At 71.9% G+C, this 55,074-nt stretch carries 59 protein-coding genes (1 of these 59 only partly in view); 31 read left to right on the forward strand and 28 right to left on the reverse strand.

Annotated features, from left to right (window positions below):
* Positions 1-8 precede the first annotated feature (8 nt).
* Together AB0J76_RS22420 and AB0J76_RS22425 are read left to right on the forward strand one after the other, a co-directional pair.
* Positions 9-437 (forward strand): hypothetical protein, encoded by a 429-nt coding sequence (locus AB0J76_RS22420; RefSeq protein WP_352325566.1) that lies wholly within the window; start codon positions 9-11, stop codon positions 435-437.
* Positions 437-757 carry a GNAT family N-acetyltransferase gene (locus AB0J76_RS22425; RefSeq protein ID WP_352325587.1) on the forward strand — a complete coding sequence of 107 codons (321 nt, stop codon included), beginning with the start codon at positions 437-439 and terminating at the stop codon, positions 755-757. Before AB0J76_RS22420 ends, AB0J76_RS22425 begins: the two co-directional genes overlap by 1 nt.
* Here AB0J76_RS22425 and AB0J76_RS22430 read toward each other — a convergent pair.
* Entirely contained in the window at positions 736-1,674 is a 939-nt protein-coding gene (locus tag AB0J76_RS22430; protein ID WP_352325565.1) for a chlorophyllase, read from the reverse strand. The two genes, AB0J76_RS22425 and AB0J76_RS22430, sit on opposite strands and share 22 nt — an antisense overlap.
* A 162-nt stretch (positions 1,675-1,836) precedes the next feature.
* On the opposite strand from AB0J76_RS22430, the gene AB0J76_RS22435 reads away from it, so the two are divergent.
* Both AB0J76_RS22435 and AB0J76_RS22440 read left to right on the forward strand, forming a co-directional pair.
* Positions 1,837-2,409, forward strand: a complete 573-nt coding sequence (locus tag AB0J76_RS22435; protein WP_352325564.1) for a helix-turn-helix domain-containing protein — start codon at positions 1,837-1,839, stop codon at positions 2,407-2,409.
* Between the two features lie 62 nt (positions 2,410-2,471).
* Complete coding sequence (locus AB0J76_RS22440) at positions 2,472-3,080, forward strand: dihydrofolate reductase family protein (RefSeq protein WP_352325563.1); 609 nt, start codon at positions 2,472-2,474, stop codon at positions 3,078-3,080.
* A 59-nt stretch (positions 3,081-3,139) separates the two neighbouring features.
* Here the strand turns inward: AB0J76_RS22440 and AB0J76_RS22445 are convergent, their stop codons facing one another.
* On the reverse strand, positions 3,140-3,829 hold the full coding sequence (locus tag AB0J76_RS22445) for a TetR/AcrR family transcriptional regulator (RefSeq protein ID WP_352325561.1): 690 nt from the start codon (positions 3,827-3,829) through the stop codon (positions 3,140-3,142).
* Positions 3,830-3,932: 103 nt separating this feature from the next.
* Here AB0J76_RS22445 and AB0J76_RS22450 point away from each other — a divergent pair, with 103 nt between their 5' ends.
* The 5 genes from AB0J76_RS22450 (at position 3,933) to AB0J76_RS22470 (ending at position 6,957) form a co-directional block, all read left to right on the forward strand.
* Positions 3,933-4,316, forward strand: a complete 384-nt coding sequence (locus AB0J76_RS22450) for a hypothetical protein (RefSeq protein WP_352325560.1) — start codon at positions 3,933-3,935, stop codon at positions 4,314-4,316.
* Between the two features lie 50 nt (positions 4,317-4,366).
* A complete protein-coding gene (locus AB0J76_RS22455; RefSeq protein ID WP_352325559.1) occupies positions 4,367-4,978 on the forward strand; it encodes an SRPBCC family protein in 612 nt (203 codons plus the stop codon).
* 108 nt (positions 4,979-5,086) lie between these two features.
* A complete protein-coding gene (locus tag AB0J76_RS22460) occupies positions 5,087-5,983 on the forward strand; it encodes an RNA polymerase sigma-70 factor (RefSeq protein WP_352325585.1) in 897 nt (298 codons plus the stop codon).
* Between the two features lie 57 nt (positions 5,984-6,040).
* Entirely contained in the window at positions 6,041-6,460 is a 420-nt protein-coding gene (locus AB0J76_RS22465; RefSeq protein ID WP_364390326.1) for an HIT family protein, read from the forward strand.
* Between the two features lie 44 nt (positions 6,461-6,504).
* Positions 6,505-6,957: a GNAT family N-acetyltransferase gene (locus AB0J76_RS22470; RefSeq protein WP_352329629.1), complete on the forward strand. Its 453-nt coding sequence runs from the start codon at positions 6,505-6,507 to the stop codon at positions 6,955-6,957.
* Positions 6,958-6,986: 29 nt separating this feature from the next.
* On the opposite strand, the gene AB0J76_RS22475 is transcribed toward AB0J76_RS22470, so the two are convergent.
* Complete coding sequence (locus AB0J76_RS22475; RefSeq protein WP_352329631.1) at positions 6,987-7,811, reverse strand: alpha/beta fold hydrolase; 825 nt, start codon at positions 7,809-7,811, stop codon at positions 6,987-6,989.
* A gap of 81 nt (positions 7,812-7,892) precedes the next feature.
* Here AB0J76_RS22475 and AB0J76_RS22480 point away from each other — a divergent pair, with 81 nt between their 5' ends.
* The 3 genes from AB0J76_RS22480 (at position 7,893) to AB0J76_RS22490 (ending at position 10,189) form a co-directional block, all read left to right on the forward strand.
* Complete coding sequence (locus tag AB0J76_RS22480) at positions 7,893-8,489, forward strand: TetR/AcrR family transcriptional regulator (RefSeq protein WP_364390328.1); 597 nt, start codon at positions 7,893-7,895, stop codon at positions 8,487-8,489.
* A 760-nt stretch (positions 8,490-9,249) separates the two neighbouring features.
* Positions 9,250-9,786: a dihydrofolate reductase family protein gene (locus AB0J76_RS22485; protein WP_352329634.1), complete on the forward strand. Its 537-nt coding sequence runs from the start codon at positions 9,250-9,252 to the stop codon at positions 9,784-9,786.
* A 1-nt stretch (position 9,787) separates the two neighbouring features.
* The gene (locus tag AB0J76_RS22490) at positions 9,788-10,189 is read left to right on the forward strand and encodes a hypothetical protein (RefSeq protein ID WP_352329635.1); all 402 of its coding nucleotides are present in this window, start codon (positions 9,788-9,790) and stop codon (positions 10,187-10,189) included.
* Between the two features lie 54 nt (positions 10,190-10,243).
* Here AB0J76_RS22490 and AB0J76_RS22495 read toward each other — a convergent pair whose 3' ends face one another.
* Positions 10,244-10,711 (reverse strand): GNAT family protein, encoded by a 468-nt coding sequence (locus AB0J76_RS22495; RefSeq protein ID WP_352329637.1) that lies wholly within the window; start codon positions 10,709-10,711, stop codon positions 10,244-10,246.
* Between the two features lie 198 nt (positions 10,712-10,909).
* On the opposite strand from AB0J76_RS22495, the gene AB0J76_RS22500 reads away from it, so the two are divergent.
* On the forward strand, positions 10,910-11,194 hold the full coding sequence (locus tag AB0J76_RS22500) for a hypothetical protein (RefSeq protein ID WP_352329639.1): 285 nt from the start codon (positions 10,910-10,912) through the stop codon (positions 11,192-11,194).
* A 161-nt stretch (positions 11,195-11,355) separates the two neighbouring features.
* On the forward strand, positions 11,356-11,787 hold the full coding sequence (locus AB0J76_RS22505) for an SRPBCC family protein (protein WP_352329641.1): 432 nt from the start codon (positions 11,356-11,358) through the stop codon (positions 11,785-11,787).
* On the opposite strand, the gene AB0J76_RS22510 is transcribed toward AB0J76_RS22505, so the two are convergent.
* Together AB0J76_RS22510 and AB0J76_RS22515 are read right to left on the reverse strand one after the other, a co-directional pair.
* Positions 11,784-12,455, reverse strand: coding sequence for a response regulator transcription factor (locus AB0J76_RS22510; protein ID WP_352329642.1), 672 nt, complete (start codon positions 12,453-12,455; stop codon positions 11,784-11,786). The two genes, AB0J76_RS22505 and AB0J76_RS22510, sit on opposite strands and share 4 nt — an antisense overlap.
* Positions 12,436-13,563 (reverse strand): histidine kinase, encoded by a 1,128-nt coding sequence (locus tag AB0J76_RS22515; RefSeq protein WP_364390332.1) that lies wholly within the window; start codon positions 13,561-13,563, stop codon positions 12,436-12,438. The genes AB0J76_RS22510 and AB0J76_RS22515 overlap by 20 nt, the downstream gene beginning before the upstream one ends.
* Positions 13,564-13,965: 402 nt before the next feature.
* On the opposite strand from AB0J76_RS22515, the gene AB0J76_RS22520 reads away from it, so the two are divergent.
* Positions 13,966-14,997, forward strand: coding sequence for a hypothetical protein (locus tag AB0J76_RS22520; RefSeq protein WP_364390334.1), 1,032 nt, complete (start codon positions 13,966-13,968; stop codon positions 14,995-14,997).
* A gap of 105 nt (positions 14,998-15,102) precedes the next feature.
* Here AB0J76_RS22520 and AB0J76_RS22525 read toward each other — a convergent pair whose 3' ends face one another.
* Positions 15,103-15,801 (reverse strand): gamma-glutamyl-gamma-aminobutyrate hydrolase family protein, encoded by a 699-nt coding sequence (locus AB0J76_RS22525; RefSeq protein WP_352331202.1) that lies wholly within the window; start codon positions 15,799-15,801, stop codon positions 15,103-15,105.
* 71 nt (positions 15,802-15,872) lie between these two features.
* Between AB0J76_RS22525 and AB0J76_RS22530 the strand changes: the two genes are divergently transcribed.
* Positions 15,873-16,736 (forward strand): LysR family transcriptional regulator, encoded by an 864-nt coding sequence (locus tag AB0J76_RS22530; protein WP_364390336.1) that lies wholly within the window; start codon positions 15,873-15,875, stop codon positions 16,734-16,736.
* A 42-nt stretch (positions 16,737-16,778) separates the two neighbouring features.
* On the opposite strand, the gene AB0J76_RS22535 is transcribed toward AB0J76_RS22530, so the two are convergent.
* Positions 16,779-18,110 carry a serine hydrolase domain-containing protein gene (locus AB0J76_RS22535; protein WP_352329615.1) on the reverse strand — a complete coding sequence of 444 codons (1,332 nt, stop codon included), beginning with the start codon at positions 18,108-18,110 and terminating at the stop codon, positions 16,779-16,781.
* Between the two features lie 36 nt (positions 18,111-18,146).
* Positions 18,147-18,740 carry a response regulator transcription factor gene (locus AB0J76_RS22540; protein ID WP_352329614.1) on the reverse strand — a complete coding sequence of 198 codons (594 nt, stop codon included), beginning with the start codon at positions 18,738-18,740 and terminating at the stop codon, positions 18,147-18,149.
* Between AB0J76_RS22540 and AB0J76_RS22545 the strand changes: the two genes are divergently transcribed.
* On the forward strand, positions 18,682-19,809 hold the full coding sequence (locus tag AB0J76_RS22545; RefSeq protein WP_352329613.1) for a dienelactone hydrolase family protein: 1,128 nt from the start codon (positions 18,682-18,684) through the stop codon (positions 19,807-19,809). The two genes, AB0J76_RS22540 and AB0J76_RS22545, sit on opposite strands and share 59 nt — an antisense overlap.
* Before the next feature lie 88 nt (positions 19,810-19,897).
* On the opposite strand, the gene AB0J76_RS22550 is transcribed toward AB0J76_RS22545, so the two are convergent.
* From AB0J76_RS22550 to AB0J76_RS22575, 6 genes are all read right to left on the reverse strand, one after another.
* A complete protein-coding gene (locus AB0J76_RS22550) occupies positions 19,898-21,112 on the reverse strand; it encodes a hypothetical protein (RefSeq protein WP_352329611.1) in 1,215 nt (404 codons plus the stop codon).
* 124 nt (positions 21,113-21,236) lie between these two features.
* Positions 21,237-21,545 carry a MiAMP1 family antimicrobial peptide gene (locus tag AB0J76_RS22555; RefSeq protein ID WP_352329610.1) on the reverse strand — a complete coding sequence of 103 codons (309 nt, stop codon included), beginning with the start codon at positions 21,543-21,545 and terminating at the stop codon, positions 21,237-21,239.
* A 236-nt stretch (positions 21,546-21,781) separates the two neighbouring features.
* Positions 21,782-22,975 carry an Ig-like domain-containing protein gene (locus AB0J76_RS22560; protein WP_364390339.1) on the reverse strand — a complete coding sequence of 398 codons (1,194 nt, stop codon included), beginning with the start codon at positions 22,973-22,975 and terminating at the stop codon, positions 21,782-21,784.
* A gap of 169 nt (positions 22,976-23,144) precedes the next feature.
* The gene (locus AB0J76_RS22565; RefSeq protein WP_352326018.1) at positions 23,145-25,358 is read right to left on the reverse strand and encodes an ATP-dependent RecD-like DNA helicase; all 2,214 of its coding nucleotides are present in this window, start codon (positions 25,356-25,358) and stop codon (positions 23,145-23,147) included.
* 857 nt (positions 25,359-26,215) lie between these two features.
* A complete protein-coding gene (locus AB0J76_RS22570) occupies positions 26,216-26,767 on the reverse strand; it encodes an RICIN domain-containing protein (RefSeq protein WP_352326019.1) in 552 nt (183 codons plus the stop codon).
* A gap of 588 nt (positions 26,768-27,355) precedes the next feature.
* Positions 27,356-27,928 (reverse strand): hypothetical protein, encoded by a 573-nt coding sequence (locus tag AB0J76_RS22575; protein ID WP_352326020.1) that lies wholly within the window; start codon positions 27,926-27,928, stop codon positions 27,356-27,358.
* 496 nt (positions 27,929-28,424) lie between these two features.
* Between AB0J76_RS22575 and AB0J76_RS22580 the strand changes: the two genes are divergently transcribed.
* Complete coding sequence (locus AB0J76_RS22580; protein WP_352326021.1) at positions 28,425-28,922, forward strand: GNAT family N-acetyltransferase; 498 nt, start codon at positions 28,425-28,427, stop codon at positions 28,920-28,922.
* Between the two features lie 16 nt (positions 28,923-28,938).
* On the opposite strand, the gene AB0J76_RS22585 is transcribed toward AB0J76_RS22580, so the two are convergent.
* Complete coding sequence (locus tag AB0J76_RS22585; RefSeq protein ID WP_352326022.1) at positions 28,939-29,868, reverse strand: radical SAM protein; 930 nt, start codon at positions 29,866-29,868, stop codon at positions 28,939-28,941.
* Positions 29,869-29,964: 96 nt separating this feature from the next.
* Between AB0J76_RS22585 and AB0J76_RS22590 the strand changes: the two genes are divergently transcribed.
* The gene (locus AB0J76_RS22590; protein WP_352326023.1) at positions 29,965-30,288 is read left to right on the forward strand and encodes a multidrug efflux SMR transporter; all 324 of its coding nucleotides are present in this window, start codon (positions 29,965-29,967) and stop codon (positions 30,286-30,288) included.
* 69 nt (positions 30,289-30,357) lie between these two features.
* A complete protein-coding gene (locus tag AB0J76_RS22595; RefSeq protein WP_352326024.1) occupies positions 30,358-30,657 on the forward strand; it encodes a DUF952 domain-containing protein in 300 nt (99 codons plus the stop codon).
* Here the strand turns inward: AB0J76_RS22595 and AB0J76_RS22600 are convergent.
* Complete coding sequence (locus AB0J76_RS22600; RefSeq protein WP_352326025.1) at positions 30,645-30,962, reverse strand: STAS domain-containing protein; 318 nt, start codon at positions 30,960-30,962, stop codon at positions 30,645-30,647. The two genes, AB0J76_RS22595 and AB0J76_RS22600, sit on opposite strands and share 13 nt — an antisense overlap.
* Positions 30,963-31,290: 328 nt before the next feature.
* Positions 31,291-31,581, reverse strand: coding sequence for a hypothetical protein (locus AB0J76_RS22605; RefSeq protein ID WP_352326027.1), 291 nt, complete (start codon positions 31,579-31,581; stop codon positions 31,291-31,293).
* Between the two features lie 458 nt (positions 31,582-32,039).
* Here AB0J76_RS22605 and AB0J76_RS22610 point away from each other — a divergent pair, with 458 nt between their 5' ends.
* Complete coding sequence (locus AB0J76_RS22610; protein ID WP_364390344.1) at positions 32,040-32,612, forward strand: SGNH/GDSL hydrolase family protein; 573 nt, start codon at positions 32,040-32,042, stop codon at positions 32,610-32,612.
* A gap of 793 nt (positions 32,613-33,405) precedes the next feature.
* On the opposite strand, the gene AB0J76_RS22615 is transcribed toward AB0J76_RS22610, so the two are convergent.
* Positions 33,406-33,780 (reverse strand): nuclear transport factor 2 family protein, encoded by a 375-nt coding sequence (locus tag AB0J76_RS22615; RefSeq protein ID WP_352326029.1) that lies wholly within the window; start codon positions 33,778-33,780, stop codon positions 33,406-33,408.
* Between the two features lie 275 nt (positions 33,781-34,055).
* Here AB0J76_RS22615 and AB0J76_RS22620 point away from each other — a divergent pair, with 275 nt between their 5' ends.
* The 4 genes from AB0J76_RS22620 to AB0J76_RS22635 all read left to right on the forward strand — a co-directional run bounded on the left by AB0J76_RS22620 (position 34,056) and on the right by AB0J76_RS22635 (position 39,362).
* Positions 34,056-35,774: an enoyl-CoA hydratase-related protein gene (locus tag AB0J76_RS22620; RefSeq protein WP_352326030.1), complete on the forward strand. Its 1,719-nt coding sequence runs from the start codon at positions 34,056-34,058 to the stop codon at positions 35,772-35,774.
* Between the two features lie 16 nt (positions 35,775-35,790).
* Positions 35,791-37,320 (forward strand): UDP-N-acetylglucosamine 1-carboxyvinyltransferase, encoded by a 1,530-nt coding sequence (locus AB0J76_RS22625; RefSeq protein ID WP_352326032.1) that lies wholly within the window; start codon positions 35,791-35,793, stop codon positions 37,318-37,320.
* Between the two features lie 114 nt (positions 37,321-37,434).
* Positions 37,435-38,484, forward strand: coding sequence for a tyrosine-type recombinase/integrase (locus AB0J76_RS22630; RefSeq protein ID WP_352326033.1), 1,050 nt, complete (start codon positions 37,435-37,437; stop codon positions 38,482-38,484).
* Between the two features lie 71 nt (positions 38,485-38,555).
* Positions 38,556-39,362 carry a dienelactone hydrolase family protein gene (locus AB0J76_RS22635; protein WP_352326034.1) on the forward strand — a complete coding sequence of 269 codons (807 nt, stop codon included), beginning with the start codon at positions 38,556-38,558 and terminating at the stop codon, positions 39,360-39,362.
* A gap of 47 nt (positions 39,363-39,409) precedes the next feature.
* On the opposite strand, the gene AB0J76_RS22640 is transcribed toward AB0J76_RS22635, so the two are convergent.
* Together AB0J76_RS22640 and AB0J76_RS22645 are read right to left on the reverse strand one after the other, a co-directional pair.
* A complete protein-coding gene (locus AB0J76_RS22640) occupies positions 39,410-39,661 on the reverse strand; it encodes a helix-turn-helix transcriptional regulator (RefSeq protein ID WP_352326035.1) in 252 nt (83 codons plus the stop codon).
* A 77-nt stretch (positions 39,662-39,738) separates the two neighbouring features.
* A complete protein-coding gene (locus tag AB0J76_RS22645; RefSeq protein ID WP_364390347.1) occupies positions 39,739-41,028 on the reverse strand; it encodes a lipase in 1,290 nt (429 codons plus the stop codon).
* 388 nt (positions 41,029-41,416) lie between these two features.
* On the opposite strand from AB0J76_RS22645, the gene AB0J76_RS22650 reads away from it, so the two are divergent.
* Positions 41,417-42,712 (forward strand): histidine kinase, encoded by a 1,296-nt coding sequence (locus AB0J76_RS22650; RefSeq protein WP_352328866.1) that lies wholly within the window; start codon positions 41,417-41,419, stop codon positions 42,710-42,712.
* A gap of 58 nt (positions 42,713-42,770) precedes the next feature.
* The gene (locus tag AB0J76_RS22655; protein ID WP_352328864.1) at positions 42,771-43,433 is read left to right on the forward strand and encodes a response regulator transcription factor; all 663 of its coding nucleotides are present in this window, start codon (positions 42,771-42,773) and stop codon (positions 43,431-43,433) included.
* On the opposite strand, the gene AB0J76_RS22660 is transcribed toward AB0J76_RS22655, so the two are convergent.
* Complete coding sequence (locus tag AB0J76_RS22660; protein ID WP_352328862.1) at positions 43,428-44,150, reverse strand: alpha/beta fold hydrolase; 723 nt, start codon at positions 44,148-44,150, stop codon at positions 43,428-43,430. The genes AB0J76_RS22655 and AB0J76_RS22660 overlap by 6 nt on opposite strands.
* 47 nt (positions 44,151-44,197) lie before the next feature.
* Between AB0J76_RS22660 and AB0J76_RS22665 the strand changes: the two genes are divergently transcribed.
* Positions 44,198-46,468 carry an excinuclease ABC subunit UvrA gene (locus AB0J76_RS22665; protein ID WP_352328860.1) on the forward strand — a complete coding sequence of 757 codons (2,271 nt, stop codon included), beginning with the start codon at positions 44,198-44,200 and terminating at the stop codon, positions 46,466-46,468.
* Between the two features lie 104 nt (positions 46,469-46,572).
* Here the strand turns inward: AB0J76_RS22665 and AB0J76_RS22670 are convergent, their stop codons facing one another.
* Positions 46,573-48,063: an alpha/beta fold hydrolase gene (locus AB0J76_RS22670; protein WP_352328859.1), complete on the reverse strand. Its 1,491-nt coding sequence runs from the start codon at positions 48,061-48,063 to the stop codon at positions 46,573-46,575.
* Between the two features lie 275 nt (positions 48,064-48,338).
* Entirely contained in the window at positions 48,339-49,793 is a 1,455-nt protein-coding gene (locus AB0J76_RS22675; protein ID WP_364390351.1) for an alpha/beta hydrolase, read from the reverse strand.
* A gap of 140 nt (positions 49,794-49,933) precedes the next feature.
* Between AB0J76_RS22675 and AB0J76_RS22680 the strand changes: the two genes are divergently transcribed.
* Positions 49,934-50,344, forward strand: coding sequence for a hypothetical protein (locus tag AB0J76_RS22680; RefSeq protein ID WP_352330144.1), 411 nt, complete (start codon positions 49,934-49,936; stop codon positions 50,342-50,344).
* Between the two features lie 9 nt (positions 50,345-50,353).
* Here the strand turns inward: AB0J76_RS22680 and AB0J76_RS22685 are convergent, their stop codons facing one another.
* Entirely contained in the window at positions 50,354-51,148 is a 795-nt protein-coding gene (locus AB0J76_RS22685) for a MerR family transcriptional regulator (protein WP_352330146.1), read from the reverse strand.
* A gap of 32 nt (positions 51,149-51,180) precedes the next feature.
* Here AB0J76_RS22685 and AB0J76_RS22690 point away from each other — a divergent pair, with 32 nt between their 5' ends.
* The gene (locus AB0J76_RS22690; protein WP_352330147.1) at positions 51,181-51,936 is read left to right on the forward strand and encodes a MerR family transcriptional regulator; all 756 of its coding nucleotides are present in this window, start codon (positions 51,181-51,183) and stop codon (positions 51,934-51,936) included.
* Between the two features lie 70 nt (positions 51,937-52,006).
* On the opposite strand, the gene AB0J76_RS22695 is transcribed toward AB0J76_RS22690, so the two are convergent.
* Positions 52,007-53,035, reverse strand: a complete 1,029-nt coding sequence (locus AB0J76_RS22695) for a DUF4037 domain-containing protein (protein WP_364390354.1) — start codon at positions 53,033-53,035, stop codon at positions 52,007-52,009.
* A gap of 114 nt (positions 53,036-53,149) precedes the next feature.
* On the opposite strand from AB0J76_RS22695, the gene AB0J76_RS22700 reads away from it, so the two are divergent.
* Positions 53,150-53,746, forward strand: coding sequence for a dihydrofolate reductase family protein (locus AB0J76_RS22700; RefSeq protein WP_364390356.1), 597 nt, complete (start codon positions 53,150-53,152; stop codon positions 53,744-53,746).
* A 24-nt stretch (positions 53,747-53,770) separates the two neighbouring features.
* Here the strand turns inward: AB0J76_RS22700 and AB0J76_RS22705 are convergent, their stop codons facing one another.
* Both AB0J76_RS22705 and purB read right to left on the reverse strand, forming a co-directional pair.
* Complete coding sequence (locus tag AB0J76_RS22705) at positions 53,771-54,637, reverse strand: GNAT family N-acetyltransferase (protein ID WP_364390358.1); 867 nt, start codon at positions 54,635-54,637, stop codon at positions 53,771-53,773.
* On the reverse strand, positions 54,634-55,074 hold the 3' end of the coding sequence (purB, locus tag AB0J76_RS22710; protein ID WP_352327821.1) for an adenylosuccinate lyase. Its footprint extends 990 nt past the window's final position; the window shows 441 of its 1,431 coding nt (coding positions 991-1,431); its start codon lies beyond the right edge, outside the window — the gene reads right to left on this strand; it ends in the stop codon at positions 54,634-54,636. The genes AB0J76_RS22705 and purB overlap by 4 nt, the downstream gene beginning before the upstream one ends.

Below are 55,074 nucleotides of genomic sequence, written 5' to 3' on the forward strand. Positions count from 1 at the left end.
GGGGCTTCGTGCGTCCGCGCGTCTTTCGTCACGAGGATCTGCCGCGGCTGCGGCAGGTCCTGTCGGGGTGGATCGCCGAGGCCGGGCGGTGCGGTTACGACCACGCCGGTGAGCTGCCGCACCGCGTCTATGACAACCTGCGTGACCGCCGTCCGGCCGCCGAGCTGGTCCGGCTGTGGGAGGACGCCGGCGGTCTGGCCGGGATCGCGATCCTGCTGCGGTTCGGCTGCGCCTTCGACGTCTTCGCCGCGCCCCGGCTGCGCGGCGGGCCGGCGGAGCTGGACATGCTGGAGTGGGCGGCCCGCTGCCCGAGCCGGGCGCGCCGGCCGGGTTCGAGGTGCGGCACGCCGTGCCGGAGGACGCGCCGGGCCTGGGTGAGGCGCGTAACGCGGCGTTCGGCGATGACTGGACCGGGCCGCTCTACCGTTCGGCGGTGATGGAGCGGCCCGGCTACGACCCGGCCGACGAGATCGTGGTCCAGGCGCCGGACGGCCGGATCGCGGCCTTCGCGCTCGGCTGCCTCGACGGGCGCAACGCGACCGGTCACTTCGAGCCGGTCGGCACCCATCCGGCGTTCCGGCGGCGGGGCCTGGCGCGGGCGGCGATGCTGCACGCGAAGCGCCGCATGCGGGCGCTGAGCATGACGGCGGTGACGGTGAACCACGACGCCGGCAACGTGGCCGCCCGCGAGCTGTACCGTTCGCTGGGCTTCCGCCGCCGGCACGAGACCTTCGGCTATCGCCGTCCGGCCGGCTGATCGGCCTGCTTGCCGTCGATCCGGCCCAGGGGGTGGGGGGCCGATGCCAGGGCGGCGCGGGCGGCGGGCCAGGCGGGGTCGCCGGGGTTCAGGGCGCTGCGGAGGTAGGCGGTGGTGAGCTGCTGCAGCAGGGCCAGGCGTTCGGGGTGCTCGTCGGTGGTCTCGGCGACGTGGTCTCCGGCGACGCCGCCCAGGGTGTGCTCGGCGCCGAACAGCGTCAGCAGGCTCTTGTCGCCGGGGCTGTGGTGGTAGCCGTCGGTGAACCAGTCGGGTCCGCGTGTCGTCAGGGGTGAGTCGTCCTTGTCGCCGGCGACCAGCAGGGCCGGGGTGGTCATGAACGCGAAGGCGGGGTTCATGAAGGGGAAGTGCTCGGCGGCGAAGGGTGACAGGTCCTGGCCGCCGGCGCCAGGCAGGGCGAGCAGCACGCCGGCCGTGACGCGCGGGTCGGACAGGTCCTCCCCGGGGCGGCCGTGGGCGTCCAGGACGCGGGCGCCGAGCAGCATGCTGGCGCTGTGGGCTCCCCAGGAGTGCCCGGCGACGGCGACGCGGCCGCGGTCCAGGCGTCCGGCCAGGCCCGGCAGGGCTTTTTCCAGGACGTCGAGGCCGTCGATGACGCGCCTGAGGTCGTCGACCCTGGTGCGCCAGATGTGGGGGGTGCGGGGGTCGTCGGCGGGGAGGGCGAGGGTGCGGGAGTCGAGGTGGGTGGGTTGCACGACGGCGAAGCCGTGGGCGGCCCAGAAGTCGGTCAGGGGGGCGTAGCCGTCCATGGACCAGCCATGGCCGTGGGACAGGACGACGACGGGCAGCCGGTCGCCGGTGGCGGGGGCCGAGACGCGGACCTGGAGGTCCTGGCCCCGTCCGGGGGCGGGCAGGACGACCGGCCTGACCGACACGACGGGGGTGGGTGATGCGGGCATGGTGGTGCCTTCCGGGTGAGTTGCCGCAGGTGGGCGCGGGAGAGGGCAGGGCTTGGCCGTCGGGCCGCAGCTCTGGCATGATGTGTGCAAATGGGACCGTGTCCCGTTTTCGACGATACGGGACCGTGTCCCGTTTAGCAATCCGACCCTGGGAGGAACGGCGTGGAGGAGTCGCGTCCCAAACGTGCCGACGCGCGGCGCAACGAGGAGAACCTGCTGCGCGCGGCCGCCGCCGTGTTCGTCGCCTCGGGCGTGGAGGCGCCGATCCGCGACATCGCGGCGAAGGCCGGCGTCGGCACCGCCACGATCTACCGCCATTTCCCCACCCGGGCCGACCTCGTCATCGCCGTCTACCGGCACCAGGTGGAGTCCTGCGCGCAGGCCGGCCCGGCCCTGCTGGCCGCCGCTGCGAGCCCGTACGCGGCGCTGCGGCAGTGGATCGGCCTGTTCGTCGACTTCCTGGTCACCAAGCACGGGCTGGCCGCGGTGCTGCAGCCGGACAACACCGGCTTCCAGGCGCTGCACGCCTACTTCCTCGACCGCCTGGTGCCGGTGTGCGCCCAGTTGCTGCAGGCCGCGGCGGCCGCCGGCGAGATCCGCGACGACCTGGACGCCTTCGAGCTCATGCGCGGCGTGGGGAACCTGTGCATCGGGGCCGAGGCCGATCCCCGGTACGACGCCCGCCGCCTGGTCGGGCTCCTGGTCGCCGGGATCGGCCGGGAAGGAAGACCTTAAGAGATCCGTAAGCCGGCCCGGCCAGACTTCAGGCACATCCCGAGACGCCATGGAGAACCATCATGAGGAAGATCAGCGCCAACCTGTTCATCTCGCTCGACGGCGTCGTCCAGGAGCCGGCGGAGTGGCACTTCCCGTACTTCAACGACGAGATGGGCGCGGCGGTGACGGCGCAGATGGCCGACACGCTGCTGCTGGGGCGCAAGACGTACGACAGCTTCGCCGGGGCGTGGCCCGAGCGTGAGACGGCCGGCGGCGAGGACGCCGACTTCGCCCGCACGATCGGCGACGCGCGCAAGATCGTGGTCTCCCGCCAGCCGCTGGAGTTCACCTGGCGCAACTCCGAGCTGCTGCAGGGCGACCTGGTCAAGGGCGTGACGGCGCTGAAGGCCGAGCCGGGCGGCCCGATCGCGATGAGCGGCTCGGTCTCGGTGGTGCGGCAGTTGCTGTCCGCCGGGCTGCTGGACGAGCTGCACCTGCTGGTGCACCCGATCGCGGTGCGCAGGGGCGAGCGGCTGTTCGAGGAGGGCGACAGCTCGATCCCGCTGGAGCTGGTCAGCTCGCAGACGTTCACCACGGGCGTGCTGTACCTGGTCTACCGGCCGGCCGGGGCGGCCGGCGAGGGCTCCTACGACGACGCCAAGACCCACCTGCCCCAGGACGTCCGGTAACGCGGCTGTCACAGGCCCGGCATCGCCTCCGGCGGGCCGGGCCTGTGGTGTGCGCGGGGTCAGCGGGCCGGCAGGTCGTCCAGCTCGGCGGCGAAGAGCAGGGCGGGGTCGAAGCCCATGCCGGCGAAGTGGCCGGCCAGTTCCAGGGACAGCACGCCGTGGACCCGGGTCCAGAAGCTGAGCGCCCGGTGCAGGACGGCGGGCGGGGCGGGGTGGTCGCCGGCCCAGTCGCGGTGGGTGGCCAGGTGGTGGTCGAGCGGGGTTTCGGGGCGCCGGGGCGGGGTCGTCGTCGAGGCGGCGTCGAGCAGGAGGGTCATGATCTGGGAGGAGATGGCGGTGATGTCGTCGGGGGCGTGGTAGCCGGGGACGGGGGTGCCGTAGATGAGCAGGTAGCGCTGGGGGTCACGCAGGGCCCAGGCACGTACGGCGTGAGCCAGCACGACCAGCCCCCCACCCCCCTCTTCGCTGCCCTTTTCGGCGGCCTTTTCGACGGCCTTTTCGGCGGCTGAGCGGAGGGTGTCGGCGAGGCTGCGGTAGGCGTCGCGGATGAGTTCGGTGATCAGCTCGTCGCGGTTGGCGTAGTAGCGGTAGAGCGCGGGGCCGCTCATGCCCATCTGCTTGGCGATCGCGTTGAGGGACAGCGCAGAGGCTCCCGTCGTGGCGATCTGCTGCCAGGCGCGCTCCTTGATCTCGGCGCGGATCTGGGCGCGGTAGCGCTCGCGCGGGGTCGCCGTGCCGGTGTCCGCCATGCGTTGCCGCCTTCCGCCGCTATACCCAGGAGATTTAGTTAGAGGCTATCACGAACGTTGTTGACACTCCCTCCGCCGTCCGGTTATAACTTCTAACGAACGCATGAGCATCTATCTGTTCGTGTTCGTCCAGGTGAAGGGGAACGTCATGACCACGTACCAGCCGTCCGCCCGTCGTCGTACGCCGGTGGCGGTGAGCGTCGCCGCCTGGGCGGTCCCCGTCCTGATCGTCGGCCAGTTCGCGCTGCTGGCGATCGTTCCGGTCACGGTCGTGCTGGTCGGCGCGCTGCGTCACGCCCAGGACCGGCTGGTTCGGTGGGCGGCCGTGCTCGTCGCCCTGGCCTACGCGGCGCCGCTGGCCGTGTGGGTGGTCCGGCCCGGCGGCGCGCCGAGCCTGTCGAAGGACATGCATCCCGCCTTCGCCGTGCTGATCGTCGCCGCCTGCGCCGCGCTCGTCGCGGCCGTCGTGCGGACCGGACGGCGCTGACGGTCTCCCCGGCCGGCCCCCTTCTTCGATCCCTCAACGAGAGGAACACCATGTCCAGTAACGTCCGCGTCGCCTCGATGCTGATCCCGCTCGCCGTGGCCGGCGTCCTGGCGGGCAACGTCCCGGCCGCCACCGCCGCCGCCCACGCCGCCGCCGGCGCGGCCCGGTGCCAGGGGGAGGGGGTCGACGCCTCCGCCCGCATCCGCTACCGGGCCGACATCGTGATCAAGGCTCCGCTGAGCAGGGTCTTCGGTCTGCAGACGCGGGTGGAGCAGTGGCCCGACTGGCAGCAGCCGGTCCTGTCCAGCAAGCGCCTCGACCGCGGCCCGCTGCGTCCCGGCTCGTCGTGGCGGTGGAGCACGCCCGCTCCGGCCACCGCCACCACCCCGGCCACCACCATGCACATCACCTCCACCCTCCGGCGCGTCAAGCGCGAGGCCTGCCTGCTGTGGAGCGGGCCGGCGGCCGGCACGGGCGTGCGCATCGACCGGGGCGTGCACCTGTGGACGTTCACCCAGGTCAAGGGCGGTGTGCGCGTGCACACCGAGGAGACCTGGACCGGCGGTCAGGTCGAGGCCGACGTGGCCACCGCCACCGAGCTCCTCGGCGCGGGGCTGCGGGCATGGCTGCGCGACCTGAAGGCCGCCGCGGAGTCCCGCTGACCGCCCGCGCGATGTGACGGGCGCCACTGCTCCCGGATGTCACGCGGCGGCGGCGACCGGCGTCTGGTGCGTGTGGCAAGGTCGAGAACCGACAGGCGGGAGCAGATGATGGACACCAGCGCCGAACCGGCGGACCAGGCCGACAGCGCGACGCGGGCCTTCGTCGAGCATCGCAACCTGCTGTTCACCGTCGCCTACGAGATGCTGGGCTCGGCCGCCGACGCCGAGGACATCCTGCAGGAGACCTGGCTGCGGTGGGCGTCGGTCGAGCTGGAGTCCGTGCGTGACCGGCGCGCGTTCCTGGTCCGCATGGTGACGAGGAAGGCGCTGACGCGACTGCGCACGATGCGCCGCCGCAAGGAGTCCTACGTCGGGCCGTGGCTGCCCGAGCCGCTGCTGACCTCGCCGGACGTGGCCGAGGACGTCGAGCTGGCCGAGAGCGTCTCGATGGCCATGCTGCTGGTGCTGGAGACGCTCCATCCCACCGAGCGCGCGGTGTTCGTGCTGCGCGAGGTGTTCGGCCTGGAGTACGACGAGATCGGCGAAGCCGTCGGCAAGACCCCGGCGACGGTGCGGCAGATCGCCCACCGCGCCCGGGGGCACGTGGCCGCACGCCGTCCCCGGGCGAGCGTCTCGGCCGAGCAGGCGCGTCAGACGCTGGCGGCCTTCCAGAGCGCGATCGAGACCGGCGACCTGCAGCGTCTGCTCGACCTGCTGGCTCCTGACGTGGTCCTGCTGACCGACGGCGGCGGCGTGGTGCGGGCGGCGCTCGCGCCGATCGAGGGCGCGGTCACGGTGGCCGGGGTGCTGGCCAGGCTCGCCGGCCCGGCCCGGTTGCGCCCGGCCCACGTCAACGGTCATCCGGCGCTGCTCGTCGACCTCGACGGCGAGATCGACAGCGTCGTGGCGATCCGGCTGGACGGCGGCCTCATCAGCGGCCTGTACGCCGTGCGCAATCCCGGCAAGTTGTCCCGCATCGGACACGAGACCGTCGTGAGCCGCTGACGGGCCGCGCGGAAATCCGGGTGCGGCAGCCGCCCGCCGCCGCCGATCATGACCGGTATGGAAACGTGTGCGTTCTGCGAGATCGTCGCCGGGCGGGCGGCGGCGAGCGTGGTCTTCGGCGACGACGACGTCCTGGTGATCCTCGACCGTCACCCGGCCACCCCCGGTCACGTCCTGGTGATCCCGCGCGCGCACGTCGCGGGCCTGGCCGAGGCCGGTGACGCGATCGGCGGGCCGATCTGGCGGGCGGCGCGGCGGGTGGCGGCCGCGCTGCGGGCCTCGGGGCTGCGGTGCGAGGGGGTGCGGCTGTCGCTGGCCGACGGCGAGGCCGCCGGCCAGGAGGTCTTCCATCTTCACCTGCACGTGGTGCCGCGCTTCGCGGGCGACGGCGTGGTGGTCGGCGCCGAGTGGCGCAGCCGCTCGCGCGCCCGGCTCGACCAGGACGCGGCGCTGATCCGGGCCGCGCTGCCCCGCTGAGGCGGGGGCCTATGGCGTGATCGGCAGGTTGTCATGCTCCCGGCATGTTCCGCGAGGCCCGGCCTGACGACTTCGAGCACGTCGTCCGCCTCTACCGGCAGTTGCAGCCGGACGACCCCGAGGTCGCGGACGGCTCCGAGGCGGCGGTCTTCCGGCAGATCCTCGCATCCCCGGCGCTGCGTCTCTTCGTGCTCGAACTGGACGGGTCCGTCGTCGCGACGACCTATCTCAACGTGATCCCCAACCTCACCCGGTCGGCCTCGCCGTACGCCGTGATCGAGAACGTCGTGATCGAGAACGTCGTCGTCGAGGCGTCACGGCGGGGCGCCGGGCTGGGCAAGCAGATCATGGCCGCCACCCTCCAGGCCGCGTGGGAGGCCGGCTGTTACAAGGCGATGCTGATGACGAGCTCGCGCCGGCCTGCGGCCCACGCCTTCTACCGCGCCTGCGGCTTCTCCGGCGGCGCCAAGCGCGCGTACGTGGCCCGCCCCTCCTGACGGGCCGCCGCCTGGGCGGGGCGCGGCCGTCACAGGGAGCGTTCGAGGAAGCCGAGGATCATGCGGGCCAGGGCGACCCGGTGGTCCGACAGGGCGTGGTCGGTGGGCAACAGGTGGTCTTCGAGGCGTTCGACGGGGTGTGCCCGGTAGGCGGCGACCAGCGGATCGTGGTGCACTTCGTGCGGCGTGACGACGTCGTGGCCGGTGCCGGCGAGCAGCACGGGGCGGGTGGCCAGCCGGGGCGCGAGCCGGGCCAGCCGCCAGGCGTCGCCGTTCGCCTCCATCTCGCCGACCAGCGCCTGCCCGCTGGTGCCGCGCAGGGGGGCCAGCTCGCCGTCGAACGCCTTGACGTACCCGGCCCGCACCTCGGCGTCGGCGCGGCACAGCGCGGCGGCCACACCGAGGTCGAACGCGGCGACGGAGGCGACGGCGGTCACGGAGGGGTCGGCCGCGGCCGTCATCAGGGCCGCGAACCCGCCCATGCTGTGGCCGACCAGTGCCAGTCGCCGCGGGTCGAGCCGGTGGGCGGCGGCCAGGCCGGGCAGCGCGGCGACGACGGCGGCGGCGTCCTGCAGCACGTGTCCCCAGGACCAGGCGCCGCCCACGCCCCATGATCCGCGGTAGTGGAACACCAGGGCGGCGTAGCCGGCGCGGCGCAGCGTCTGGGCGAGGTCGAAGTTGCGCTCGTTGCCGGGGAATCCGTGCAGCAGCACGACGACGGGGTGCGGGCCGCGTCCGGCGGGCAGGTGCAGCACGCCGAGCAGGCGCTCGCCGCCGCTGTCGAACGTCACCTGCGGTGTGGTGGCCGGGAAGTCGGGGTCGCGCGGCGGGTCGGCGGCAAGCGGATCAAACACGGGTGAACTCCCCTAGATCGAACCGATCGGTACGACCCGAGACGTTAGCAGCCGATCGAACCGACCGGTACTATCCAAGCCATGCCCGTGGCCAAAGGCTCCACGATCGATCCCGCCCGCACCCGCGCCGCCATCCTGAGCGCCGCCACCGACCTGCTGTACGAGCGCGGCCTCGACGGCATCGGCGTCGCCGGGCTGTGCGCCGCGATCGGCATCTCCAAGGAGACCCTCTACCGCCATTTCGGCACCAAGGAGGGCCTGGTCGAGGCCGTGCTCCGGGAGCGCAGCGACCGGGTCGCCCGCTGGCTGGCCGGCCGCGTCCAGGCCGTGGGCGAGGATCCGCGCGCCCAGCTGGCCGCGGTGTTCGACGCCCTGCGGCAGTGGTACGCCGACCCGGCCTTCCGCGGCTGCGCCCTGCTGAACGCCGCCGCCCAGCACCACGCCGACCCCGTACGGGCCATCACCGCCCGCCACCTGGACCGCTACCTCGAGCTGCTGACCGGCATCGCCGAACGCGCCGGGGCCGCCGATCCCGGGGTTGTGGGACGGCAACTGCTGATGCTGGTCGAGGGAGCGACCGTCGTCGCGGCCCACCACGAGGACGCAGCCGCCGCCGACCACGCCCGCCAAGCCGCCCTCACCCTCCTGTCCACCTCCACCGCCCAGCCCCATCCCTAACCCCCACCGCACCGCCCATCTCTAACCCCCACCCCCAGCGTCACCCGCAGCCCCCCCAGAAGCCCCCACCACAGCCTCCAGAGGCGCTCCACGCGACAAGTCACAGCCGTTCCGAGGCAACCCGCCACCGGCGACCTGTTCACCGGCCCGCAGAGCCGTTCCCGCAGGCCCCACGGGAACCCATCCGTGGCGGAAGCGGCTTGCGACCAGGGAGGCCGCCCTCAGGGGCCGCTTGTCGGGACGCTCTCGGCAGCTCATGGCCAGGAGGCCTTTCAGTAGCCCGCGGCCGAACCGCCATCCGCTGCGGGTTTCCGGCGCGGCCAGAAGGCCGTTTCTCGTGCCGAGAAAGCCGCTGCCGCCCATTCTCACCAAAGCTGTAGCGGCCTGCGGCATGGGGCCGCCCTCGGGCCCGCCTCTGGGCCGTGCTCGGACTCCAGGCCGGGAGCAGCTTCCGTCACCTGTGACCGGATCCCCGCCCAGCAGGGGCGGTTCGCAGCCGGAAGATCGGCCACAGCAGCCTCGGGTTCGAGAGCCGCCCACCCGGGGGCGGAGATTCCTTTCCTCCGAAGAAGTCGGCCAGCGCCGAGCCCTGCCGGTTCTACCGTGCTGCCCAAACAGCGGCTCGTCGTCATGCATCACCCTCGCCGCCCGGCTCGATGACCTCAGACCGTCGCGCGCTTCGGACAACGGAAGTCGTCTTGACAACTTGATTTGTCGGTGGGAAGGTTGAGGCACCTCAGGAACTCAAGGAGCGACAACCATGCGTAAGATCACCGCGGGCCTGTTCATCTCCCTCGACGGCGTCGTCGAGGCCCCCGACACCTGGCACTTCCCGTACTTCAACGACGAGATGGGCGAGTCGGTCGGCGCGCAGATGCAGGCCGCCGACGCCATGCTGCTGGGCCGGCGCACCTACGAGGAGTTCGCCGGATACTGGCCCCACCAGGACCCCGAGAAGGAGCCGATGGCCGAGGCGATGAACTCCTCGACCAAGTACGTCGTCTCCACCACGCTGACCTCGCCGTCGTGGCAGAACACCGAGGTCGTGAGCCTGGCCGACCTGGCGGCGTTGCGGGAGCGCCCGGGCGGGAACATCTCGGTCGTCGGCAGTGCCACCCTGGTGGTCTCGCTGCTGCGCGAGGGCCTGCTCGACGAGCTCAACCTGCTGCTCCACCCGATCGTCGTCGGCTCGGGCAAGCGGCTGTTCGACGACGTGCGCGAGCAGATCCCCCTCACCCTGACCACGTCCACCACCTTCAGCACCGGCGTGCTGAACCTGATCTACACGAGGGCATGACATGGCCGCCAAGACCGTCGCCGACAAGCTGCTCATCAAGCCGACGACCACCGTGTGGCTCTCTGACCCGGCCCATCGGCCGCTCCTTGGGCCGCTGCCCGAGGGCGCCCGCGAGGCCGGGTCCGTCCAGGAGGCGGACGTCGCGCTGATCTTCGCCTCCGACGCCGCCGCGGCCCACCGCATCCTGGACGAGCACCGCGACGACATCACCGCACCGCCTGTGGTCTGGGTGGCCTACCCCAAGGGCAACAAGTCCGACATCAACCGCGACACGCTGTGGCCCATCGTCGGCGAGTACGGGCTGCGTCCCAACGGCCAGGTCGCGGTGGACGAGACGTGGTCGGCGCTGCGCTTCCGCGCACTGAAGGACGGCGAGCCCCCCTTCACGGGCGGCCGCGGCTGACCCCAGCCGTCACCCCAGCCCCACCCGAACACCGCCGACCTCACGCCTGACCGGTCAGGCGGACAGGTCGTCGCCCAGCACCAGCAGCAGATGCTCGTCCTGGCCGTGCCGGACCGTGCCGGCGCGCCGGAACCCGTGGCGTTCCAGCAGCCGCACCGAGCCGGTGTTGCCCGCGAAGGGGTCGGCGTACAGGGGCCTGGTCTTCTCCTCCGCCAGGAACAGCCCCAGCGCCGCGGTGCCGACGCCGCGCCCCCAGAAGGGGCGGCCCAGCCAGTAGCCGACGAAACGCCGCTCGCCCTCCCACCAGGACACCACGTTCCCGGCCACCTCACCCCCGACCGTGACCGTGCGCACCAGGACGGTGGGATCGCCGAGGACCCGAGTGGCCCAGTGGGTCATGAAGGCCGCCCGCTCACGAGGGACGAACCTGGACCGCCGGACGGCTTCCTCGTCGTGCTCCTGCTCCAGGAACACCTCCAGGTCGGCCTCCAGGACGGGCCGCAGCCGCACGTCATCGCTCATGCCCGCCGAGTGTGCCACCAGGCGCCGACAGTTCCGCCGGACGTGCCTCCCGCGCCGCCGTTTCCCTCACCCAAAGTGATCGCCGCCCTGCGTTTGGGCTGCTGACCGGGGATTTTACCCGGCGATCGAGCTTCACGGAGAGTGACATGGGGTAGTCACGGTGCAAGAGTCGCCCGCTCGGGCAGGGAGGAGGAGCGCATGACAGGCACAGCCGTCAGCGGGCTGGAGGCCGTCGTCGAGGTGCCGACGGTCAGGCTCGCCGGCGGCGGCGTCGCGGCTCGGGTCGCGACGGGCACGGGCACGTCCCCGGTCAGGGCCGCGAGCCGCTGCGATCACCACGGTCACCCCGACGGTCACCCCCATGACGCGGGGCCGGCCGTTGTCCGCAGCGCAGCCGCGTACCGCCCGGACGGTCGCGCAAGGCCGTACCTCACCGCGTACGGCCCGGCCGGCCGCGGCGGGAGCTCCTCGCCGGGGTCGTGAACCCGATGCCGGTCCCGCCGCCGGGTCTGACTTCCCCAGTCCTCAGCCCGGCGGCGGGACCTTCTCATGTCGGCCGCCGGCCGGTGCCGGGTTCGTCCTGCCGGATCATGAGCAGGTATCTCATGTCCTGAGGGATGAGCCGGCACACGAGGAGGCCAGGGATGGGACCGGTGTACGCGGGCGCGGCGGTGGAGGTGGCCGCGCGGCCGGAGGAGGTGTTCGCGCTGATCACCGACTGGCCGCGGCACCGCGAATGGATGTTCATGACGTCGGCGCGGCAGGTGGGCGAGCGCCGGGTGGAGGCCTACACCGGGGTGCGGCCGGTGGGGTTCCTGGACACGATGACGATCGTGGCCTTCGAGCCGCCGTCGTACGTGCTGATGGAGCACACCGGGCGGCTGGTGCGCGGCCGGGGTGCGATCCGGGTGCGGCCGTGGCGGGGCGGCAGCCGGGTGATCTGGGCCGAGGAGCTGCTGCTGCCGCTGGGCGCGGCGGGCCGGGCGTTGTGGCCGGCGGGGCGTCCGATCGTGACGGCTCTGGCCCGGCATTCGCTGCGCAGGCTGGCACGCCTGCTGGAGGCGCCGGCCCGTTAGGTGGCGTCGTGGACGACCAGAGCCAGTTGCACCCGGTTGTCCAGGCCGGCCTTGGTCAGGATGCGTGAGATGTAGCCCTTGACGGTGCCCACACTCATGTGCAGCTCGCCGGCGATGACCGCGTTGGGCTTGCCCTGCCCGACGGCGAGCGCCACCTCGCGCTCCCGCTCGCTGAGGGCCGACAGCACGCGGCGGGCCTCGGCGCGCCGCCGGTCGTCCTCCTCGGGCATCAGGTGGGCGATCAGGCGGCGGGTGACGCTGGGCGACAGGCTGGGCTCGCCGGCCGCCACCCGTTTGACGGCTTCGACGATGCCCTCGGGCGGGGTGTCCTTGAGCAGGAAGCCGCCGGCTCCGGCGCGCAGCGCCCGGAAGACGTGCTCGTCGGCGTCGAAGGTGGTCAGGATGATGACCTGCGGGGCGCCGGGGCGGGCACGCAGCCGCCGGGTGGCCTCGATGCCGTCGAGGCCGGCCATGCGGATGTCCATCAGCACCACGTCGGGGGAGTGCTCGCCGACCGCGGCCTGGACCTGCCCGCCGTCGGCCACGGACCCGACCACGCGCAGGTCGGGGGAGCCCTTGAGCATCAGGGTCAGCCCGGTGCGGACGAGCGCGTCGTCGTCGACGATCAACACCCGGATCGGGCCGGGCTCACTCCGCGACTCCTCCACGGGGCCATGGTAGCCGTGCGGCCAGCCGGAACCCGCCGTCGCCGGCCGGTCCGCGTTCCAGCCGGCCGCCTGCCAGGGTGACGCGTTCCTCCAGTCCGGCCAGCCCCGCTCCGGCGCCGGTGGCGGCCAGCTCGGCCCGTGGCCCGGCGGGCGGCGGGTTGCGCACCTCGACGGTCAGCTCCCGGCCGGCCGTGCCGCGCACTTCGACGGTGACGGGCCGGTCGGGGGCGTGCTTGCGGGCGTTGGTCAGGCCCTCCTGCACGACGCGGTAGGCGGTGCGCCGGGTCGGCTCGGGCAGGTCGGCGAAGCGTATGCCGTGTTCACGCAATTCGATGCGCATCCCGGCCTGCCGTGACTCCGTCACCAGCGGCTCAAGCCCGGCCGGCGGCTGCTCGGCGGACGGCGACTGGGCGCGGGCGGGCTGGTCGCCGGGGTGCCGGCGCAGCACGCCGATGACGCCGCGCAGCTCCTGCAGGGCCTGGTGGGCGCTGGCGCGGATGACCTCGGCCGCCTCGGCGACCTCGGTGGGCGTGGCGGCGGCGTTGAAGCGCAGCGCGCCGGCGTGCACGGCCAGCAGCGACAGCCGGTGGGCCAGCACGTCGTGCATCTCGCGGGCGATGTCCAGGCGTTCGGCGCGGCGGGCCTCCTCGGCGCGTTGCCGCTGGTCGGCCTCGGCGCGGCGGGCGCGTTCGGCCAGCGAGGCCAGCAGTTGCCGGCGGGTCCTGGCCAGGATGCCCCAGCCGGTGACCGCCCCGCCGAACAGCACCGCGACCAGCGCCCACACCGGGTACGGCGCCAGCCCCGGCGGCCGCAGGGCGAACCTGGTCAGCGACGCCACAACCCACGCCACCCCGACGGCCACGGCCGCGGGCGGACGCCGGTGGAGCGCGACGAGCAGCGTGGCGATCCCGGCGGCGACGGACGCGGCGGCGGCCGGGATCGCCAGCGCGACGGCGACCAGCCCGGCGGCCACCGGACGGCGGCGGCACCACCACAGCGCCGCGCACGCCGCCGCTCCGCCGATCACGTCGGCCCACAGGTACCAGCGGGGCGTGCCGGGCGCGAGGTCTCCCCACACCACCGAGACGGCGCCGGCCAGGGCGAGCACGACCCCTCCGGCAACGGCGGCCCGCCCCCGCCGCGACCGCCCGCCTTCTCGTTCACCGGCTCGTTCACCGGCTCGCCCGCCTTCTCGTTCACCGGCTCGCTCACCGTCTTGGCCGTCGTCCTGGCCGTCGCCGGAGCTGCCGGCCCACCAGGCCCACCAGGCCCACCAGGCCCACCAGGCCCGCCATGTTCGCCCAGCCTGGCCGGCCTGTTTCTGCTCGCCCGTCTGCGGGCTGCGCGCCCCGAACACCATGGCCGATCGTAGCCCGGGGGCGCCGTGCCGGGCGGCAACCGTGGTCACCGGCCGTGGCAACCAAAGTCGCAACCGGTGCACGACCGCGGTGGCCACAGACCGGCCGCAAGCCAGCAGCGCCACCCCCGTCCGGGACGGGAACGTGGGGGCATGGTCTCTCTTCAGGCACGCGGCCGGTGGGCCGCGCTCGTACTGGCCGGGCTCACCCCGGTCGTCGCCGAGCTCACGCTGGGCAATCCGCCGCTGCGCCAGGCGTGGCTGCTGCTGGTGTGGACGCCGATCTACGGCGCGGGCACCGTCCTGATCCGCGAGCTGGTACGCCGTGCCGGTCGCGGGTGGGGGTCGGTGCTGCTGCTGGGGGCGGCGTACGGGATCGTGGAGGAGGGGCTGGCGCTGCAGGCGCTGACCAGCCCCACCCTGTACGGCGCGGCGGGGTGGGCGCCGCGCGTCCTGGGCCTCAACAGCGCCTACACCGAGCTGAACATCCCCTACCACGCGGTGTTCAGCGTGGCGCTGCCGATCCTGCTGGCCGACCTGCTGTTCCCGGCGCTGCGTCACCGCCCCTACCTGGGACGGGCCGGGCTGGTGGTGGCGGGCGTGGTGTTCGTGCTGGGTGTGCTGCTGCTGCGCTGGACGGCGGCCTTCATGGACCCCGGCTACCTGGCGCCGTGGCCGGTGCAGGCGGGGTTGCTGCTGGCGGTGGCGGCGCTGGCCGTCCTGGCGTTGCGGGTCGTCCCGCCGCCGTCGGCCGGGTCTCCGCCGGCGGTCGGGGGATCGGCGGGGGTGCCCGTTCCGGCGCTGGTGGCGGTGGGGGCCGGGGGCGTGGCGTTCGGGTATCTGGCGCTGCTGTTCCCCTTCGGCGGGGCCCGGCATCCGGCCTTCACCCAGGGCGGCTGGGTGGCGGCGCCGATGGCGGCCGCGGCGCTGCTGGCAGTGGGGGCCGCGCTGCTGGTACGGCGGTGGGCGGCCGGCGGCGGCTGGGGCCAGCGGCACAGCCTGGCGCTGGCGGGCGGCGCGCTGGTCGGGCACACCGCCTTCGGAGTGCTGGCCAACGGTGAGACGGCCGCCGACCGGGTCTCGCTCACGGTGCTCGGCCTGGTGACGGCCGCTCTCCTGGCGCTGCTGGCCCGCCGTACGGACCGGCCTTCAACGCCGGCCGGCACGGGCCGCCTCCAGCGCTGACCCGGCACGCGCCCACTTCCAGAGCCGGCCCGGTACACGCCACTTCCGGCGCTGAGCCGGTACGCGCCGGCTCCCAGCCCCCGGCCCGCCGTACGGGCCGGGGGCTCAGCGGGCCGCGACAGCGGGCTGGGCGTGGCGCTGCACGGCGGCGGCGAACGCGGCGATCAGCGGGTGCGGACGCCGTCCGTCGCCGGCCAGCTCCGGCTGGAACAGCGTGCCGACGAAGAACGGGTGGCCGGGCAGCTCGGCCACCCGCACCATGCCGTCCTCGGCGTGGCCGGAGAAGACGAGCCCGTGCTCGGCCAGCGTCCCGCGGTAGGCGTCGTTGAGGCCGTAGGAGCAGCTGTAGGCCTCGACGATGGACGTGGTGCCCATGATCTGCTCGATCCGCGAGCCGGGGGCCAGCCGCACCAGCCCCTCGTGCCCGGCCAGGGAGCACGACAGCGGCTCCAGCAGGAACGCCTCGCCGCCGGGGCTGTTCTCGGCGTGGGCGACGTCCAGCCCGCACACGTTGCGGCCGTACTCCAGCAGCATGTGCTGGAAGCCGCCGCAGGTGCCCAGGAACGGGATGCGCCGCTCGCGCGCGGTGCGGGCGGCCTGGACCGCGCCGGCCTCGCTGGCGTACGGGCTGCCGGGCATGATCCAGATGCCGTCGAAGCCGTCGAGGTCGTCGGCCTCGGTGGTGGGGATCCAGTAGGGGTCCAAAGCGATGCCGTCGCGATCGCGCAGCGCCTCGATCAGGCGGGGGACGCGGGCGTGGGACCGGACGCTGGGTGAGCGGTCTGCGACCAGGGCGATTCTCATGCCTCCCATCGTGACCTCCACCCGCCCTTAAGCACCAACGATGATGTCTGCATCTGGTATAAGCATTCCTGATGGACCCGAATCTGTTGCGCACGTTCGTGACGGTGGCCCGCCTGCGCTCCTTCTCGGCCGCCGCCCACGAGCTCGGCTACACCCAGTCGGCGATCTCCCAGCAGGTCGCGGCGCTGGAGGCCGATCTGGGACTGCCGCTGCTCGGCCGCCGCCCGGTGGCGCCGACCCCGGCCGGCGAGCGGCTGCTGGAACACGCGGGGCCGCTGCTGCTGCGCCTGCGGGCGGCACGCGCCGACGTGCTGCGCGCGGCGGCCCAGCCGGCCCACCGGCTGCGGCTGGCCGCCACCCCGCTGGCGGTCAACGCCGTGCTGGCCGCACGGCTGGCCCAGGCGCGCGCCGCCCAGCCGCGCCTGCGGGTGGAGGTGCGCACCTGTGACCGGCACCGGCTGGCCGAGCTGCTGGCCGAGGGCGAGGCCGATCTCGGGCTGGCCGACGGCATCGCCGCGCCCAGCGACCCGCTGCGCCTGCCGGAATCGGGCCCGATGACGACGGCAGGCGTCAGCGAGGAGGACCTGGTGGTGGCGTTGCCGCCGGGGCATCCGCTGGCGGGACGCCGGGCGTTGCGGCTGGCCGACCTCGTCGACGCCCGCTGGCTGCAGACGCCGCTGTGCCCGTTGCCGCGCCTGCGTGACCTGGCCGGTGACGGGTTCGCCGCCGCGCTGGTCTACCAGGGCGACGACGTGCACACCGTGCTCAACCTGGTGGCCGCCGGGCACGGGCTGACGCTGCTGCCGGCCTCGGCCGGGCCGGGGGTGCCGCTGGCGGCGCCGCGCCTGGTGCACCGTGTGGAGCTGGTGCACGGCGCGCTGCCGCCCGGCCCGGCCGCCACCTTGGCCAGGGCCCTGTCCGGCCCGCCGGGCTGAGGCTGCCCAGGCAGGCCGGTCCGTGTGCGGCGGGTGGAGGGGTCAGGCGTGCCAGCCGGTCACCCCGCCCGGCACCGGCGCGGCCGGGCCGTAGGGCTCGCGGGTGAAGATGAACGTGTTGAGGTCGAGGTGGTCGGCGGCCACGCGCAGCGTCTCGCCGGCGTAGTAGCCGTCCAGCCCGAGCCAGGTGCCGTCGTCCTGGGCCACGAAGCGGGAGGCGCGGCCGCTGCCGTCGACGGGCGCCAGCGACAGCCCGCGGTCGGGCAGCAGCCGCAGCGCGTACGGCTTGGGCCCCCAGTGCCACAGCCCGGTCAGCGCCAGCAGGTCGGGGTCGGCGGGGGCAGGCTGCCATTCCTCGGGCAGGCGCGGCTCGTGCTCGTCGAGGATGTCGAGCAGGTCGGTGGTCAGGGTGCCGGTCATGCCGCTGGTGGTGTTGGCCATGAACAGCACGCCGACACGTTCGGCCGGGTCGGCCCACACGGTGGCCAGGAACCCGGGCATGGACCCGGTGTGCCCGGCCAGGCGGCGCCCGCCGACGCGGGCCAGTTGCAGGCCCAGCCCGTAGCCGACGGTCCAGGAGTCGCCGTCGGCCACGCCGGCCGGTTCGCGCATCTCGACCAGGGTGTCGGGGGACAGCACGCCGCCGGTGTCGCCGCCGACGAAGGCGGCCCAGCGGGCCAGGTCGTGCGGGGTGGACCACAGCTGCCCGGCCGGCCCCATGGCCACGGCGTCGTGCTCGGGCTCGGTGAGCACCGTGTCGGCCCACGGGTGGACGGCGTAGCCGGTGGCGTGCGGGGCGCGGGGGCGGGCGGTGGTGGCGTTCATCTCCAGCGGCGCCAGCACCTCCTGCCGCACGGCCTGCTGCCAGTCGGTGCCGCGCAGCCGGGCCACCAGCTCGCCCAGCAGCGCGAACCCGACGTTGGAGTAGTGGAAGAGGCGGCCGGGCCGGTGTCTGACCTGGTCGGGGCCCACCCGCTTGAGCAGGTCGGGCAGCTCCAGGCCGGGGGTGCGCTCCCACCAGTCGGTCGGCGGTTCGGCGGTCAGGCCCGAGGTGTGGGACAGCAGCTGGGCGATGGTGGCCTGCCCGGCGGCGGTGCCGGGCACGTGGCGCTCCAGCGGGTCGGTCAGCGCGAGCCTGCCTTCGTCGCGCAGCCGCATGACGGCCACGGCCACGATCGACTTGGTGATCGATCCCAGCCGGTACTGGGTGGCCGGGGTCGGCGGGCCGTCGCCGACGCGGCCGCGGCCGCCGAACCACACCGTCCGCCCGTCGCGGACGATCGCCGCCGTCAGCGACGGCACCCTGCACTCGGCCTGTTCGACGGCCAGCCTGCGCAGCAGCGCGCGGGCCGTCACCTGTCCCACCTGACTCATGGGCGACAAGACTAGCGGCGCCGGCCGGCCTGGCCCTCATCGATCGTGGTGCTGCGAGGAGACCAGGCCGGCGTCGTAGGCGGCGATGACGAGCTGGACCCGGTCGCGGGCGCCGAGCTTGGTGAGCAGGCTGGCGATGTGGGCCTTGGCGGTGCCGGGGCTGATATGCAGCCGGGCGGCGATCTCGGCGTTGGACAGGCCGCGCCCGGCCAGGGTCAGCACCTCGCGTTCGCGCGCGGTGACGCCCAGCGGCTCGCGCGGCAGCGGGCGGGGTTCGGGGCGGGCGGCGAACTCGGCGATGAGGCGGCGGGTGACGCTGGGCGCGATCAGCGCGTCGCCGGCCGCGACCACGTGCACGGCGGTCAGGATGTCCTCCAGCGCCATGTCCTTGACCAGGAACCCGCTGGCTCCGGCCCGCAGCGCGGCGTGGACGTTGGCGTCGTCGTCGAACGTGGTGAGCATGATCACGCGCGTGTCGGGGGATTCGGCGGTGATGGCCCTGGTGGCCTCGATGCCGTCCATGCCGGGCATGCGGATGTCCATCACGACGACGTCGGGGCGCAGCCGGCGGGTGAGCTGGACGGCCTGGGCTCCCGTCCCGGCCTCCCCGGCGACGACGACGCCGGCCACCGCCTCCCCGGCGCCCGCCCGGCTGGAACTGCCGCCTCCCACCGGCCCCGATCCGGTCGGCCGTGACGTCCTGTACCTGGTCGACACCAGCCGTAAGGACCCGTGGGTTCCCCGATCGGGGCCGCGCCGGCTGATGGTCTCGATGTACTACCCCGCCCGCTCGGCCACCGGCGCCCCGGCCCCCTTCATGACGGTGGAGGAGGCCGCGTCGTTGCTGCGGCGCAAGGCCCCCGGCGCCGGCCTGCCCGCTGAGACCGTCAGCGACATCCGCACCCACGCCCGCACCGGCACGCCCCCCAGGAACGGCCGCCACCCCCTGGTGGTGCTCTCACCCGGCCTCGGCCTGCCGCGGGCCAGCCTGACCTCCCTGGCCGAGGACCTGGCCAGCCGCGGCTACGTCGTCGCCTCGCTCGACCACGCCTACGAATCGTCGGGGACCGTCTTCCCCGGCCTCGGCCTGCTCACCTGCGCACCCCTGTGCGACCAGCCCAAGCCCCCCGAGGGCGGCAAGGCCGCCCTCGCCAGGAACCGCGCCAGGGACGTCTCCTTCGTCCTGGACCGGCTGACCGGCCGCCACCCGGCCTGGAAACGCGCCCGCCTGATCGACCCCAAGCGCGTCGGCATGGCCGGCCACTCACTCGGCGGCGAGGCCGCCTCCGCCACCATGGCAGCCGACAAGCGGGTCAAGGCCGGGATCAACCTCGACGGCACCATCAGCGCGACCCTCCCCGCCACCGGCCTGGGCGATCGCCCCTTCCTGCTGATGGGCAGCCAGCGCGACCACAGCCCCGGCAAGGACGACACCTGGGACAGCGCCTGGCAGGCCCTGCGCGGCTGGAAGCGCTGGCTCACCGTCGCCCAGGCCCAGCACAGCAGCTTCACCGACCTGGCCCTCCCGCAGAGCCTGATCGGCCCGCCGGCTCCCGGCGCCATCGCCGCCGCACGCGGCCTGGCGCTCACCCGCGCCTACGTCGCCGCCTTCTTCGACCAGCACCTTCGCCACCTCAAGCGGCCCCTGCTCGACGGCCCGACCCCGGACAACCCCGAGGTCGGCTTCCACAACCCGTGACCCCGCACCGGCAGGCTCACCGCCGCCGCTCCTGATCGCGCACCCGGCCTCCTCCATGCGGCGGCCCGGGTCCGATGAGCGGGTCCGGTCAGCGGGTGGGGGCGCGGTCGAAGGCGTCCAGGATGAGACGGCTGGCGTCCAGGTCGCGGGCGGTGTCGCCGAGCCGGGGCACCTCGATGGGGCCGGGCCAGGTGTGGCCGCCGCCGTCCACCGTGTACAGGCGCAGCGTGGCCCCCCGCGGGCAGGACGCCCACAGGCGCAGCCGGACGCGGCGCAGGGGGTGGCCGGTGGCGGGGGAGGAGCAGCGCTGGGCGGCGGCCCAGGCGTCCATGGTCTGCTCGACCGGGGGCAGCACGATGAGCGCGGCCAGGTGCCGCAGTTCGCCGCCGGGCTCGGGGTGGCCGCCGCCGTAGGGGACCAGGCGGTCGGCGGTGCCGTGGAAGGCGACGATCGTGGTGGGGACGGGATGGGCGCAGGGCTGGGCGATGGGGATGCCGGCCACGGCGGCCACGCCGCTCAGGCGGCCGTCCAGGGCGCAGACCAGCGAGACGGCCAGGCCGGCGCCGTAGGACAGGCCGGCGGCGAACTCGCGTCCGGGGTGGGCGCACTGGTGGCGTTCGACCTCGTCGAGCAGGGCGGCCAGGTAGGCGGTGTCGTCGGGGCCGGCGGTGTGCGGCAGGGTCCAGGCCAGCCGTCCGGGCGCCGACTGGGGGGTGATGACGATGTAGCCGCGGCTTGGGCCGATCTGGGACAGGCGGCTGTAGGCGGCCTGTTCGGCGGCGTCGGAGCCGAGGCCGTGCAGGTTGAGCAGCACCGGGTGGGGGCCGGGGCCGTCGGGGACGGCCAGCAGGTAGCGGCGGGTCAGGCCGGCGGTGGTGAGCTGGTGGGGGCCGGAGGTGAGCCGGCCGGCCGTGGCGGCACATCCCCTGCTCGCCGCCCCCCGCCCCTGCCCCTGCCCCCGCCCCGCTCCCTGGGACGATCCTGGTGAGGGTGCCGCTGCGGAGGATGCCTGACCGCCGGCGGAAGGCGACCGTTTGCCTGCGCCTGGCAGGGAGGGCACGCCACAGCCGGACAACGCCGCCACCAGGAGCGACATCAGCGCCATGACCGTCGTGCTCGCCCTGGCGCCCGCAACGCTGCTCGCACCGACGCCCGAGGTGCAGGTCGCCGCGGCGCTTGAGGTGGCGCTGGCGCTGGTGCTGGTGGGGCTGGTGCTGGTGGCCCTGGTGCTGGTGGTGCTGGTCCTGCTGCTGGGGTCGGGGGCCGCGCTGGTGGCCGCGCCGATGCTCGCGCTCCTGCCCATCTCGCCCCCCGCACGCGTGCCGATGGTCGTACTGGCAAGTGTGCCTCCCACGGCCGCCCGTACGCGCGCATGCCGAAACCGGCCGCCCCCTGTGCCCGGGGAACGGCCGGTCAGGGGCGGCGGGTCAGCACACGATGAAGATGCTCTTCCAGCCGACGGGGGTGCGCTGCTCGGCGTTGCGGTTGGAGGCCAGTTCGAAGTGCATCACGCCGGAGGCGTTGGGCTGGTTGTACATGCGGCCGCTCTGGCCGTCGCCGTACCACTTGTAGGAGCCGTGGTAGGGGATGTTGGACACGCCGCAGGCGTCCAGGACGACCGAGCGGCCGGTGAAGCCGGGGCCTTCGTAGGCGACGTACTGGGAGGCGTACGCGGCGCCGGCCGAGGCGAGGACGAACCCGGCGGTGATCGCGGGGACGAGAAGGATCTTCTTCAACGTGTTCTCCTTCGAGGGTTCCTGACGAATGCCCACGGTGGGTAATCGTATGGCAACCCTTCGTGCACGTCGAGGCGTTTTCGCTGATGGCGAGGGCGAGGGCCCGTCGAGGACGGTTCACGACAGCGGTCCGGCCGTCAAAAAAAAGCCGCTCACCGCCGCGTCTTTCGGCGGCGGTGAGCGGCTGGAAGCCGGCCCCTCAGGAGCAGGAGGAGTTGGGGAGAGCGGGGGAGCGGTCAGGGCTTGGCGTGCAGGGCGCTGCCCTTCTTCCACTGCGAGAAGGGCAGCTGCCAGTAGCCCCACCCGTTGTTCCACTCCAGCTCGCGGTTGGTCCCGGTGATCTCCACGACGTCGCCGCGCTGGAAGTTGTCGTAGAACCACTTGGCCTGGTCGGGGCGGGAGTTGATGCAGCCGTGGCTGACGTTGCGCACGCCCTGGGCCCAGACGTTGTCCTTGGCGTGGACGTACTCGCCGGAGTTGGAGATGCGCACGGCGTGGTTGATCATCACGTCGTAGTAGCCGGGGTCGCCCTTCTTGCGGCCGGGGGAGATCATGCGCACCGGGTTGCCGCGTTCCATCGTCAGGTGCACGCCGGAGGTCGTGGTGTACTCGCGGGTGGTGGCCATGCCGGCGCTGATGCGCATGGTCTGCACGCGCTTGTTGTCCTTGTAGACGTACATCATGTGGGTCTTGGTGTTGACCTTGCTGATGACCTTGGCGCCGATCTTGAGGCTGGCGGAGTAGTCCTTCACGCCGTACAGGCCCTTGCCGGCCTTGACGCCGGTGATGCGGGCGTTGAAGGTGACCTTCTGGTGGGCGGGCCAGTACTTGGCGGTGCGGTAGATGACGGTGGTGTCGTTGATCCACCGCCAGGCGCCGGTGACGGGCTTCTCGGCCTCCACCTCCAGCGCGCGCTCGACGGCCGCCTTGCCGGTGACCGGCTGGTTGAAGGTGACGATGATCGGGGCGCCGACGCCGACCGTCTCTCCCTTGGCGTTGGGGGTGACGTCGGCGACCTGCAGCTCCCGCTCGGGCTTGAGTGTGGTGAAGGTGCTGGTGGCGGCGGTGGCGCCGGCCTTGGCCGCGACGTTGTAGTTGGTCGAGGGCTTCAGCGGCGTCCGGGAGACCCACTTGGTCTTGTCGGCGTTGAACCTGCCCTCGACCGCCTGGCCGCCGCCCTCGACGGTCACCTCCTCCAGCGCGCCGCCGGCGGCGGTGACCACGACCTTCTTGTCGGGGCTGACCTTGGCGCTGCCTTCGGCGGGGCTGATGGTCACCGTGGGCGCCTGCGGGGTGGCCACGGTGGTGGCATCGGGCGCTTCCGGCCCGCGCGAGGCGGCGTTCCCGCTCGAGCAGGATGCCGTCAGGGCCGCCACCGCCAGCAGCGCGAGGCCGGCGGCAGACTTCGTCCAAGCGGGCGCAACGTTCAAGACTGTCCTCTCCACCAGGGCGGCAAACCCACCCCAAAGACTTTAATGCTCCTGCATGTATGACGCAGAAGCATTTAGGAGAGTTCGGTCACATTTGCATCACTAATTGCTGTCAACCCCAGGTCAACCTGCGTCAACGCGACGATCAACGCTCGTGCCCGCGGGGGGTTCAGCGCCGCTCCAGGCGATGGGTCAGGCTCGTGTGCCGCCGTCCAGCACCCTTGGTCCGTACGGCCTGGGCCAGCGCCCGCCGCGACCCCACGATCACCACCAGCCTCTTGGCCCGCGTGATCGCGGTGTAGAGCAGATTGCGCTGCAACATCATCCACGCGCTGGTGGCCAGCGGGATCACCACCGCCGGATACTCGCTGCCCTGACTGCGGTGGATGGAGACCGCATAGGCGTGGGCCAGCTCGTCCAGCTCGTCGAAGGCGTAGTCGACCTCCTCGTCCTCCTCGGTGCGCACGGTCAGGCTGTGGTCGTCGGGACGGATGCCGGTGACGATCCCCACCGTGCCGTTGAACACCCCCGCCGCGCCCTTGTCGTAGTTGTTGCGCAACTGGGTGACCTTGTCGCCCACCCGGAACACCCGCCCGCCGTAACGGCGCTCGGGCATGCCCTCGCGGGCCGGGGTCAGCGCCTCCTGCAGCGCGATGTTGAGCGCCCCCGCCCCGGCCGCGCCGCGGTGCATCGGCGCCAGCACCTGCACCTCGCGCCGGGCGTCCAGCCCGAACCTGGCCGGGATGCGCCGCGCGACCACGTCCACCGTCATCGCCGCGATCTCCTCCGGCTCCTCACACGGGAACAGGAAGAAGTCCGACATGCCGGCCAGCACCGGATGGTGCCCGGTGTTGACCCGATGGGCGTTGGTCACCACCCCCGACTCCTGCGCCTGGCGGAAGATCTGCGTCAAGCGCACCCGCGGCACGTCCACGGCGGCCAGCAGATCCTTCAGCACCTCCCCGGCCCCCACCGAGGGAAGCTGATCCACGTCGCCCACCAGCAGCAGATGCGTGCCCGGCGCCACCGCCTTCACCAGCTTGTTGGCCAGCAGCAGGTCCAGCATCGAGGCCTCGTCCACCACCACCAGGTCGGCGTCCAGCGGATTGTCGCGGTCGAAGGTGGCCTCCCCGCCCGGCCTCAGCTGCAACAACCGGTGGACCGTGGTGGCCTCGTGCCCGGTCAGCTCCGACAACCTCTTGGCCGCCCGCCCGGTCGGCGCGGCCAGGATCACCTTGGCCCGCTTGGCCCTGGCCAGCGTCACGATCGAGCGCACGGTGAAACTCTTGCCGCACCCCGGCCCGCCCGTCAGCACTGCCACCTTGCACGTCAGCGCCAGCCGTACCGCCTGACGCTGCTCGGGCGCCAGCTCGGCGCCCGTCTGGGCCGCCAGCCACGACTCCGCCCGCTCCCAGTCGACGTCGGCGAAGGACCGCAGCCGGTCATGGCCGCTGTTCAGCAACGACGACAACCCGCCGGCCAGCGACAGCTCGGCCCGGTGGAAGGGCGGCAGATACACCGCCGGCACACTGTTGTCCCCGGCCGGCACCTGCTCGCGCACCACCCCCTCCTCGGCCGCCAGCTCCTCCATGCACCGCGTGGCCAGCTCGGCCGGCACGTCGAGGATCTTGACCGCGTCGGCCACCAGGTTGGGCGCCGGCAGGTAGCAGTGGCCGTCGTCGGCCGCCTGCGACAACGTGTACCGCAGCCCCGCCTTGACCCGCTCGGGACTGTCATGCGGAATCCCCACCGCCTGGGCGATGGTGTCGGCCGTCTTGAACCCGATGCCCCACACCTCGTCGGCCAGCCGGTACGGCTGCTCCCGCACCACCGAGATCGACGACTCCCCGTACTGCTTGAAGATCCGCACCGCGATCGACGTGGACACCCCGACCCCCTGCAGAAAGATCATCACCTCCTTGATGATCTTCTGCTCCTCCCACGCCGCCGCGATCATCTTCGTCCGCTTGGGACCCAGCCCGGGAACCTCCACCAGGCGCTGCGGCTCCTGCTCGATCACCTCCAGCGTCCCCGTGCCGAAATGATCGACGATCCGCTCGGCCATCTTCGGCCCGATCCCCTTGATCAGCCCCGACCCCAGATAACGCCGGATGCCCTGAACCGTGGCCGGCAACACCGTGGTGTAGGACCACACCTCGAACTGCCTGCCGTACCGCGGATGCGACGTCCACCGCCCCCGCAACCGCAACGACTCCCCGACCTGCGCCCCCAGCAACGGCCCCACCACCGTCAGCAACTCCGCCCCCGACCGCTCGGTGGCCACCCGCGCGATCGTGTACCCCGTCTCCTCACTGGCGAAGGTGATGCGCTCCAGGACCGCATCCAGGGACACACCGAGCGAACCGTTGGCGTCAGGCTTCACGCAAACCCCTCTGTTGCCTGTTTTGAAGGCAAGGGTAGAGCAGCAGGCAGACAAGGACCGGGGGAGCAGGGCGCATCCCCGACAGCCCCGCGACCACGGTCTTGTGGAGGTCGGTGTCGATCGTACGGCTCAGCGTAGAACGGTAGTGATCACAAGAACCCGCGCCGAAGCACTCGCCGCTGCCAGCCACGTCCCGGCCGAAGCGCGGGCGCGCGAGCGCGCCGCTTCGGAACCCTTGCGGGAAGCTGCCTGTCCACCTGTAACGCCGCCAGGAGCTGATGACTGCATGCCGAAGATCGGCGACACCGCCCAGACTGAGGGAACGTCGCGCAAGGTAGACCTCGCCGCCGACTCCAGAGCCCTTTACGACCTGCTGCGCGAGGAAGCCGCCAAGCAGGGCGACGGGACGGAGACCAACGCTCGCGTGAGGGGGTGCTGTGGAGGGGCACGCTCACATCGGTGTTGCGTAGCGTGGGCGCCGACTGGGATCTCGTCCACCAGGAGGAGGTGCCCCGGCACCTGCGCGACACCCAACGCATCAGGCGCCGGCGAGGCGGCAACCCCTCGCTGTGGTGAATCCGCCACCTGGCACGACGGCAACCTGACACCGACGCGCAAGCCCACACCTGCCGATGTGCCCGCGCACAAGACACTCACGTCAAGCCGATCCGGGCTGAGCTGAGCGCCGCTGTGGAGGCGCTGCGGGCCGAGAACGGAAGGATCATGGCCGAGCTGGCGAAGGTGGAGCCGTTCAAGCAGTTCATCAAGGAAGTCAAGGAGACAGGCTTGTGATTGACCTGACCCGGTTTCGCTCGCAGTGGGTCACCGCATTGGCGGCGGTGATATGGCCGGCGACTTCACCACTCAAATTTCCAGTCCTGGTTCACGGCGTTATAGGCCGACGTGCTGCCGATGCAGTCCCACAGCTGCAAGCGGGCGCCAGGCTTGGGTGGTGCAGGGAAGGCCGGATTGTCGGCATCGAGGCACTTGCCGCTGTTGCGATTCACCAGAATCTTGGTGTCGGGATCCCCGGATACGAATATGCGCGGGATCCAGAGCTGGTTAGGGCCTCCGTGGCACTGCCACAGGATCACCTTGGTGCCATTGGCCGTGCCCGCAGCCTCGGCATCCAGGCAATAGTCCCCGAACCACTTGACCTCCTTCCACCCGTCGCCCATCTCATGGAAACCGAAGATTTCTCGGCTCGGCCCCAATGCGATGGGTGTCCCATTGGGGCATGCGGCATTGTCGGGGATGTAGCAGCTCGAGGGTATCGAGAAGTCCGCATCCAGGCCGGAATACCTGTTGGTGAGATAGGTCGACGGGCCGTCCCGATCTATGCCGGCGAAAGCTGGAGACGTGTTGACGAAGAACAGAAGTGATGCGCTAAGCGCCTTCAGGAAGATCATGAGTCGTCTTCTCAACATCGCGTCCCCCTTGCGGGATTCTTACGAGCAGAGACAGGACACTGAATCACGCTTGGACATGAGGCGCCGACGTGACAATCAGCGTACTGCGGATTGCCTCGGCGCCACTCAAGGGCTTGGCCACGCTCCACCAAAGGCGCTTTGGAGAATTCTATGCACTTACAAAGCGGCGCTCGCGTACCGGTCGCCATCGCGGAGAGCAACCGGCGCGGCCGGTGGCGATCGCTCCGAGGTCGCCGTGACAGCGGCGGCCCGACGAGCCGGGATGAGAGTTCTTCATGCTCCCGGTGGCTCCGGACGCCTGGAGCCCGGTGAAGACGTAGCCGCACTTCGAACAGTCACTCAGTGATGTAAGCGCTGTCGGACGTACCGGGAGGTGCGGTTGCCGCCGTACGCCTCCTCGCCCTCTGGGGAGATCTCTGGAGCGCACCCTGGCTCTCTTGCCGTGGCACACGCGGGCCCTGACCAGGGACCCAACATGAGCCGAAAGCGGTCGCGACTAACGCGAATGCCGTGCCCTGCAGGTTGCAGGGCACGGCAAGCGGCGTCAGCGGATCAGACCCGGTCGACTCAGGCGGGCGGCGTGATGTCGAAGAAAGGGCTGCAGTTGGCGGGCCAGGGCCGTGTCCCCATGGTGCCCGGAGGCGGGAAGACGGTGCACGTGCTCTGCGCTATGCGCGAGTGTGCGTTGAGCACGGTGACGTGCACGGTCGTGCCCTCGTCGGGCGCGGCCAGAGTGATGTCGACCAGGCGGCCGAAGTTTCTGGGCAGCCGCGAGGACAGGTCGTGCCATCGTGGCGTCGTCCGCGGATCCCTGATCAGTACCTTGTCCTCCCGGATGACCCCTACGAACTTGGTCGGCGGCCTCTCCGCGTCCTCGGGGTCCCCTTGGAAGGCCGAGTCGATCGCGACAGCGTTGTCGTCTTCCATCCCGACGGGGAAGGAGCGGTTGTGCGCTTTGACGACCTTGGCATCCGCGGGGCCGTGAACGCCGGCGACCGATGTCGCGTGGACGCCGGCAAGGGCCGGCGCCGGAATGGAAAGAGCCGTCAGTGCGCTGGTTGCCGTAGCGGCTAGAGCAAACGCCATCGTGCGCGTGATGCCGAGGGGGTGCGAAGCGCGCCCGCTCTGGTGTTGAGCCACGTGTGTCCCCTGTAGGTGCCAGATTCGAACGAACGGGGCCAATAGCTGCCCCTAAATGGTTGCGAATGCGAAAGTACCCCTTCGGCGAAGCGATATAGCGCACAAGTTTTCCTGCGGAAGGCAAGGAGTGTCGAAAGACAAATAAAAGGCAATCGTTTCAGATATTTAGCAGCAAATAGGCGGAGGCGTGCATGTTTGCGCAAGATGATCCCCGACGTGGCGCGGGGGCTCCGGGGATGCACGCACCGGACACGGAGGCGACGACGTGCGCACCGGCGTCCGGCCCGGACAGTGGTGAGCCGAGAGCTGCCGTCGAACCCCGATCGTCCTGATCGCCTCAACCACGCTCCACCTGATCACGGCACTCGTGATACCGGCCCTCCCGAAGCCGCAGCCGGGCCCGTCGAGCAGAGACAATCCCAAAGACGGGGGAGAGGGACCACACCGCCACCCCCGTCAGCACCCAAACCACCCACCACCCCTTACAGTGTCACCGGTGAAGATCAGACAAGGCCGCCCCGGCGACGACGCCCTCCTCCTCACCATGTTCGACAGCGCCGTGGAATGGCTCGCCAGCCAGAACCGCACCGGCCAATGGGGCACCCGCCCCTTCACCGGCGACCCCCGACGCACCCAGCAAGCCGCCGACTGGCTCGCCGGCGGCGGCATGCGCATCGCCGAGATCGACGACCAACCAGCCGGCTGCATCGTCGTCGGCGACGCCCTGCCCTACGTCACCCCCGCCACCGAACCCGAGCTCTACATCCAGGTCCTCGTCATCGACCAACGCCACGCCGGCCGATCCGTCGGACGACACCTCCTGCAATGGGCCCTGCAAGAAGCCCGCGACCGCCACCTCGGACTCGTCCGCGTCGACTGCTACGCCGGCGACGACCAACGCCTCATCGCCTACTACGAAAGCTGCGGATTCACCCGCGACCAGCCCTTCACCGTAGGGGAGTGGCCCGGCATGATCCTCACCCAACGCCCCTGACCCCCACCCCAGGGCCTCACACCAGCGACAACTGAGCCGCCCGCGGCCCCCGGCCCACCGGCTCCGGCGCACCGCACCGCATCCCATAAACCCGGCACAACTGCGCAATCTGCCCCGTAATGCGCTGCTCATAGCCAGGGGAGGGAAACCCCGCCCGATCGTAGAGCTCCTCATAACGCTCCACCAGATGCGGATGCGCCCCAGCCAACCACCGCATGTACCACTGCCGCGTCCCCGGCGGCAACCGCAACACCACCGGCTCCACCGCCACCGCCCCCGCACCCGCGATCCGCCGCACCGTCGCCGTCAACTGATCAGCCGCATCACTGAGCAACGGCAACACCGGAGCCATCAACACCCGGCACTCCACCCCGGCCTCCACCAGCGCCGACACCAGCTCCAACCGCGCCTGCGCCCCCACCGCACCCGGCTCCACCGCACGCCTGATCCGCTCGTCCACGAACGCGATCGACACCGCCACCCGCGCACCCGCCCGCGCCAGCACCCGCGCATCCCGCAACACCAGCGCACTACGCGTATACACCGTGAACGGCACCCCCGCCGCCCCCAGCGCCGCCACCACCCCCGGCATCAACCGATACCGCTCCTCAGCAGGCTGATAACCATCACCCGCCACCCCCACCGCCAGCGGCTCACCCTCCCACCGCCCCAACTCCGACCGCAACCGCTCCACCACATTGGCCCGGACCACGATCCGCGAATCGAAATCAGCCCCCGCATCCAACCCCAGCTTGCGATGACCCGCCCGCGCCCCACACCCCAGACACGCATGCACACAACCCCGATAAGGCGAAACCGCCCACCGCTCGACGATGCCCGCACTCCCCGGCACCCGCTCGATCACCGTACGGGCCTGCGTCTCATAAAAACCGTCACGCACCACCGCCCGCCGCTCGATCAACGGCCGCTCATCGACCGCCTCCACAAGCGCCAGCGCATCCCAACCCACCCAACCAGTGGAACACGCATTCGACTACCTTTTCAAGCGGAACCCACCAACCCCACACCCCGAAGGAACCCCATGGCCTGGATCCTGCTCACCCTCGCCATCGCCTCCGAAGTCCTCGCCACCACCGCACTCAAACTCAGCAACGGCCTCACCCACATCGGCTGGACCATCGCCGTCGCCACCGGCTACATCACCTCCTTCGTCCTGCTCGCCCGCGCCCTCAAACTCCAACTCGACATGGGCACCGCCTACGCCATCTGGTCCGGCGCCGGCACCGCCGCCATCGCCCTCATCGGCGCCACCCTCATGGGCGAAACCCTCACCCTCCCCAAGATCAGCGGCATCCTCCTCATCATCGGCGGCGTCATCGTCCTCAACCTCGCCGGCAACCACTGAACCCCATGCGCCACCAAGCCACCCTCCTCGACAATTGAGATCGCCAAAGGCGAAGGGACCAGAGAAACCATGACCGTCGTCCACCACCTCGCCCTGCAAACCGACTGGGAACACGCCCGGCACGCAGGGGAGTACCGCATCTCCACCCTCGGCCACACCCTCGACGACATCGGCTTCATCCACCTCAGCCACGACCACACCCAACTCCGCACCGTCCACGACACCTACTACACCGCCGTCACCCAACCCCTCCTCGTCCTCGACATCGACCCCACCGGCCTCGACATCCGCACCGAGAACGGCTACCCCCACCTCTACGGCCCCCTCCCCGTCACCGCCGTCACCGCCACCCACCCCTACGCCCCCTGACCACCCGTCCACCCCATCGCCCGCAACAACCGCAACACATGCGGCGGCGTCCCCACCAACTGTGTACGCCCCGCACGGCACGACATCACCAGCAACCGCGCCCCCTCCACCCCCAGAAAAGCCAGCCCGCTCACATCCACCACCAGCGACTCGTCGATCCGCCGCGCCCGGCCCAACGCCTCGGCCAGCGCCACCTGATTCGTCGCGTCCACCTCGCCCACCAACCGGATGATCGACGGACCCGGCATCGGGCAGCACGTGATGCGCAACTGGTGATCGACATAGAGCAGATGGGGGAGGGACACACACCCGAGGGGGTCCGGGGTATTCACGACAAAGCCGCCATTCCCGAGCTCTCACATGCCCGGCATCGGAAGAGGGGAGTGGACCGTGGACCGTGCGGCCGGTGACACACGCCGAGGCCGCCGACCCCTGCACCAAGGCGGCCCCGCCGAGGCCGGAGGGGTTTCACGCCCCCTATTCACACACCCGCACCCCGACAGCATAGAGCAGCCGTCCGACCGCCGTGCGTAATCACCGGGATCTCCAGAGTCGCACGACCAGCCCTTTTGCGGACGGATTACCCAAACCACACAGAATCCACGTTCTGTACGGTATGAGCAGTTTGTCCGGCTAGAGGCGGTTCACGAAGCGGGAGGCGGCACGCTGGCTCATGCCGGTCTCGCCGCGTACCAGGAAGACGGCTTCCTGGATCTGGCCGAGCGCCTTCAGCTCCCGAGCCTGGTCCACCAGGTCGACGCTGGGGTTGGGGCGGTTGCGGGGGCTTTTGGTGAATCGCACGGCCAGAATGATCAGCCAGATGACGGCGGCGACGATGACGGCGGTGAGTGCGACGAGGCCGGCCGTCGAGGCGGCCAGGGCCGGCGGGGCGGCGAGGAGCTGGCTGGACGTCAGGCTGGGCATGGTGGAAATCTGCCCGGCGGGTGACTGTTCATGCGGCGTGTTTTTGCCGGGTCGTGGCGTCGGCTGGTTGCTCGATAATGAACATTATGTCAAGTAGACCGGATCGACGGGCCTCCTCCGCGCATCCGGTCGAGGGTGGTGGGTCGTCGTGGTCGAGCCGGCAGTGGTCTGATGCGTTGGACTGTTCGGTCGGAGCCGGGATCGTTGTCGTGATCCCCGCCGGTGGGGCCTTTGCGTGTGGGCAGGACGAGCTACCCGCTTCTACCGACCATGTCCGGGGTTCGCCTCCGCTTCTGGACGAGGTCGAGGTGCGGCGGCGCGCTACTTGTTGGTGGTTGTCCAACGATGCGCATCCTGGGTGGTTCCTTGCGCTACTCCCCCGCATGGTGACCAGTGGATGATCGTCTACGCTTCGGGCGATGTTGTCTTCGGGCGTTGGTGAGCGGGGTGGTCGGAGGATGGGCACGGTGTGGCTGTTCACGGGTGACAGCGTGACTCAGGGGGCGTTGCACACGTTCGGGTGGCGTGACTATACGCAGTTGTTCGCCGAGCGGGTGCGGTTCGAGCTGAATCGGCCCGGTGATGTGGTGATCAACACGGGTGTGAGTGGTCAGAAGGTCTCGCAGCTCGATGTGGAGAACGCGGTGTTGCGTCATCGGCCTGATGTGGTGGTGCTGATGTTCGGGCTCAATGACTGTGTGGCCGGGGCGGCGGGTCTTTCGGCTTTTGCCCGTGACTATGCCGCGGTGGTCTCCCGGGTGCGGGAGGCGGGTGCGAAGGTGGTGCTTCAGACGCCCAATCGGGCGCCGGAGTCCGGCTGGGCTGATCTGCCGGCTTATGCCGAGGTGGTGCGCTCGCTGGAGGCGGATGTGTTGGTGGATCATCATGCGGCCTGGGATGGTGGCGAGCATTGGATGGGGTCGGGGTGCCATCCCAATGAGTACGGGCATCGGGCGTTGGCGAGGAATCTGTTGCGGGCGCTCAGCTTGTGGGAGCCGGTCGGGGTGAGTGGGTCGTTGTTCATCCCGTGAGGGGGTTGATCGCCCGCCTGCGGTGCCGGGCGTGCACGCTTTTCAGGACGGGGTGGGTGGGCGCTCCAGGACTTCGATGGAGTTGCCTGGCATCAGTGTGATGTGAGGGTGGTTGCTGAAGAGCTGTGCCGCGTCTTCGTGTGTTTCGGCCTCTATGATCGCGTATCCGGTTTTCGCGTCCGTGTTGCCTTGTCGGTGTCGTCGGCCGTGCCGTTGAGGACGGCGAGGAACTTGCCCATGGGCGGAGCGTAGCCCGCGAACGAGGCTGGGTGGTTGAGCGGTGGCGGGCTGTGGTGGGTGCCGTGGGCGTTGCTTGTGGGGTTGGTGAGAAGTTTTTTTCGGGTGTTTCCGCCTTCATTGTGATCTTGTCGGGCGCTTTGGGAATGCGGGTGCGATCTGGGGTTTCGTGGGGTGATGTGGTGGTGTGGTGGGGCTTCTGCGGTGGCTGACGGGGGCTTTGACGGCGTGTTGATTCACTGTCTTTGTCATGTTCGGTGGATTTAGGGTAGAGCTCCTGCCATTCGCTCAGCGAGAGGAGCAGCACGTGGGGAACCAGTCGGTTTTATGTCCGGTGTGTCAGGGGGTTCTGCCTGCTTCGGACAGGGAGGCGTACACCCCGCTGCGGGGGCGGTTGATCCTGACGAACGGGTATTGCGGGGGTGGGCACGCCGAGCGGCGTGCTGTGAGCGCGGAGGTGGAGGAGACGCGGCAGGTGGCGCGTCCGTTGCCGGCGCCTGGTGTGTCGCCGGGTGTGGTGGCGCCGGTGCCGATGGGGCGGCGCTGATTTCTCTGCTTATCGGTGGCCTGGGGTGGTGTGCCAGTAGTCGCGGGTCTGTACGGCCAGGCCGTCGGGGTTGAAGCGGGCGAAGACGCAGCCCGCGAGGGTGATGGGGTGGCCGTTGTCGAGGGCGTGGACCCGGTATTCGATGGCGGCCTGGTCGCCGTCGACGATGGGGGTGGTGAAGGTGACGTGGGGGTCGCTTTCGCCGGTGAAGGATTGGCGGATGTAGTCGGCGATGGCGTCTTTTCCGTGGTGGGGTGGGCGGAAGGGCATGCTGGTGTGGGTGGCGTCGTCGCTGTAGAGGGCGATGATGGCGGTGGTGTCGTGGTGGGTCCAGCCGTGTTGCCAGGTGTCGGCGAAGTGCTGGGCGGCGGCGCGGGTGTCCATGTGATCCATTGTGGTGGGTTGTGTCTTGCTGGTCGGGGTTGAGGTGTCTCCCCCGCCAGCATTTTTTCGGGCATATCGGGGCAATTTGGCTGCTCAGCTGGGCTGTCTGCGGTGATTTGTCAGCATCGGTGGGAGATTCGTGTCAACATCTAGAGATGCCTGGGCCTTGTGGGACTGCCGTTGATGCCGATGCCGGTGGTGTTCGCCGGCTCGCGATCGGTTGACGCCTCTCCCCTGCCCGCTCCCCTTGACGTCTCGGTGAAGGAAGTTCCGCGTTGCGCATCCTGCTCCTGTGTTCCTCGTTCAACGGCCTGACCCAGCGTGCCTGGCTGGAGCTGCGGCGGGCCGGCCATGATGTGAGCGTCGAGCTGGCGATCTCCGAGCGGGTCATGGTGGAGGCGGCCGAGCTGGTCAAGCCGGACCTGGTCATCTGCCCGTTCCTGAAGGAGCGGGTGCCGGAGGCGTTGTGGCGCGGGCACCGTACGGTGATCATCCATCCGGGGCCGCCCGGGGACCGGGGGCCGTCCTCGCTGGACTGGGCGATCGCCGAAGGCGAGCGCGAGTGGGGTGTGACGGCGCTGCAGGCGGTGGAGGAGATGGACGCCGGCCCCATCTGGGGGTGGCGGACGTTCCCGATGCCCTCGGAGCCGCCGCGCAAGTCGGCGCTGTACAACGGGCCGGTGGCCGACGCGGCGGTGGAGCTGGTGGCGGAGGTCGCGGGCAAGGCCGCCGATCCGTTGTTCACGCCGACGCCGCTGGACTACCGCTCCCCCGCTGTGACGGGACGGCTGCGCCGGCCGATGCGGCACGCCGACCGGGAGTTCTCCTGGGAGCAGCCTGCCGAGGAGATCGTGCGGGTGGTGCGGGCGGCCGACGGCGCGCCGGGCGGCCGGGCCCGGTTGTGCGAGTTGCCGGTACGGGTGTTCGACGTGCACCGGGGTCCCGATCTGGCCGGCACGCCGGGGGCGGTGGCGGCCCGGCGTGAGGGTGCGGTGCTGGTGCACACCGGTCAGGGGACGGTGTGGGTGGGCCACCTGCGCCTGGAGGCGGGGGCGGGCCAGGAAGGCGGCGGGGTGAAGCTGCCGGCCACGATGGTGCTGGGTGAGCGGCTGGCGGGTGTGGGTGAGCGGGCCGGCTACAGCGAGATCACCTACGAGCGCGGCGAGGAGGTCGGGGTGGTGAGCTTCGACTTCTACAACGGCGCGATGTCCACCGACCAGTGCCGGCGGCTGGCGGCGGCGTTGCGGTACGCGGCGGCGCAGGACACGCGGGTGCTGGTGGTGCGGGGTGGCGAGGTGTTCTCCAACGGCATCCACCTGAACGTGATCGAGGCGGCACGTCATCCGGAGCTGGAGGCGTGGATGAACATCAACGCGATCAACGCGGTGTGCCGGGAGATCGTGCGGTGCACCTCGCAGCTGGTGGTGACGTCGATCGCGGGGAACGCGGGGGCGGGCGGGGTGATGATGGGGCTGGGCGCCGACCGGGTGATCGTGCGGGAGCCGGTGGTGCTCAATCCGCATTACCGGACGATGGGGTTGTTCGGCAGCGAGTTCTGGACGTACGTGCTGCCGCGGCGGGTGGGGGCGCAGGCGGCGGCGGAGCTGACCGGGCGGGCGTTGCCGGTGGGGGCCGCCGAGGCGGTGGATCTGGGGCTGGCCGATCGGATGGTGGGCGGGTCGCGGCAGGAGTTCGAGCGGCGGGTGGTGGACTACGCGCACCGGCTGGCCCAGGACCCCTCGTATGAGGCGTTGCTGGCGGCGCGGCGGCAGGCGCGTGAGGCCGACGAGCGGCGCAAGCCGCTGGACGCCTACCGGGCCGAGGAGCTGGCGGAGATGAGCCGGGACATGTTCGACGACCGCAACGGGTTCCGGGCGGCGCGCCGGGCGTTCGTGGGCAAGGCGCGGGCGCAGGCCACTCCCCCGCATCTGGCGGGTCATCGGGAGCTGTCCGGCGCGTCGGGCCCCGCGGTCGCGGCGGCATCTCATATGTGAGATATGGTCGTGTGTTGTGGCAGATGATTACCTTGTGCGGATCGGCCGGCTCATCCGGGATGCGCGTCAGCATCGCGGTTGGACGCAGCTTCAGCTGGCCGATGCGCTGGCGACGAGTCAGAGCGCGGTCAACCGGATCGAGCGCGGCAACCAGAACATCAGTCTTGAGATGATCGCCCGGATCGGGGAGGCGCTCGACAGCGAGATCGTGTCCCTGGGGTATGCCGGTCCGATGCATCTGCGGGTGGTGGGCGGGCGCCGGCTGTCGGGCAGCATCGACGTCAAGACGTCCAAGAACGCGTGTGTGGCGCTGTTGTGCGCGTCGCTGCTGAACAACGGCCGCACGATCTTGCGCAAGGTGGCGCGGATCGAGGAGGTCTACCGGATCCTGGAGGTGCTGGCCTCGATCGGGGTGCGGGCGCGGTGGATCAACGAGGGCAGCGACCTGGAGATCGTGCCGCCGGCTCGGCTGGAGCTGGAGGCGATGGACACCGAGGCGGCGCGCCGTACCCGCAGCGTGATCATGTTCCTGGGGCCGTTGATGCACCGTACGGGGGAATTCCAGATCCCGTACGCGGGCGGCTGCGACCTGGGCACGCGTACCGTCCAGCCGCACATGTCGGCGCTGAAGCACTTCGGGCTGGACATCACCGCGACGGGCGGTTTCTACCACGCCAAGGTGGACGGCGGCGCCGCCCCGGCGCGGCCGATCGTGCTGACCGAGCGCGGCGACACCGTGACGGAGAACGCGTTGCTGGCCGCGGCCCGGCATCCGGGGGTGACGGTCATCCGCAACGCCTCCTCCAACTACATGGTGCAGGACCTGTGCTTCTTCCTGGAGCAGCTCGGCGTGCGGGTGGAGGGCATCGGCACCACGACGCTGACGGTGCACGGGCTGGCCTCCATCGAGCGGGACGTCGACTACTCCCCCTCCGAGGACCCGGTCGAGGCGATGAGCCTGCTGGCGGCGGCGGTGGTGACCAGTTCGGAGCTGACGATCTGCCGGGTGCCGGTGGAGTTCCTGGAGATCGAGCTGGCGGTTCTGGAGGAGATGGGGCTCGACTGCGACCGCACGGGCGAGTACTGGGCGGCCAACGGCCGTACCCGGCTGGTCGACCTGACGGTGCGGCCCTCCAAGCTGGTCTCCCCCATCGACAAGATCCACCCGATGCCGTTCCCGGGGCTGAACATCGACAACGTGCCGTTCTTCGCCGCGATCGCGGCCGCGGCGCAGGGCTCGACGCTGATCCACGACTGGGTCTACGACAACCGGGCGATCTACCTGACCGAGCTGACCCGGCTGGGCGCCTCGGTCAAGCTGCTGGACCCGCACCGGGTGCTGGTGGAGGGGCCCACGCGGTGGCGCAGCGCCGAGATGATGTGCCCGCCGGCGCTGCGCCCGGCGGTGGTGGTGCTGCTGGCCATGATGGCCGCCGAGGGCACGTCGGTGCTGCGCAACGTGTACGTGATCAACCGCGGCTACGAGGACCTGGCCGAGCGGCTGAACGCGCTGGGCGCGCGGATCGAGACCTTCCGCGACATCTGATTTTCGTCGGTGGCGGCCGCTACCGTCTCCTCTGCAGGCGGCACGCGCCCGCAGGCGGCATCGTCTGCGGGCGGGTGCGTTCGGTGCGTCGCCGAGATGTGAGGAGGGGAGCCGGTGCGGCCCGCGGAGCTGGACAGGTTGACGGTGGGACAGGCGGCTGACCGCTACGTGGAGCTGGTGGTGGCCAAGACGTCGACGGGCGCGCTGTCCCCGGCCACGGCCGAGGTCTACGCGCGTGACGTGGCCACGCTGGTGGCGCTGGCCGGCGCCGACGTGGTGCTCGACGACCTGACCGGCGAGGACGTCGATGCGATCTTGCTGGCGTTCGCGCGCAAGCCCGACGCGCGGCAGGCGGGCGGGTCGGGGGCGGGGCAGTCGCCGTCCTCGCAGGCCCGGTTCCGGCGGTCGATCTCGGCGTTGTTCAAGCACGCCACGCTGGCCGGGTGGGTGCAGATCAACCCGATGACGGCGGCGACGGTGACGGCCAAGCAGCGGGGCGGGCTGCGTCCGGAGCGGCGGGCGCTGACCCGCGAGCAGGCCCAGGGGCTGATCGGCGCGGCGCGGCAGTTGCGGGAGGCGCCCGAGCAGGAGGGCAAGCGCCGCGACCAGCGCATGCAGTTGCGCGACGCGGTGATCGTGCTGCTGCTGTCGACGGTGGGGCCGCGGGTGTCGGAGCTGGTGCGCGCCAACGTGGAGGACTTCTACACCAACGACGGGGTGCGCTACTGGCGGATCTTCGGCAAGGGCGGCCGTACGCGTGACGTGCCGCTGCCCGACGACGTGGCCGAGGTGTTGCAGGCCTACCTGGCGCGGGGGCGGGGCCAGGTGGCCGGCGCCGAGGACGGCAAGGCGCTGCTGCTGTCGTGGCGGGGGCGGCGCCTGGCGCGGGGCGACGTGCAGGCGGTGATCGACCGGGTGCAGCGGCACGTCGATCCCGATCAGCGGCGTTCGGTGACGCCGCACGGGTTGCGGCACACCACGGCCACGCACCTGCTGGCCGACGCGGTCGACATGGACGCGGTGCGGCGGGTGCTGGGGCACAGTGACCTGTCGACGCTGGGGCGTTACCGTGACGAGCTGCCCGGGGAGCTGGAGGTGGCGATGCGGTCGCACCCGCTGCTGCGGGACAAGCCGTCCCGGCAGAGCCCCGGCCACCTTGGGTGATCGGGGTCGTGATGGCGGCCATCGGTGTCGTGATTGGCCCGGGGCGGCCGGGAGCTGGTTGAGTCTGCGGCGTGAACGGACAGATCACCACCGGATGGGTGGACATCGCGGGCATGGCGGCCTACACGGCCCTGCCCGTGGGGGTGCGGCGGCCCGTGGGCGTGCTGGTCGCCGGTGAGATCTTCGGGGTGAGCGGGTACGCGCGGCGGATGGCCGACCGGCTGGCCGGGCTGGGGCATGCGGCCGTCGTGCCGGACTTCAACCACCGGCACGAGCTGCGGCCCTCTCCCGCGCCTTCGGAGGCTCCTCGGGGCGAGGCGGGGGTTCCGGTTGCCGTGGATGCGGTGACGGGTGGCCCGCCGGGGCGGGTGGTGGAGTTGCCGGCCGATGCGGCCGGCCGGGAACGGGGGCTGGAGCTGGCCTGGCTGCTGCGCCGGGAGCAGGTGCTGGATGACGCGCGTGCCGCGGCCGAGCACCTGCGGCGCGTGGGCGCCGGGCCCGCCGCGGCGGTCGGGTTCAGCCTGGGCGGGCACGTGGTGTGCTCGGTGGCCGGGGAGCTGGGGCTGGCGGCGGCGGTGGCGCTGTACCCGGGCTGGCTGACGGGCACCGAGCTGCCGCTGAGCCGGCCGGAGCCGACGCTGGAGCGGGCCGCGCGGGCGCCGGGGCGGCTGGTGGTGCTGCTCGGCGCCGACGACCCGATCATCGACGGCGCACAGCAGCGGGCGATCGCGCAGCGGCTGGAGACGGTGGTGTATCCGGGCGCGAGCCACGGGTTCGCCGCCGACGAGCGTGACACCTTCCACCCTGCCTCGGCCGAGGACGCCTGGCGCCGCATCCAGGACGTGCTGGAGGAGGTGCGCCGCTCCCGTACGGGCTGATCCCGGCCCGGACTGATCGCGGCCCGGACTGATCCCCGACGGGTGGGTCAGGTGCGGGCGGGGGTGACGCGGACGGCCAGGCGGTCGAGGGAGATGCCCAGGACGTCGGCCAGTGAGGCGATGGTGAAGAACGCCGGCGTGGCGATGCGCCCCGTCTCGATCTTGCGGAGGGTTTCGGCGGACATGCCGGCCGCGGCGGCGACCTCGACGATGCTGCGCTCGCCTCGGGCCTGGCGCAGCACGTGGCCGAGCTGCTCGCCGCGCAGCCGCTCCTCGGGGGTCAGCGGGGATCGCACCATGCCCCCACCCTACACCCGCACGATACTTATACCGGTATTGTTATCGCCCCGGGGTGGGTCTCCCAGCGGGCTGGGGGTCAGGGGATGCTGGACACCTCGGGGAAACGGCTGTCGGGCTCCTGGAACAGGCGGGTGGGCTTGCCCCGCAGGTGCAGGTCGAAGAACGCCCCGACGTAGGCGCGCTGGGCCGCCACCGACCGTTGCGGATCGATCGTGCCGACGAAGTCGGCGACCGGCACGGCACTCTGCTTCCCGTCCTGCTTGCCGTCCTGTGCTTCGGGCTGGGCCTCGGACTGTGCCTTGGGCAGCGCCGCGGCGATCTGCGGCAGCAGCGCCTGCAGGTCGGTGAACGAGCCGTGCGCGGCGCCCTTGAACCGCAGCTCCCGCTTCCACCCGGTCGAGGCCCGCCAGAACGACTTCCAGCTCGGCTCGTTGTCCCGTGTGTGCGTCTGGGCCGCCAGCTGCAGGAACGGCCTGGCCACGCCGGTGGCGGCGACCGGGCCGACGTAGCCGCCGTCGAGGTTGACCCCGGCGTCCACCCGCGGGTCGTCGTGGACGAGCTGGGCCGCCACCGACCCGCCCAGCGACTGCCCGAGCGCCCCCACCCGCGTCAGGTCGGGCGCGCCGCGCAACCCGGCGGGCATCTCCCCGCCGGCGGCCCGTCCCTGGATGGCCCGTCCCTGCCCCAGGGCCGTGACCTGGTCCAGCACGAACCGCATGTCGGCCAGCCGCGCCCGCGCGTGCCGCTCCAGCAGCGCCGCGATGACGCGCGGGGTGAGCTTGGCCGGCAGCGGCAGCGCGCGCACGACCCGCCCGCCGGGGAACTCCACCTGGTCGGCCTCGTAGGTGTGGTCCACGGTGACGACCAGGTAGCCGCGCGAGGCCAGGTCCTGCACGAGCGTGGTGCCCAGCGTGCGCGGGCCGCCGTCCCCGGAGCCGAACAGCACGACGGGCAGCCGGCCCGCACCGCGCTCGACCGGCGCGCCGGAACGGGCGGCGGTGCGGGTGGCGGCCCAGTCGACGGCGCCCTTGGCGATGCCCATGGGCGGCGCGGAGCGGCGGTCCCAGTCGGCGGCAGCCAGGGGCGCCATGTGGGGGGCGAGCGGCTGCGCGCCGCTCTGGGCCGGGTACCACAGGCTGACCATCAGCTCGCGATACGGCTTCGACCGCACCAGGGGGTCGCGGCGGGAGCGGTCGACCAGGCGCAGGGCGACGGTTCCCACCGGGTGGGGGCCGCCGGGCGCGGGCAGGGCGACCATGACCGCCTGCCGCGCCTGCTGCTGCTGTTGCGCGTGCAGGGGGACGGTGGCGGGCGTGAGGGCCAGGGCGGCGACGGCCAGAGGGGCCGCGTACGTCATCACGGGCATGCCGGTGTTCTCCTCGAACGGGAAGGGAAGGCGGGGGGTGTGGTCCGAGGCTGGCAGGCGAGCTCGCGGGCGGACCAGCGGCCACGGGCTGACCTGCGGGTACGACTTTCGGATGAGGGGCCCGGATGTTCCTCCTTGCGGAGGATGGGGGGCGCCGGGGCGCGGCCTTTAGGGTGGGCGCATGACTCCGGCCGCCCGTCCGACTGCGACGCCCCGCTCGAGGATCGGCTCCACGATCGGCTCGACGGGCCGCCCAGTGGTTCGCTCGGTGAGGGGCTTTGTGCGGGGCTTGAGGGGCCGCCCGGGGATCGGCTCGACGGTCGGCTCAGAGATCCGTCCGACGGTCGGCTCGACGGTCGGCTCGACGGTCGGTTCGGTGGTCGGTTCGGTGCCGCCTGTGGTTGCCGACGCGCTGCTGGCCGCTGTGATCTTCGTGGTCACGCTGGGGCCGGGCCGGGTGGCGGAGGGCGGTCCTGCGGTGCTGGCGCTGCAGGTGGCTCTGGTGGCGCCGCTGGTGTGGCGGCGACGTGCCCCGCTGCTGGTGCTGTGCGCGATCAGCGGCGCGGCCGCCGTGCAGTGGGCCATGGGGGTGCAGCTTCCGGCCGACGCGGCGCTGCTGGTCGCGTTCTACACGGTGGCGGCCCGTCGCCCGTGGTGGGCGACGCTGGCCGCCGCTTTTGTGCTGGAGGCCGGGGTGGTGGCGGCCGCGGCGCGGTGGGCGCCGCCGGGCCGGATGCCGTTGACGGTGGCGGCGCTGAGCGCGATGTCGGCCGCCGCGCTGGCCGCCGGCCTGTGGGCGCGAACCCGGCGGGCCTACGTCGCCTCGCTGGAACGCGACCGCGACCAGCGGGCACGTCTGGCGGTCGTCGAGGAACGCGCCCGGATGACGCGCGACATGCACGACATCGTCACCCACAACCTGTCGGTCATGGTGGCGCTGGCCGACAGCGCCGCCTATGTCCACGACCGCGCGCCCGGTCAGGCTGTGGCCGCGATGGCGCAGATCGCCGACACCGGCCGGCAGGCGCTGCGCGACATGCGCCGCTCCCTCAGCACCGACCAGGGCGCTGAGGGAGGCACCGGCAGACGCGCTGAGGGAGGCGCTGAGGGAGGCGCCGACCAGGTTATTGGCCCGAGCGCCGGGCAGGTCGCCGGGCAAGGCATCGGGCAAGGCATCGGGCAGGGGCAGGAGTTCGGCAGCGCCCCGTTGCACCCGGCGCCCGGTATCGCCGATCTCGGCCCGCTGGCCGACCGGATGCGTGCCGCCGGCCTGCCGACCCGGCTGCAGGTCAACGGCGATCCCGCCGACGTCCCAGCCGCCGCGCAGCTCACCCTCTACCGGTTGGCCCAGGAGGCGCTGACGAACACGCTGCGGCACGCCCCCGGCGCCCGCGCGCACGTCCAGGTACGCCTGACCCGGCGGCGGGCCGACATCGAGATCACCGACGACGGCGGCCGCCCGGCGCCCCCGCGACCCGCCGGGCGGGGGCTGGCCGGGATGCGCGAACGCGTCGCCGCCTACGACGGCACCCTGCACGCCGGCCCGGCCCCCGGCGGTGGCTGGCGCGTCGCGGCGGTCCTCGACCTGACCGGCCCTCACACGACCAGCCCTCACCTGGCCATCTCTCACACGACCAGCCCTCACAGGAGTGGCCCCCGCGCGACCGGCCCAGACGCGCCATGAGCCTCGACCTGACCGGCTCCCATCTGACCGGCTCCCAGCTGTCCGGCCCGGAGGTGCCATGACCGTCCGGCTGCTGATCGCCGACGACGAGGCGCTGCTGCGCATGGCCTTCCGCATGGTGCTGGACGCCGAACCCGACCTGCACGTCGTCGGCGAGGCAGCCGACGGCGAGCAGGCCGCCCTGCTGGCCCGCCGGCTGCGCCCTGACGTCGTGCTCATGGACGTCCGCATGCCCGGTCTGGACGGCATCGAGGCCACCCGCCGGATCGTCCGGGACTGTCCCGCTTCGAAGGTGCTCATCCTGACCACCTTCGACCTCGACGAGTACGCCTTCGCCGGGCTGAAGGCCGGCGCGGCCGGGTTCCTGCCCAAGAACACCCCGCCCGCCGACCTGCTCGGCGCGATCCGCAACGTCGCCGCCGGGGAGGCCGTGCTGTCGCCGCGCGTCACCCGCCGCCTGCTGGACAGGTTCGCCCCCCAGCTCACCCCCGGCCCCCGTGAACAGCACCGGCTGCTGGACCTGCTGACCGCCCGCGAGCACGACGTGCTCGTCCAGGTGGCGCGCGGCCTGTCCAACGCCGAGGTCGCCGCGGCCCTGCATCTGGCCGAGGCCACGGTCAAGACGCATCTGAGCCGCGTGCTGCTCAAGCTCGGGCTGCGTCACCGCGCCCAGGTGGTGGTGTTCGCCTACGAGAGCGGCCTGATCCGCCCGTCCTCATGACGGTTCGTGTCGCTCGGCCCGGTGGACGAGCGCGGCGATCCGGGCGCTCACCTGCCGCCACACCCCTGGCGGGAACCCGTGTCCCATCCCTTCGACCAGCAGGAACTCCGCGCCCGGGATCGCCTGCGCCGTGGCCCGCCCGCAGGCGGGGTCGGCGACGGCGTCGGCCGCGCCGTGGATCACCAGCGCCGGCACCGCCAGCCCGGCCAGCCCCTCCCGCCGGTCGCCCGACCCGATCACCGAGGCCGCCTGCGGCGGCGGCGGTGTCATGCGGTCGCCGTGCGTGGACATGATCGAGGTGAGCGACCTGACCCGCCCGGGGTGGGCGACGGCGACCGCCTGGGCGATCATGCCGCCCAGCGACGCGCCCACCAGGTGGACGTTGTCCAGCCCCAGGATGTCCATCAGCCCCACGGCGTCGGCGACCAGATCGGTGAGCGTGTACGCCTGCGAGGACAGGTCTCCGGCCAGCGCCGCAGCGAAGTCCGGCAGGCCGGCGGCGGCGAAGTGGGTGGAGCGCCCGCAGTCTCGGCCGTCGAACCGGATCAGTTGCAGGCCGTGCCCGGTCAGTTCGGCGCACAACCCGTCGGGCCAGTTGATCAGCTGACCGCCCGCTCCCATGATCAGCAGCACGGGGGGCGCGGCCCGGTGGCCCAGCCGCTCGTACACCAGGTCCACCCGGTCCGGCCCGACCCCGGACGCCGTCTGCTCGGCCACCTCGCCCCTTCCCGGAAACTGTCGGCGCCTGTCGCTAGCGTGACCGCATGGAGGACAGCATGGTCGACAGCATGGACGACAGCATCGTCATCACCGGCGCGCGCGTGAACAACCTCAAGAACCTGTCCCTGCGCATCCCCAAGAACCGGCTCGTCGTCTTCACCGGCGTGTCGGGCTCGGGCAAGTCGTCGGTCGTCTTCGACACCGTCGCCGTGGAGTCCCAGCGCCAGCTCAACGAAACCTACTCCTGGTTCGTCCGCAACCGGCTGCCCAAACACGAGAAACCCGAGGCCGAGGCCATCGACAACCTCGGCGCCGCCATCGTCGTCGACCAGAAGCCGGTCGGCGGCAGCTCGCGCTCCACCGTCGGCACCATGACCGACATCCTGCCGATCCTGCGCGTGCTGTTCTCCCGCTACGGCACCCCCAGCGCCGGCTACTCCTACGCCTACTCCTTCAACGACCCTCACGGCATGTGCCCCGGCTGCGACGGCCTCGGCCGGGCGGTGCGCCTCGACCTCGACGCGCTGCTCGACCCCGGCAGGTCCCTCGACGACGGCGCCATCCGCTTCCCGCTGTTCGGGGTCGGCACCTGGCAGTGGCAGATCTACGCCCGCTCCGGCACCTTCGACCCCGCCAAACCCGTCGCCGACTACACCGAACAGGAGCGCCACCTGCTGCTGCACGGCGGCGGCTTCACCGTCGAGGTCCGCGGCAAGAACGGCACCCTGAACAAGGTCGACTACGAAGGCGTCGCCGACCGCTTCACCCGCCTCTACCTCAAACGTGACCTGTCGGGCCTGAGCGACAAGACCCGCCAGGCCGTCCTGGCCTTCGTCACCGAGGGCACCTGCCCCCAGTGCCGGGGCGCCCGCCTCAACCAGGCCGCGCTGGCCACCAGGATCGGCCCGCACAGCATCGCCGACCACGCCGCCATGGAGGTCACCGACCTCATCGCCGTCCTGGCCGGGCTCGGCAACCCCGTCGCCGACACCGCGGCCGCCGCGCTGCGCCGAATCGAGCAGATCGGCCTGGGCTACCTCACCCTCGACCGCGAGACCACCACCCTGTCCGGCGGGGAGGCGCAGCGTCTGAAGACCGTCCGCCATCTCGGCTCCAGCCTCACCGGCATGACCTACGTCTTCGACGAGCCCAGCGCCGGCCTCCATCCCGCCGACGTCGGCCGGCTCAACACGCTGCTCCAGGCGCTGCGTGACAAGGGCAACACCGTGCTGGTGGTCGAGCACGACCCCGACGTCATCGCCGTCGCCGACCACGTCATCGACCTCGGGCCCGGCGCCGGCCCGCACGGCGGCACCGTCGTCTACCAGGGGTCCGTCGAGGGGCTGGCCCGCTCGGGCACCCTGACCGGCCGCCACCTGCGCGCCCGCACCCCGCTCAAGACCGCCGTGCGGCGCCCCACCGGTCACCTGGCCATCACCGACGCCGCCCTGCACAACCTCGACCACCTCACCCTCGACATCCCCGCCGGCGTCCTGACCTGCGTCACCGGTGTGGCCGGGTCGGGCAAGTCGACGCTCGTCGGGGAGGTGTTCACCGCCCAGCACCCCGGCGCGGTCGTCGTCGACCAGGGGGCCGTCAACGTCTCGGCCCGCTCCAGCCCGGCCTCCTTCATCGGCGTCCTGGATCCGATCCGCCGGCTGTTCGCCCGCGCCACCGGCACCGAGGCGGGCCTGTTCAGCTCCAACTCCACCGGCGCCTGCCCGGCCTGCGAGGGCCGTGGCGTCATCCACACCGACCTGGCCTTCATGGACCCGGTCACCGCCGTGTGCGAGATGTGCGGCGGCACCCGCTTCAACCCCGAGGTCCTGCGGCACCGGCTGCGCGGCCACACCATCGTCGACGTCCTGGCCCTGACCGCCGAGCAGGCCGCGGCGTTCTTCACCGAGCCGGCCATCCGTGACCGCGTCACCAGCCTGGTCGACGTCGGCCTGGGCTACCTCACCCTGGGCCAGCCCACCTCCACGTTGTCGGGCGGCGAACGCCAGCGCATGAAGCTGGCCGGCGAGCTCACCAAGACCGGCGCCGTCTACGTCCTGGACGAGCCCACCACCGGCCTGCACCTGTCCGACGTCGCCACCCTCATCGACCTGCTCGACCGCATCGTCGACGCCGGCAACACGGTCATCGTGGTCGAACACCACATCGAGGTGGTGAAACGGGCCGACTGGGTCATCGATCTCGGGCCGGGCGGCGGCAGACACGGCGGCCGCCTGATGTTCCAGGGCACCCCTGCCGACCTGCTGACGGCCTCCGGTTCCCGCACCGCCGAGCATCTGGCCGCCGCGCTCGCCTGACCGGCCGCGCGAGGGGTGGGGCTGATCGTGCCAAAAGGCGCCCGGCACGATCAGCCCTGTGAAGCCCCGTGGAACCCCCGTGTCAGCCCTGTGTCAGCCCTGTGTCAGCCCTGGGGTTCCTCCGCCGGGCAGCTGATGCCCTTGGCGGGTACGGCCCCGGAGATCAGGTAGCTGTCCATCGCGGCCGTGGTGCACGTGGTCATGCCGTAGACGCCGTGGCCCCAGCCCTCGTAGGTGAGCAGGGTGGCCTTGGCGCCGAGCTGGCGGGCCACGTTGGCCGACCACGCGTACGGCGTGTCGGGGTCGTGCTTGGAGGTGGCCACCAGCAGCGGCGTGCTGCCCTTGTACCGCAGCGGGTGCTGGGGGTTGTTGACCGGATGGCCCTGGCAGATCGGCATGTCGCCCATCGGCATCGGGTTGTAGCGCATGTCCGGCGCCACCGCGTTGGAGGCGCGCATCACCTCGGCGTACTCGGCGTAGCCCCGCAGCGACAGGTTCCAGTCCTGACACAAGATCGCGGTGGGCAGCTCGGCGTACGTGCCGTTCACCGGCCAGTTGCCGGGAGGGCCCGGCATGTCCTCCGGCACCGGGCCGCCCGCCAGCGCGAGCAGCACCTTGGCCTCCAGCCGCCAGGCGGGCGCCTCGTTGAGCACCACCCCCAGCCACAGCAGGTTGTGCGCGCTCACCGGGCGGCCGTCGCCCGGCCACCGCAGCTGGCCGCTGCCCGCCTTGGCCAGCAGCCCCTTCCACAACGCCCGGATGTCGCGCCCGCGCAGCACGCAGTCGCTGTCGCGCCCGCACCAGGCCACGAACTCCTCGAAGCTGTCCTGGACGGTGGCCGCCTCGCTCACCTGGAACGCCTTGACGTCCAGGCTGTGGTCCATGTTGCTGTCCAGCACCATGGCGCGGATCCGGTTGGGGAACAGCTCGGCGTACATCTGCTGGGCCAGCGTGCCGTAGGAGACGCCGTAGGAGGTCAGTTTGTCCTCACCCAGCGCGGCGCGGATGGCGTCCATGTCGCGGGCCACGTTGACCGAGTCGAGGTGGTCGTACAGCGGGCCGGTGAGCTTGCGGCAGTCGGCGCGCAGCCTCCTGTCGAAGGCGACCCACGTCAGGTAGTCGGCCTGGCTGGTCATGACCGGGTAGGGCATCTGGTTGTAGACCGAGGCCGAGCAGGTCACCGAGCGGCTGCGGGCCACGCCGCGGGGGTCGTAGCCGACGATGTCGAAGCGCCGCTGGATGTCCTGGCTGAAGCCGGAGGGGCGCAGGATGTCGTTCACGCCGGAGTTGCCGGGGCCGCCGGGGTTGCTCAGCAGGGAGCCGATCCGCGCGGACGGGGCGGTGGCCTTGCGGCGGGCCAGCGCCAGGGCGACGGTCGGCCCGTCGGGCTCGGACCAGTCGACGGGCACGGCCAGCGTGCCGCACTCGACGGTGGGTTCCTCCTCGCACGGCCCCCAGGTGATGCCGCGTTTGCCGACGGCATCCGTGACGTCCTGCCGGGTCACCGCCGCGCCGGCCGTCCCCGCCATGGGGACGGCTAACAGCGTCGCCACCGTCATGAGGGCGGTGGCGAGCAGGGATGTTCTTCTCAGCACATTGCTCCTATCGTCGATCGGCACGTCGATCGGCGGGCGGGGCTGCTCGCACGGCGCATGATCGGGCCCCCTGGCCTGGCGGTGGAGCATCCCTCGTCCTGCCTCAGCGGCCCGTGGCGGGGCCGTTGCCGTGCCTCTCCTTGATCACGACTCGGAATCTAACAGGCGAAGGCCGCGCTGGTGGACAATACGTCAGAATCTGGACAAATGCGGGTGTGGGAGCGGCACAACCCGCACCGCCTCGCCGAGCCGGCAGCGCAGGTCAGCAGCGCAGGTCAGCAGCTCAGGTCACGCGCGGGCAGGCGGCCCGTCACCAGGAAGTCGGTGACGGCACGATCGCCGCAGGCGTTGCCGTTGGCCAGATACACCCCGTGACCACTGGAGTCCACGGCGACCATCCGGGCCCGCCGCCCGAGCGCCTCACGCATCTTCAGTGCCCCGCTGTAGGGCGTGGCCGGATCCCGCAGATTCTGGATCAACAGGACGTTGGCCGGACCGCGCGAACCGATCCGCGTGGCCGGCTCGGCGGGCCGCCACGGCCAGGACGCACACGGCCCGAGATTCACCGGCATGCCCGCCGTCAACGGGTAGGCGGCCCGGCTGCGCCGCACCTGCTGCTCGTGCCGGGCGACCGAGCCCGGCCACACCACGTCGTTGCACATCGTGGCGCCGGCGTGCGCGGCGGTGTTCTGCAGGGCGGCCTGCGGCGGCTGGTTGGGCGCGGGCAGCCCGGCGCCGCTCAGCGCGGCCTTCAACAGCCCCGCCAGCATCGGGTAATTGGCCCGCGAGTACAGCGCGTTGAGCAGGGTCTCCCGCAGCAGGTTGCCGCTCAGCCGCTGCTCCGGCTCCGCCCCGGGCCAGGCGAGCGGCTCGCGGTCCAGCCGGGCGGCCAGCTCCAGGAACGTCCGGCGCACCGCCGCCACGTCGGCGCCCAGGCCGTACTCGCCGTCGCGCGCGGCCGCCCACGCGCCGAAGTCGGGGAAGGCGTCCTGCACCCCGACGGCGTAGTTGGCCAGCCACTGACGCGCCACCCTGCGCGGATCGGGGTCGTCGTTGCTGTCGAGGATCACCCGATCGGTGGTGCCGGGGAACATCGTGGCGTGCACGGCGCCCGCGTAGGTGCCGTAGGAGACGCCCCAGTAGGAGATCTTGTCCTCGCCGAGCGCCACCCGGATCCGGTCGATGTCCCTGGCGTGGTTGCGGGTGCTGATGTGCCGGATCAGCGGCCCGCCGTTGCGGGCGCACGCCTCGGCGATCCGGCGCGACCACGCCGCGTTCCCGGCGATCCCGCCGTCGGCGTCGGGATAGGGCTTCAGCCGCGTCAGCGACAGGTCGGCGGGCGCGAGCCCGCAGGAGACCGGCGAGCTCTTCCCCACGCCACGCGGGTCGAACCCGACGATGTCGAACCGGTCGAGCACCTCCTTCGGCAGCTTCTTCACCAACGTGCTCGGCCGGTTCAGCCCCGGGCTGCCGGGACCGCCCGGAATGATCAGCAACACGCCGCGGCGGAGGTCGGGACGAGCCGTCTCGATCCTGGACACCGCCAGCGTGACCGACGGACCGCCGGGGGCGGAGTAGTCCATCGGCACCTCGATCGTCGCGCACTCCTGCCGGGGATCGACGCCCTCGCCGGGCTGACAGGAGCTCCACCGGGTGACGGCGGCGTGCGCCGGGGCCGCCAGGAGGGTCGCCGCCAGGGCGGAGGCGGACAACAGGGCAAGGGTTCTCATCAGGGGTCCTTTCGGTTCCGGTGGGGACGTCCACGACTCTGCCGGGTCGTTGATCGCCGAACCAGAGACCTCGTCACCGACCGCCCGTGACCTCATCACGAAACCGACAAAACACCCAACATCCGGACTGCTGGAACGGGATGGAACGCCCACCCCACAAAGACCACCCACCGAAAGAGACCAGCGAGACACCGCCTGCCACAGCCACCCTCGCCGCCGCACTCCTCCTGGCCACCGCCCCGCTCACACCCACCACCCAGACCGGCACCGCACCCATCGTCCACGCATGGGGATACAACTTCTTCGGCCAAGTCGGCAACGGCACCAACGACACCCCCGTCACCCACCCCATCCCCATGGCCTCCACCGGCGGCCACGACGTCACCCAGACCAGCGGCGTCTACCTCGAAAGCTACGCCCTGCACACCGACGGCACCGTATGGACCTGGGGCAACGGAACCCAGCAAATCCCCCGCCCGGCGACACCGCCACCGCAGGCTCCACCCGTCGACATCGTCGTCGCCGTCCAGCCCCCCAACGGCTGCCCCTGACCACCTCCCTCACGAAACCCCGTCCACCACCGGAACCAGCACATCCGTCACCAACTCCCCAGGCGGCGTACACCCCGGATCCGACACATACACCTCCCGCACCGCACCCCTCACCACCAGACGCCGCTCAGCACACCACGCAAGAACCGCATGCACCGTCAACGCGATCTGGTCATAAGGCCCCACATGCGTCGCCCGCGCGAACACCCCACCCGGCAACACCCCCACCTCGAACCCCCCACCGACCTCCACCCCGTCCTCCAGCAACAACGCCACCCGGACGTCCACCACCTCACCCACATCCACCGGAAACAACCCCACCAACCGCACCGGCCCGAACCCCTCCGGCAACCCCGCCACCAACCGCGCCACCGCCGCAGACGTAGCCCGCCCCACATCCTCCATCCCCGCCGCCCGCTCACCCACGAACGCCGCCCGCACCCCGCCCTCCCGCACCAAAGACACCTCAGCCGCCGGCAACCCCGAAGCCAGCACCCGCTCCAACGACGCCAACGTCCGCCGCCGCCGCGCCAACTCCACCTCCAACGACACCCGAACCGACTCCAAAGCCCCCACCTCCCCCGACAACACCCGCCCCACCACCGCCAACGGCACATCCAACGACCGCAACAACCCGATCGACAACGCCTCCCGCGCCTGACCAGCCCGGTAATACCGGTAACCCGTCACCGCATCCACATACGCCGGACGCAACAACCCCAACTCGTCGTAATGCCGCAACTGCTTCACACTCAACCGACCAAGCCGCGCAAACTGCCCAATCGGCAGCAACTCCTCATCCACCTACACACCAACCCTCACGTAACGTCAGACCCATGACCCTCTCCATCGGCCAAGTCGCCAAACTGGCCGGCATCACCGTACGAACCCTCCACCACTACGACGAAATCGCCCTCCTCACCCCCAGCCAACGCACCACCGCCGGCTACCGCCGCTACACCCACGACGACCTCCTCCGCCTCCAGCAAATCCTCCTCTACCGCGAACTCGGCTTCCCCCTCGAACAGATCACCGACATCCTCGACCAGCCCCACACCGACCACCTCACCCACCTCCACCGCCAACACGAACTCCTCACCCGCAAAGCCCAACGCCTCCACCAGGTCATCACCAACGTCGAACGCGCCATCCAAGCCCACACCCACCACCTCCCCCTCACCCCGGAAGAACGCTTCGACGTCTTCGGCGACTTCACCCCCGAAGACCACCAAGCCGAAGTCCAACGCCGCTGGGGCCACACCGACGCCCACGCCGAAAGCCGCCGCCGCACCGCCGCCTACACCAAGACCGACTGGCTCCAGCTCACCGCCGAAGCCACCGCCATCGACGACGACATGCACGCCGCCCGCACCCGCGGGCTCGCCCCCGACCACCCCGACGTCATGGACATCGCCGAACGCCACCGCGCCCACATCACCCGCTGGTTCTACGACTGCACGCCCGAACTCCACCGCGGCCTCGGCGACCTGTACGCCACCGACCCCCGCTTCACCGCTGCCTACGACGACCGCGCCCCCGGCCTGGCCGCGTACTACCGCCAGGCCATCCACGCCAACGCCCGCCACCTCTGACCTGGCTGAAGGGTTTTTGAAGTAAAAAAATGGATCTTGTCCGAACCCAGCAGCTTTACAATGTAGATTTCTAAGCGGGGAGGTCCAGCGCCGCGGCCGTCAGCGCGCGCGCCCGGCGGGGCGAGGTCACCAGCTCCACCGTGTCCGACAACTGGTCCACGCACCCCGCCACCGGCAGCCCCCTGACCACCGGATCCGTCACCGACGCCAGCAGCGACCGCGCGAACCGCTCCCCGCCGATCACCCGGAACGGCCGGTCGAAGAACCCCCGCACCCCCTCCTCCAGCCGTTCGGTCAGCGCCATGCGGTTCTGCAGCGCCGCCAGCCGTCCGTACGCCGCCGTCAGGCCCTCCTCCCGCTGGCGCCACGACCGCGCCGCCATCGCCACCCCCAGCGCCTCACCCAGCTCGGCCGAGCCCGGCAGCCGGGCCAGCGCGCTGCCCAGCCATTTGGCGTACGGCGGGTAGCGGCGCCGCAGCAGCAACGCCAGCCGCATCACCTCCCGCGCCAGCCGCGCCGCCACCACGGCCGACCCCAGCTCGTCCCCCACCTCCGCGCACCGCCCGGGGAACGGCTCCTCCTGGCCGATGCGCTGCCACTGGCAGGCCAGCACGTACCGCCACACGTCCTGCGGATACCAGCGCAACGCCTGCCGGGCCGCCTCCAGCCCCACGCCCGGCAACCCGTCGCAGAAGACCTCACCGCCCGTCACCTCGGCCAGCGTCTGCCACGGCACGGACAACCAGTCCAGCAGGGACACACCCGCACGCGGATCGAACCCGAGCCGCCCGGCCAGCCACTCCCCCAGCTCGGCCACCACGACCCCCGGCTGCCGCACCCCGTGGTACTCGAACACGGTGTCAAAACCGCCGAACCGGTCGGGCAACCCCGCCGCCACCCGGTCCCGTACCGGCTCCACCTGACCGGCGGGCACGAACAGCAGGACCCGCGGCCCCCAGTCGTGGTCGGCCGAGCGGGCCGTGTCGAACGCGAGCACCTCGGACCCCGGGCCGATCAGCGCGGCGCTGTGCCGCACGCCGGGAAGGAGCGGCGCGACGACTTCGCCGTAGAAGGCACGAGAAAGCTCAATACCAGGCACAAAATTGGACATCACGCCGTCAACTCTGCACGAGCACCGCTCGAACCTCACCCGGTTTTCCCAGCGCCGATGACAGCGTGGTGACCGACCGGACACGCCAGGGGGAGGGACCCGTTGAGCAAGGTCGTCGCCGACATCTCCGTATCGCTGGACGGCTACGTCACCGGCCCCGATCCCGGCCTCGAACACGGCCTGGGCACCGGCGGCGAACTGCTGCACGCCTGGGCCCGCCAGCCCACCGACGTCGACGCGCGCGTCCTGGGCGGCGCGGTCCGCGCCACCGGCGCCGTCCTCATGGGACGGCGCACCTTCGACGTGGTCGACGGCCCCTACGGGTGGGGCGACCCCCTCGGCTACGGCTCGGCCCGCGAGCAGGCGCAGACGCCGCCCGTGTTCGTCGTCACCCACGTCCCGCCGCCAGCGGTACGCCGGCCCGAACTGTTCACCTTCATCACCGACGGCCCCGCCGCGGCCGTCGAGCACGCCCGCACCGTGGCCGGCGACGGCGACATCGTCGTCATGGGCGGCGCCGACCTGATCGGCCAGGCCACCGACGAAGGGCTGCTCGACGAGCTGCGCCTGCACCTGGCGCCGCTGCTGCTCGGCGCGGGCACCCGCCTGTTCGCACACGCGCGCCCGCGCCAGTGGGAACCGGTCGAGACGCACTTCTCGCCCCTGGCCACCCACCTGACCTACCGCGCCATCACCTGACCCACCGCCTCCCCCCGCGGGGGTTCAGCCGGCGACGTGGCAGGCCAGCACCAGGCGCCGGCGGTAGCCGATCCGCTCGTACACCTTGATCGCCGCGGCGTTGACGTCGTCGACCATCAGCGCCGCGCGGCCGTGCGTGGCCACGAGCTGCGACGACATCCAGCCGCACACCCGCTCGGCCAGCCCCCGCCCGCGGAAGCGGGCCGCCGTGGCGACGCCGGCCAGCAGGCCCACCGACGGCGCCGACCACGCGTCGGCCGCCACCGCGGCCAGCTCGCGCCCCACCCGCACACCCGCCCAGCGCCGCACCCCGGCCGCGCCCGGCACCGCGTACGACGCGGGCGCGTCCCCGGCCAGCAGCGCGGCGATCTCCCGCTCGGCCGCGCCGTCCAGCCAGCCGACCGCCGACGTCGGGCCCGCAGCCTCGCCGCCCGGCCAGCCGACCGCCGACGTCGGGCCCACAGCGGGGCCGCCCGCCGGGCCGGCATCCAGAGGGCCGGCGTCGCGTGGGCCGGCATCCCGTGGCGGCGCGCCGGCCTGGCCGGGCCGGGGGCGGGGCGGCCCCGGCAGGCTCATCCAGGAGAACGCGCCGCTCTCCGTCACACCCTCCAGCCTCGCCGCCACCCGCCGCATCAGCTCCCGCTCGCCCAGCGGCCGGAAGGTGGGCCCCAGCTCGGCCAGCGCGTGCCGGACCAGCTCGGCTGCGTCGTCCGGGTCGCCCCACACCGCCAGCCGGTCGTGCCGGGCGATGCCCGGGGCGGCGGCCACCACCGCCTCCCGTAACGCCCAGGCGCGGGCCCGGCCGCGCAGGTCCTGGCCCGTCCACACGACCAGGTCGTCGTCGCCGCACGCGGCGCGCAGCGCGCCCGGGTCGCCGAGCCGGTGGATCACAAGATCTCGCCCGGCCGGTACGCGGCGGCCTGCGGGTGCTCGGCCACGACATGCTCCACCTGCCGCACCACCTCGGCCACCTGCGCGGCGGCCGCGCCGGTGAAGGAGACCCGGTCGGCCAGCAGCGCCTCCAGCTCGGCGCGGTCCAGCGGGAAACGCTCGTCGGCGCCCAGCAGGTCCAGCAGCTCGTTGGAGGCGCCCCGCGACCGCATCGCCAGCGCCGCCGCCACCGCGTGCTCCTTGATCAGCTCGTGGGCCTGCTCGCGGCCCATGCCGGCGCGCACGGCGGCCATCAGCATCTTCGTCGTGCCCAGGAACGGCAGGTAGCGGCCCAGCTCGGCCGAGATCACCGCCGGGAACGCGCCGAACTCCTCCAGCACGGTCAGCATCGTCTCCACCAGCCCGTCGAAGGCGAAGAACGCGTCCGGCAGCGCCAC

It is taken from the genome of Nonomuraea sp. NPDC049624 (genome assembly GCF_040675255.1).
Taxonomy (GTDB): Bacteria; Actinomycetota; Actinomycetes; order Streptosporangiales; family Streptosporangiaceae; genus Nonomuraea.

Coding starts and splice junctions, on each gene's coding strand:
- AB0J76_RS22570 (WP_352326019.1), bottom strand. CDS start 26,767: ATGATCTTCCTGAAGGCGCTTAGCGCATCACTTCTGTTCTTCGTCAAC.
- AB0J76_RS22430 (WP_352325565.1), bottom strand. CDS start 1,674: ATGCCCGCATCACCCACCCCCGTCGTGTCGGTCAGGCCGGTCGTCCTG.
- AB0J76_RS22550 (WP_352329611.1), bottom strand. CDS start 21,112: ATGGGCAGGAGCGCGAGCATCGGCGCGGCCACCAGCGCGGCCCCCGAC.
- AB0J76_RS22680 (WP_352330144.1), top strand. CDS start 49,934: ATGGAACGCCCACCCCACAAAGACCACCCACCGAAAGAGACCAGCGAG.
- AB0J76_RS22425 (WP_352325587.1), top strand. CDS start 437: ATGGAGCGGCCCGGCTACGACCCGGCCGACGAGATCGTGGTCCAGGCG.
- AB0J76_RS22690 (WP_352330147.1), top strand. CDS start 51,181: ATGACCCTCTCCATCGGCCAAGTCGCCAAACTGGCCGGCATCACCGTA.
- AB0J76_RS22450 (WP_352325560.1), top strand. CDS start 3,933: ATGAGCATCTATCTGTTCGTGTTCGTCCAGGTGAAGGGGAACGTCATG.
- AB0J76_RS22445 (WP_352325561.1), bottom strand. CDS start 3,829: ATGGCGGACACCGGCACGGCGACCCCGCGCGAGCGCTACCGCGCCCAG.
- AB0J76_RS22615 (WP_352326029.1), bottom strand. CDS start 33,780: ATGGACACCCGCGCCGCCGCCCAGCACTTCGCCGACACCTGGCAACAC.
- AB0J76_RS22590 (WP_352326023.1), top strand. CDS start 29,965: ATGGCCTGGATCCTGCTCACCCTCGCCATCGCCTCCGAAGTCCTCGCC.
- AB0J76_RS22500 (WP_352329639.1), top strand. CDS start 10,910: ATGACAGGCACAGCCGTCAGCGGGCTGGAGGCCGTCGTCGAGGTGCCG.
- AB0J76_RS22655 (WP_352328864.1), top strand. CDS start 42,771: ATGACCGTCCGGCTGCTGATCGCCGACGACGAGGCGCTGCTGCGCATG.
- AB0J76_RS22535 (WP_352329615.1), bottom strand. CDS start 18,110: ATGAGTCAGGTGGGACAGGTGACGGCCCGCGCGCTGCTGCGCAGGCTG.
- AB0J76_RS22480 (WP_364390328.1), top strand. CDS start 7,893: ATGCCCGTGGCCAAAGGCTCCACGATCGATCCCGCCCGCACCCGCGCC.
- AB0J76_RS22665 (WP_352328860.1), top strand. CDS start 44,198: ATGGAGGACAGCATGGTCGACAGCATGGACGACAGCATCGTCATCACC.
- AB0J76_RS22465 (WP_364390326.1), top strand. CDS start 6,041: ATGGAAACGTGTGCGTTCTGCGAGATCGTCGCCGGGCGGGCGGCGGCG.
- AB0J76_RS22645 (WP_364390347.1), bottom strand. CDS start 41,028: ATGCCCGTGATGACGTACGCGGCCCCTCTGGCCGTCGCCGCCCTGGCC.
- AB0J76_RS22530 (WP_364390336.1), top strand. CDS start 15,873: ATGGACCCGAATCTGTTGCGCACGTTCGTGACGGTGGCCCGCCTGCGC.
- AB0J76_RS22440 (WP_352325563.1), top strand. CDS start 2,472: ATGAGGAAGATCAGCGCCAACCTGTTCATCTCGCTCGACGGCGTCGTC.
- AB0J76_RS22455 (WP_352325559.1), top strand. CDS start 4,367: ATGTCCAGTAACGTCCGCGTCGCCTCGATGCTGATCCCGCTCGCCGTG.
- AB0J76_RS22485 (WP_352329634.1), top strand. CDS start 9,250: ATGCGTAAGATCACCGCGGGCCTGTTCATCTCCCTCGACGGCGTCGTC.
- AB0J76_RS22605 (WP_352326027.1), bottom strand. CDS start 31,581: ATGCCCAGCCTGACGTCCAGCCAGCTCCTCGCCGCCCCGCCGGCCCTG.
- AB0J76_RS22490 (WP_352329635.1), top strand. CDS start 9,788: ATGGCCGCCAAGACCGTCGCCGACAAGCTGCTCATCAAGCCGACGACC.
- AB0J76_RS22470 (WP_352329629.1), top strand. CDS start 6,505: ATGTTCCGCGAGGCCCGGCCTGACGACTTCGAGCACGTCGTCCGCCTC.
- AB0J76_RS22595 (WP_352326024.1), top strand. CDS start 30,358: ATGACCGTCGTCCACCACCTCGCCCTGCAAACCGACTGGGAACACGCC.
- AB0J76_RS22505 (WP_352329641.1), top strand. CDS start 11,356: ATGGGACCGGTGTACGCGGGCGCGGCGGTGGAGGTGGCCGCGCGGCCG.
- AB0J76_RS22675 (WP_364390351.1), bottom strand. CDS start 49,793: ATGAGAACCCTTGCCCTGTTGTCCGCCTCCGCCCTGGCGGCGACCCTC.
- AB0J76_RS22640 (WP_352326035.1), bottom strand. CDS start 39,661: ATGGTGCGATCCCCGCTGACCCCCGAGGAGCGGCTGCGCGGCGAGCAG.
- AB0J76_RS22525 (WP_352331202.1), bottom strand. CDS start 15,801: ATGAGAATCGCCCTGGTCGCAGACCGCTCACCCAGCGTCCGGTCCCAC.
- AB0J76_RS22495 (WP_352329637.1), bottom strand. CDS start 10,711: ATGAGCGATGACGTGCGGCTGCGGCCCGTCCTGGAGGCCGACCTGGAG.
- AB0J76_RS22520 (WP_364390334.1), top strand. CDS start 13,966: ATGGTCTCTCTTCAGGCACGCGGCCGGTGGGCCGCGCTCGTACTGGCC.
- AB0J76_RS22610 (WP_364390344.1), top strand. CDS start 32,040: ATGGGCACGGTGTGGCTGTTCACGGGTGACAGCGTGACTCAGGGGGCG.
- AB0J76_RS22460 (WP_352325585.1), top strand. CDS start 5,087: ATGGACACCAGCGCCGAACCGGCGGACCAGGCCGACAGCGCGACGCGG.